General features: G+C 44.7%; 54 protein-coding genes (1 of these 54 running past the window's edge). 38 read left to right on the forward strand and 16 right to left on the reverse strand.

Features of this window, described 5'->3' with window-relative positions; translation table 11 throughout:
- Window positions 1-360 precede the first annotated feature (360 nt).
- Window positions 361-510, reverse strand: coding sequence for a hypothetical protein (locus CLV93_RS20320; protein ID WP_153637040.1), 150 nt, complete (start codon window positions 508-510; stop codon window positions 361-363).
- Between the two features lie 425 nt (window positions 511-935).
- Here CLV93_RS20320 and CLV93_RS18315 point away from each other — a divergent pair, with 425 nt between their 5' ends.
- The 7 genes from CLV93_RS18315 (at window position 936) to CLV93_RS18345 (ending at window position 7,703) form a co-directional block, all read left to right on the forward strand.
- The gene (locus CLV93_RS18315; protein WP_146142082.1) at window positions 936-2,162 is read left to right on the forward strand and encodes an SEC-C metal-binding domain-containing protein; all 1,227 of its coding nucleotides are present in this window, start codon (window positions 936-938) and stop codon (window positions 2,160-2,162) included.
- A gap of 29 nt (window positions 2,163-2,191) precedes the next feature.
- Window positions 2,192-2,677: a hypothetical protein gene (locus CLV93_RS18320; RefSeq protein WP_106543681.1), complete on the forward strand. Its 486-nt coding sequence runs from the start codon at window positions 2,192-2,194 to the stop codon at window positions 2,675-2,677.
- Window positions 2,674-3,348, forward strand: coding sequence for a hypothetical protein (locus tag CLV93_RS18325; RefSeq protein ID WP_106543682.1), 675 nt, complete (start codon window positions 2,674-2,676; stop codon window positions 3,346-3,348). The genes CLV93_RS18320 and CLV93_RS18325 overlap by 4 nt, the downstream gene beginning before the upstream one ends.
- 82 nt (window positions 3,349-3,430) lie before the next feature.
- Window positions 3,431-4,237 carry an SDR family oxidoreductase gene (locus tag CLV93_RS18330; protein ID WP_106543683.1) on the forward strand — a complete coding sequence of 269 codons (807 nt, stop codon included), beginning with the start codon at window positions 3,431-3,433 and terminating at the stop codon, window positions 4,235-4,237.
- Between the two features lie 18 nt (window positions 4,238-4,255).
- On the forward strand, window positions 4,256-5,635 hold the full coding sequence (locus CLV93_RS18335) for an aldehyde dehydrogenase (RefSeq protein ID WP_106543684.1): 1,380 nt from the start codon (window positions 4,256-4,258) through the stop codon (window positions 5,633-5,635).
- A gap of 113 nt (window positions 5,636-5,748) precedes the next feature.
- Window positions 5,749-6,330: a Crp/Fnr family transcriptional regulator gene (locus CLV93_RS18340; protein ID WP_106543685.1), complete on the forward strand. Its 582-nt coding sequence runs from the start codon at window positions 5,749-5,751 to the stop codon at window positions 6,328-6,330.
- Between the two features lie 62 nt (window positions 6,331-6,392).
- Complete coding sequence (locus CLV93_RS18345) at window positions 6,393-7,703, forward strand: condensation domain-containing protein (RefSeq protein ID WP_106543686.1); 1,311 nt, start codon at window positions 6,393-6,395, stop codon at window positions 7,701-7,703.
- A 64-nt stretch (window positions 7,704-7,767) separates the two neighbouring features.
- Here the strand turns inward: CLV93_RS18345 and CLV93_RS18350 are convergent, their stop codons facing one another.
- The 3 genes from CLV93_RS18350 to CLV93_RS18360 all read right to left on the reverse strand — a co-directional run bounded on the left by CLV93_RS18350 (window position 7,768) and on the right by CLV93_RS18360 (window position 12,237).
- Window positions 7,768-9,039: a cation:proton antiporter gene (locus tag CLV93_RS18350; RefSeq protein WP_106543687.1), complete on the reverse strand. Its 1,272-nt coding sequence runs from the start codon at window positions 9,037-9,039 to the stop codon at window positions 7,768-7,770.
- Window positions 9,040-9,328: 289 nt separating this feature from the next.
- Complete coding sequence (locus CLV93_RS18355) at window positions 9,329-11,290, reverse strand: tetratricopeptide repeat-containing sensor histidine kinase (RefSeq protein ID WP_106543688.1); 1,962 nt, start codon at window positions 11,288-11,290, stop codon at window positions 9,329-9,331.
- 173 nt (window positions 11,291-11,463) lie between these two features.
- A complete protein-coding gene (locus CLV93_RS18360) occupies window positions 11,464-12,237 on the reverse strand; it encodes a class I SAM-dependent methyltransferase (RefSeq protein ID WP_106543689.1) in 774 nt (257 codons plus the stop codon).
- A gap of 342 nt (window positions 12,238-12,579) precedes the next feature.
- On the opposite strand from CLV93_RS18360, the gene CLV93_RS18365 reads away from it, so the two are divergent.
- The gene (locus tag CLV93_RS18365; protein WP_106543690.1) at window positions 12,580-12,786 is read left to right on the forward strand and encodes a hypothetical protein; all 207 of its coding nucleotides are present in this window, start codon (window positions 12,580-12,582) and stop codon (window positions 12,784-12,786) included.
- 18 nt (window positions 12,787-12,804) lie between these two features.
- Here the strand turns inward: CLV93_RS18365 and CLV93_RS18370 are convergent, their stop codons facing one another.
- Window positions 12,805-13,959, reverse strand: a complete 1,155-nt coding sequence (locus CLV93_RS18370) for a DUF819 family protein (protein WP_106543691.1) — start codon at window positions 13,957-13,959, stop codon at window positions 12,805-12,807.
- Between the two features lie 184 nt (window positions 13,960-14,143).
- Here CLV93_RS18370 and CLV93_RS18375 point away from each other — a divergent pair, with 184 nt between their 5' ends.
- Window positions 14,144-14,788 (forward strand): oxidoreductase, encoded by a 645-nt coding sequence (locus tag CLV93_RS18375; RefSeq protein ID WP_106543692.1) that lies wholly within the window; start codon window positions 14,144-14,146, stop codon window positions 14,786-14,788.
- 27 nt (window positions 14,789-14,815) lie between these two features.
- Here the strand turns inward: CLV93_RS18375 and CLV93_RS18380 are convergent, their stop codons facing one another.
- Window positions 14,816-16,270 carry a TrkH family potassium uptake protein gene (locus tag CLV93_RS18380; RefSeq protein ID WP_106543693.1) on the reverse strand — a complete coding sequence of 485 codons (1,455 nt, stop codon included), beginning with the start codon at window positions 16,268-16,270 and terminating at the stop codon, window positions 14,816-14,818.
- Window positions 16,271-16,359: 89 nt separating this feature from the next.
- A complete protein-coding gene (locus CLV93_RS18385) occupies window positions 16,360-16,734 on the reverse strand; it encodes a hypothetical protein (RefSeq protein WP_170288144.1) in 375 nt (124 codons plus the stop codon).
- A gap of 265 nt (window positions 16,735-16,999) precedes the next feature.
- Here CLV93_RS18385 and CLV93_RS18390 point away from each other — a divergent pair, with 265 nt between their 5' ends.
- Both CLV93_RS18390 and CLV93_RS18395 read left to right on the forward strand, forming a co-directional pair.
- Window positions 17,000-17,806, forward strand: a complete 807-nt coding sequence (locus CLV93_RS18390) for an SDR family NAD(P)-dependent oxidoreductase (protein WP_106543695.1) — start codon at window positions 17,000-17,002, stop codon at window positions 17,804-17,806.
- An 8-nt stretch (window positions 17,807-17,814) separates the two neighbouring features.
- Window positions 17,815-18,795: an NAD-dependent epimerase/dehydratase family protein gene (locus tag CLV93_RS18395; RefSeq protein WP_106543696.1), complete on the forward strand. Its 981-nt coding sequence runs from the start codon at window positions 17,815-17,817 to the stop codon at window positions 18,793-18,795.
- Window positions 18,796-18,800: 5 nt separating this feature from the next.
- Here the strand turns inward: CLV93_RS18395 and CLV93_RS18400 are convergent, their stop codons facing one another.
- Window positions 18,801-19,697 (reverse strand): C1 family peptidase, encoded by an 897-nt coding sequence (locus tag CLV93_RS18400; RefSeq protein WP_211297907.1) that lies wholly within the window; start codon window positions 19,695-19,697, stop codon window positions 18,801-18,803.
- Between the two features lie 236 nt (window positions 19,698-19,933).
- Between CLV93_RS18400 and CLV93_RS18405 the strand changes: the two genes are divergently transcribed.
- Entirely contained in the window at window positions 19,934-20,440 is a 507-nt protein-coding gene (locus CLV93_RS18405) for a GNAT family N-acetyltransferase (protein ID WP_106543698.1), read from the forward strand.
- 13 nt (window positions 20,441-20,453) lie between these two features.
- Here CLV93_RS18405 and CLV93_RS18410 read toward each other — a convergent pair whose 3' ends face one another.
- Entirely contained in the window at window positions 20,454-20,831 is a 378-nt protein-coding gene (locus CLV93_RS18410; protein WP_211297908.1) for a winged helix-turn-helix transcriptional regulator, read from the reverse strand.
- Between the two features lie 123 nt (window positions 20,832-20,954).
- On the opposite strand from CLV93_RS18410, the gene CLV93_RS18415 reads away from it, so the two are divergent.
- From CLV93_RS18415 to CLV93_RS18425, 3 genes are all read left to right on the forward strand, one after another.
- A complete protein-coding gene (locus CLV93_RS18415; protein ID WP_106543699.1) occupies window positions 20,955-21,587 on the forward strand; it encodes an NAD(P)H-dependent oxidoreductase in 633 nt (210 codons plus the stop codon).
- A gap of 193 nt (window positions 21,588-21,780) precedes the next feature.
- A complete protein-coding gene (locus tag CLV93_RS18420; protein ID WP_146142084.1) occupies window positions 21,781-23,433 on the forward strand; it encodes a S41 family peptidase in 1,653 nt (550 codons plus the stop codon).
- A gap of 254 nt (window positions 23,434-23,687) precedes the next feature.
- Window positions 23,688-24,530 (forward strand): class I SAM-dependent methyltransferase, encoded by an 843-nt coding sequence (locus tag CLV93_RS18425; protein ID WP_106543701.1) that lies wholly within the window; start codon window positions 23,688-23,690, stop codon window positions 24,528-24,530.
- Between the two features lie 88 nt (window positions 24,531-24,618).
- Here CLV93_RS18425 and CLV93_RS18430 read toward each other — a convergent pair whose 3' ends face one another.
- Complete coding sequence (locus tag CLV93_RS18430; RefSeq protein WP_106543702.1) at window positions 24,619-27,390, reverse strand: phosphoenolpyruvate carboxylase; 2,772 nt, start codon at window positions 27,388-27,390, stop codon at window positions 24,619-24,621.
- 277 nt (window positions 27,391-27,667) lie between these two features.
- Here CLV93_RS18430 and CLV93_RS18435 point away from each other — a divergent pair, with 277 nt between their 5' ends.
- The gene (locus CLV93_RS18435) at window positions 27,668-28,543 is read left to right on the forward strand and encodes a LytR/AlgR family response regulator transcription factor (protein WP_106543703.1); all 876 of its coding nucleotides are present in this window, start codon (window positions 27,668-27,670) and stop codon (window positions 28,541-28,543) included.
- Window positions 28,544-28,724: 181 nt separating this feature from the next.
- A complete protein-coding gene (locus tag CLV93_RS18440; RefSeq protein ID WP_170108996.1) occupies window positions 28,725-31,091 on the forward strand; it encodes a TonB-dependent receptor domain-containing protein in 2,367 nt (788 codons plus the stop codon).
- On the opposite strand, the gene CLV93_RS20325 is transcribed toward CLV93_RS18440, so the two are convergent.
- On the reverse strand, window positions 31,088-31,249 hold the full coding sequence (locus CLV93_RS20325; protein WP_170108997.1) for a hypothetical protein: 162 nt from the start codon (window positions 31,247-31,249) through the stop codon (window positions 31,088-31,090). The two genes, CLV93_RS18440 and CLV93_RS20325, sit on opposite strands and share 4 nt — an antisense overlap.
- Window positions 31,250-31,295: 46 nt before the next feature.
- Between CLV93_RS20325 and CLV93_RS18445 the strand changes: the two genes are divergently transcribed.
- From CLV93_RS18445 to CLV93_RS18490, 11 genes are all read left to right on the forward strand, one after another.
- On the forward strand, window positions 31,296-33,560 hold the full coding sequence (locus CLV93_RS18445; RefSeq protein ID WP_106543705.1) for a GH92 family glycosyl hydrolase: 2,265 nt from the start codon (window positions 31,296-31,298) through the stop codon (window positions 33,558-33,560).
- A gap of 148 nt (window positions 33,561-33,708) precedes the next feature.
- Window positions 33,709-34,413: a type 1 glutamine amidotransferase gene (locus CLV93_RS18450; protein WP_106543706.1), complete on the forward strand. Its 705-nt coding sequence runs from the start codon at window positions 33,709-33,711 to the stop codon at window positions 34,411-34,413.
- Between the two features lie 190 nt (window positions 34,414-34,603).
- The gene (locus CLV93_RS18455; protein WP_106543707.1) at window positions 34,604-35,797 is read left to right on the forward strand and encodes an outer membrane beta-barrel protein; all 1,194 of its coding nucleotides are present in this window, start codon (window positions 34,604-34,606) and stop codon (window positions 35,795-35,797) included.
- The gene (locus CLV93_RS18460) at window positions 35,794-37,869 is read left to right on the forward strand and encodes an IPT/TIG domain-containing protein (RefSeq protein WP_106543708.1); all 2,076 of its coding nucleotides are present in this window, start codon (window positions 35,794-35,796) and stop codon (window positions 37,867-37,869) included. Before CLV93_RS18455 ends, CLV93_RS18460 begins: the two co-directional genes overlap by 4 nt.
- Window positions 37,870-38,078: 209 nt before the next feature.
- On the forward strand, window positions 38,079-38,363 hold the full coding sequence (locus CLV93_RS18465; protein ID WP_106543709.1) for a DUF2089 family protein: 285 nt from the start codon (window positions 38,079-38,081) through the stop codon (window positions 38,361-38,363).
- Complete coding sequence (locus CLV93_RS18470) at window positions 38,360-38,959, forward strand: YIP1 family protein (RefSeq protein ID WP_106543710.1); 600 nt, start codon at window positions 38,360-38,362, stop codon at window positions 38,957-38,959. The genes CLV93_RS18465 and CLV93_RS18470 overlap by 4 nt, the downstream gene beginning before the upstream one ends.
- 40 nt (window positions 38,960-38,999) lie before the next feature.
- Window positions 39,000-39,218 carry a hypothetical protein gene (locus tag CLV93_RS18475; RefSeq protein ID WP_106543711.1) on the forward strand — a complete coding sequence of 73 codons (219 nt, stop codon included), beginning with the start codon at window positions 39,000-39,002 and terminating at the stop codon, window positions 39,216-39,218.
- Window positions 39,219-39,227: 9 nt separating this feature from the next.
- On the forward strand, window positions 39,228-39,902 hold the full coding sequence (locus CLV93_RS18480; RefSeq protein WP_211297909.1) for an alpha/beta hydrolase: 675 nt from the start codon (window positions 39,228-39,230) through the stop codon (window positions 39,900-39,902).
- A gap of 8 nt (window positions 39,903-39,910) precedes the next feature.
- Window positions 39,911-40,180, forward strand: coding sequence for an alpha/beta fold hydrolase (locus CLV93_RS20390; protein WP_211297910.1), 270 nt, complete (start codon window positions 39,911-39,913; stop codon window positions 40,178-40,180).
- Window positions 40,181-40,301: 121 nt separating this feature from the next.
- Window positions 40,302-41,603 (forward strand): pyridoxal phosphate-dependent aminotransferase, encoded by a 1,302-nt coding sequence (locus CLV93_RS18485; protein ID WP_106543712.1) that lies wholly within the window; start codon window positions 40,302-40,304, stop codon window positions 41,601-41,603.
- Window positions 41,604-41,810: 207 nt separating this feature from the next.
- A complete protein-coding gene (locus tag CLV93_RS18490; RefSeq protein WP_106543713.1) occupies window positions 41,811-42,494 on the forward strand; it encodes a GOLPH3/VPS74 family protein in 684 nt (227 codons plus the stop codon).
- A 78-nt stretch (window positions 42,495-42,572) separates the two neighbouring features.
- On the opposite strand, the gene CLV93_RS18495 is transcribed toward CLV93_RS18490, so the two are convergent.
- Window positions 42,573-43,121, reverse strand: coding sequence for a hypothetical protein (locus tag CLV93_RS18495; protein ID WP_106543714.1), 549 nt, complete (start codon window positions 43,119-43,121; stop codon window positions 42,573-42,575).
- Window positions 43,122-43,333: 212 nt separating this feature from the next.
- Here CLV93_RS18495 and CLV93_RS18500 point away from each other — a divergent pair, with 212 nt between their 5' ends.
- From CLV93_RS18500 to CLV93_RS18510, 3 genes are all read left to right on the forward strand, one after another.
- Window positions 43,334-43,807, forward strand: a complete 474-nt coding sequence (locus tag CLV93_RS18500) for a nuclear transport factor 2 family protein (RefSeq protein WP_106543715.1) — start codon at window positions 43,334-43,336, stop codon at window positions 43,805-43,807.
- A 124-nt stretch (window positions 43,808-43,931) separates the two neighbouring features.
- On the forward strand, window positions 43,932-44,441 hold the full coding sequence (locus CLV93_RS18505; RefSeq protein WP_146142085.1) for a hypothetical protein: 510 nt from the start codon (window positions 43,932-43,934) through the stop codon (window positions 44,439-44,441).
- Between the two features lie 19 nt (window positions 44,442-44,460).
- A complete protein-coding gene (locus CLV93_RS18510; RefSeq protein ID WP_106543717.1) occupies window positions 44,461-45,060 on the forward strand; it encodes a hypothetical protein in 600 nt (199 codons plus the stop codon).
- A gap of 403 nt (window positions 45,061-45,463) precedes the next feature.
- On the opposite strand, the gene CLV93_RS18515 is transcribed toward CLV93_RS18510, so the two are convergent.
- Window positions 45,464-46,210 (reverse strand): DUF6261 family protein, encoded by a 747-nt coding sequence (locus CLV93_RS18515; protein ID WP_106543718.1) that lies wholly within the window; start codon window positions 46,208-46,210, stop codon window positions 45,464-45,466.
- Window positions 46,211-47,049: 839 nt separating this feature from the next.
- On the opposite strand from CLV93_RS18515, the gene CLV93_RS18525 reads away from it, so the two are divergent.
- The 7 genes from CLV93_RS18525 to CLV93_RS18555 all read left to right on the forward strand — a co-directional run bounded on the left by CLV93_RS18525 (window position 47,050) and on the right by CLV93_RS18555 (window position 52,715).
- Window positions 47,050-48,039: a DUF2806 domain-containing protein gene (locus CLV93_RS18525; RefSeq protein WP_106543720.1), complete on the forward strand. Its 990-nt coding sequence runs from the start codon at window positions 47,050-47,052 to the stop codon at window positions 48,037-48,039.
- A gap of 192 nt (window positions 48,040-48,231) precedes the next feature.
- A complete protein-coding gene (locus CLV93_RS18530) occupies window positions 48,232-48,747 on the forward strand; it encodes a hypothetical protein (RefSeq protein ID WP_106543721.1) in 516 nt (171 codons plus the stop codon).
- Window positions 48,748-48,888: 141 nt separating this feature from the next.
- Window positions 48,889-49,107, forward strand: a complete 219-nt coding sequence (locus tag CLV93_RS18535; protein WP_106543722.1) for a hypothetical protein — start codon at window positions 48,889-48,891, stop codon at window positions 49,105-49,107.
- A 164-nt stretch (window positions 49,108-49,271) separates the two neighbouring features.
- Window positions 49,272-49,817: a hypothetical protein gene (locus CLV93_RS18540; protein WP_146142086.1), complete on the forward strand. Its 546-nt coding sequence runs from the start codon at window positions 49,272-49,274 to the stop codon at window positions 49,815-49,817.
- An 82-nt stretch (window positions 49,818-49,899) separates the two neighbouring features.
- Window positions 49,900-50,511, forward strand: coding sequence for a hypothetical protein (locus CLV93_RS18545; RefSeq protein WP_211297911.1), 612 nt, complete (start codon window positions 49,900-49,902; stop codon window positions 50,509-50,511).
- Between the two features lie 88 nt (window positions 50,512-50,599).
- On the forward strand, window positions 50,600-51,082 hold the full coding sequence (locus CLV93_RS18550; RefSeq protein WP_106543725.1) for a hypothetical protein: 483 nt from the start codon (window positions 50,600-50,602) through the stop codon (window positions 51,080-51,082).
- A gap of 391 nt (window positions 51,083-51,473) precedes the next feature.
- Window positions 51,474-52,715: an MFS transporter gene (locus CLV93_RS18555; RefSeq protein ID WP_106543726.1), complete on the forward strand. Its 1,242-nt coding sequence runs from the start codon at window positions 51,474-51,476 to the stop codon at window positions 52,713-52,715.
- Between the two features lie 303 nt (window positions 52,716-53,018).
- Here CLV93_RS18555 and CLV93_RS18560 read toward each other — a convergent pair whose 3' ends face one another.
- The 3 genes from CLV93_RS18560 to secA all read right to left on the reverse strand — a co-directional run.
- On the reverse strand, window positions 53,019-54,548 hold the full coding sequence (locus CLV93_RS18560) for a SulP family inorganic anion transporter (protein WP_106543727.1): 1,530 nt from the start codon (window positions 54,546-54,548) through the stop codon (window positions 53,019-53,021).
- A 248-nt stretch (window positions 54,549-54,796) separates the two neighbouring features.
- A complete protein-coding gene (gene lgt / locus CLV93_RS18565; protein WP_106543728.1) occupies window positions 54,797-55,609 on the reverse strand; it encodes a prolipoprotein diacylglyceryl transferase in 813 nt (270 codons plus the stop codon).
- Window positions 55,610-55,680: 71 nt separating this feature from the next.
- Window positions 55,681-57,671 carry the 3' portion of a preprotein translocase subunit SecA gene (gene secA / locus CLV93_RS18570; protein ID WP_106543729.1) on the reverse strand. 1,336 nt of this gene lie beyond the right edge of the window, so the window shows 1,991 of its 3,327 coding nt (coding positions 1,337-3,327); its start codon lies off the right edge, out of view; its stop codon occupies window positions 55,681-55,683.

The raw sequence follows: 57,671 nt of genomic DNA on the forward strand, positions 1-57,671 counted from the left end.
ACAAATACAATCATAAACGGCCGCATCGTAGTGTGGACATGATGTTCCCCACTGATGCACATAAGCAAACCGGAACATTAAAGAAACACTGGAAAAAGCGTTCCTATCCGTTGAAGCGTGAATCAGGTGATACATAAAAACCTGTCAGGCCAACCCGGGTTAAGAGAAAAACCGGGATGAAGGAACAGGATTAACACGGAGAATTTTCGGGTATTTCAGGTTTTAGAAACAATCTCAAGTCTGTTTTAGGTTTTGCTATTAAAAGCGACGGGCCAGGCAGGAATATAAAAAGAAGTATATTTGGAATCCAGTTGTTACGAAATAACAAACAACCGGACTCACCAATTAAGTATAAATCTGTCAAGCTATTTTAGGGGAGGTCAGGCTTAATTTCGTCCGGTCAGTTGCTACGCGTGCGGCATGCGTTGCTACACGTGCGGTGTGAGCTGCTACAGGTCGGTCGTGCGTTGCTTCAGGTGCGTAACGGGTTGCTACGGGTCCGTTATGCATTTCTTCGTGTCAGGTGTGCGTTGCTACGCGAGGGTTACGCATTGCTACGGTTGTGTTAACGGAGAAGTGAACCGGAAAACAAACCAAACGCCGGGCTTGAAGAAAACGGCTCGCTCCATGGAGATGCAAAGCATTGCGTTTCTACCGTGTACCATTCGTAAAACGAGAGCGACCTATGCGCGTACGTAGAGACGTAGCATGCGAGAGCGCTCCTGAAGGCTTCGGAAGTTGTCCCGACCACTTACCCGGTTGCGCCAAGAACATGTGATTGTGGAATAATTTTTTTGTTAACTTGGGTGGGACTTAAGAATCAACAGAATGAAGACAGAAACCAATCACCCAATGTTAGAAGCACACAGCGTATCTCAATATTGGAATCTAAAAACAATGCACAACTAGTTAGCAGTAATATTAAAGAAGGAAATATGACCAGTATTTTTATTGATACGTTTACCTACAGATGGAAAGATAATGGTGATTCCTATTATTTTGGACGAACAGCAAATAACGATATCCCTCAATTTGGGCATAATGAAAAATTATATTTCCTAAATGAATTTATTACTTCCTTACTAATTCATGACAAAATATTAATAAAACTAGATTCCATAGAAGAACTTGAACTGTTAATTGGTATCGAAAACGTTTTGAAATTATTCACTGACGATGCCCTCCAAATAATTGACGATGGAGGGACCTTGGTTGGTTTTCTTGTTAATAGAAAAGGCAATAACATGCTAATGAATTTTAGCAATTGCTCCGGCTTACAAATTGAGGCAATCGAACAAAGACTTGACAAAAAGTACAAGGGCAAGATCCTTCATCGAAAATTGCAACCTCTACTTTTAAATGTTGAAAAAAAGAAGATAGACATAGATGGAGCTTGGACCGGCTCTTTAATAGAAGAAGAACTATATTATGATCTAAACAATAAGAATCTGACAAAGCTATTATCCTTGAGAGCAGAGGATATAGTAAACATTCCAGACAGTGATATTTTATCTTTCATGAGGTTATGTTATTTAAACAAAAGCCTTATTTATCAACATGATGTCAATGCAGATTTTCTATTAACAGAGGGATTTACATCAAAATTATTGGCCAATAAACTTTCTCCGATATTCGAAAAAAATACAGAGCCAGACAAACTATTTAATAAAATTATCTCGGATAAAGGAATACCTGACCTTGCAAGCCTAATACTAGATGAAGTAATTAAGTTCGAACATATCATAGAACTTCGAAATAGTATAGATGGAAAAAAATTTAGGAATTGGTTCAGGGAAAAAGGTTGGAATAAAGCATTAATTTATGAGGAATTAATGAAATTTAATCCAACTATCGCTTCAAAATCGTGGGTTCGCATTCTAAGGTGGATTTATCCCAATTTCATTGGACTTGCTACAAGTGGAATCGCAGGCGTTGGGGCAGCGGCATTTGATTCATTAATCGTTGAAAAATTGTTAAAAGGTTGGCATCCAAACTTCTTTCTTGATGACAAACTGAAAGAACACATAAATTCAGAAATTAATATCCATACAAAAAATATGGAGGAAAGTCGAATAAAAAAGAGACTGGGGCGTAAAGTTGGAAGAAATGAAATGTGTCCATGCGAGAGTGGAAAGAAATTTAAACATTGTTGTGGAAAATAAGTTGATATTAATCACAAGCACTTCATCATATGAAACATGAAATCACAGATTACATAAATTTAAACAATAGGCTTAAAGAATTAAATATTGACAAGTCAATTTCTCTTTCAATATTACCTGAAAATATTATCAGCGCTAATTCTGAAGATGATTTCGTTTTTACGGATACTGCATTAGAAATTAAAAAATATTTAAACCATCACGATATTGAAATAGAATTGCTCAAATCTACTGACTTAAAGCTAAAGCAACGTAGAGCAATTGATTTTTTTGCTCCAATTGTATTTATCGGATATTCAATATTGACTGAAAATTATCCTATAGTTAAGACAGTTATCGACTTATTATCAAAGCAAATATCAGATTATTACAAAGGAACATTCGGTAAAAAAAATGTCAAAATAGAGATAGTAGTAGAAACAACACCCAAATCAGAATATAAATCCATTAACTATGAAGGCGATATTGAGGGATTAAAAACCATTCCTGAAATAATTAAAAGTCTCAAAAAATGAAAAATCCCTATCCTGAGTTAAATGCTTTTTTCGAAAACTATAATGCCATAATTAATATAGCTCAATCTAAAGCAATATTCGTTCGTGCGATAGAAATACAAAAAGAACAAATTGAGATATTAGAGTCATTACTTAAAAAAATTACCGAAGAAAAACATACCGCTCAAAAAGAAGGAAATAATGAAAAATCGAATTTACTTCTATGTATTGGACTTAGCGTCGGGGCAGTAATCAATGAATTAACGTTAATAACAAAACTAAAAGAAGATAAGCCAGATGAAGCTTGGGATGCATTAATTATTGCACAAAATTCAATCTCTTCTGCCATTCGAAATCACCCGTTCAACGGCGATTATTTGGAAAAATATGCATATAAACTTTACTCTTACGAAAAATTACTTTTCCCCGAGATGTACTTCGCAAGCAGAGGTTGTACTGTTTCAAAATCTAAATGCTCAATTTGTGGAGAAAAGCTTGAGCATTGTGAGCACATGAAAGGATATGCTTATATGGGAGAATTATGTTATGAGATTATAGAAGAATTCGAATCTTTAGACGAAGTTTCTTTGGTTAAAAATCCGGCTGATAAAAGGTGTAGAATAATAGGTTTTCCTGAAGATGGAAAAACCTATGATATATTTACACACCGAGAAATTAAAGAGAAGAAATAAAAACACTATCGATAAAAAAATGTGAGGTGTAATCGAGTCACAATAGGTATCGGAATCAATTTAACAACTGAACCTTAAACCCATGAAAAACTTCGAAGGAAAAACAGCATTGATAACGGGTGGCGCTTCCGGTATCGGGAAACTGATGGCGGGCATCCTGTTGGTGCAAAAAGCCCGGGTCATTATCTGGGATCTCAATCAGGAAGGAATTGATGAAACCATTGGGGAGTTGTCTGCCCGCGGTTCCATTACCGGCTACCGGGTGGATGTGGCCAACGTGGAGCAGGTAAAAGAGACCGCTCAAAAAGTAAAGCAGGAACACGGCGTGGTGGATGTGCTCATCAACAATGCCGGTATTGTGGTCGGGAAATATTTTCATGAACACACCACCAACGACATCCTGAAAACCATGGAGGTCAACACTCATGCGCCGATGCTGGTTACCCGGGAATTCCTGGGGGATATGATGAAGCAAAACTCGGGGCACATCTGCAACATTGCCTCATCGGCCGGGATTGTTTCCAATCCCAAGATGGCCGTGTACGCCGCCAGCAAATGGGCCGTTACCGGCTGGTCGGACAGCCTGCGACTGGAAATGAAACAGCTTAAAAAGAATGTCGGCGTGACCACCATTATGCCCTACTACATCAACACCGGCATGTTCGACGGAGTGCAATCGCGCATCCCGATTCTGAAGCCCGAACCAACGGCCCACCGGATTATCAAAGCCATGAGAAAAGGGAAGAAGATGGTTACCTTCCCGCGGTACATTTACCCGCTCACCCGCATCAGTCAGGGGCTGTTTTCGACCAACGGTTTTGACTGGCTGGCCAGCAATGTATTTGGAATTTATACAACCATGGAACATTTTAAGGGACGCAAATCATAACGTTTGGAACACACCACGATGAACGAAACAGCTGAACAGATCATTGTTGAGAAACTGGAGAGCCAGCGGGCTTATTTCTCCACCCATCAAACCCGGGATATCCGTTTCCGGTTAAAGCAGTTGCGCAAGCTCAGGAAAGCCATCGGCCAATACCGGGAGAAAATAGAGAATGCACTGTGGGACGATTTGCACAAGTCGCCCGAGGAAGCCTTTCTGACCGAAATCAGCATTGTGACCGGCGAAATCGACAACCACATCAGGCACCTGAAGAAATGGGCCAAACCAAAACATGTTTCCACGCCCATTCAGCTATTACCGTCGTCGAGTAAAATCATTTACGAGCCGCTGGGAGTCGCCTTAATCGTGGCCCCGTGGAATTACCCGTTCCAGTTGTTGATCAATTCGCTGGTGGGCGCCATTTCAGCCGGCTGCTGCAGCATCTTGAAGCCTTCACCCGATGCGCCAACCATTGCCCGGGTCATGGAAGAGATGATTCACGAACACTTTGCCCCGGAATATGTGAGTGTTGTTCAGGGAGGAAGAGAAACCAACACCCGCCTGTTTGCCCAGCGTTTCGACATCATCTTTTTCACCGGCAGTCCGAAAGTCGGGAAAGTAGTGATGGAAGCAGCGGCCAAACATTTGACACCGGTGGTGCTGGAACTGGGTGGCAAAAGTCCCTGCATCGTCGATGCAGATGCCAACCTCGATATCGCTGCCAAACGTATCGCCTGGGGGAAATTGATCAACGCCGGGCAAACCTGTATCGCTCCGGATTACCTGCTGGCCCACCAATCGGTGAAAGACCAGCTGCTGGATAAAATCGCTGAAAACATCCGGTCGATGTACGGCCCCGACATCCAACAAAGCCGGTTCTATCCCCGCATCGTCAGTGAACGGGCCATGGAACGACTGACCGGATTGTTAAACCAGGGAACCATCCATTCCGGCGGCGAAGTGGATGCCAGCGAAAAGTACATCGCTCCCACCATCATCGACAATGTGTCACCTGATTTCATGGTCATGCAGGATGAAATCTTCGGCCCCATCCTTCCGGTGATGACCTTCGAACACATCGACGAAGCCATTGGATACGTGAACAAAAACGAAAAGCCCCTCGCCTTCTACTATTTCGGCAAGAATAAACAGGCAAAAGAAGTCTTAGCCAAAACTACTTCCGGCGGAGGCTGCATCAACGACACCCTACTGCACATTGCCAATCATCATATGCCCTTTGGCGGCGTTGGCAACAGCGGTACCGGCAACTACCACGGCCGGGAGAGCTTTCTGGCGTTCAGCAACCAGCGCTCCATCGTCACCTCGCCTACGTGGATTGACTTGCCCTTCAAATACGTGCCGTTCAAATACTTTTGGGTGTTGAAGAGGATATTGAAGTGAAGCCAGATTACGGCCGCTGACGCGACGGGAAAGACCATTCAGCAGATAGTCGTAAATTTGCTTCGTGCAACATTCATCAACGCTTAGCAGCTAACACAGCATCCGAATGAAAAATGAGAGAATTCAAACGCTTCATAGAAAAATACACGACCGTACCTGACAATGAATGGAACGTAATAAGTCAGGCTTTTACCCAACGAGAATTTTCCAAGAACGAAATCATTCTACAGGAGGGTGAAGTTTGCAAGCACTTCTATTTTCTGGAAAGCGGATTGCTGCGTTACTTCTACAATCACGATGGCAAAGAAGTCGTCAAAACATTTACCTTCCCGCCCTATTGTTTTACCTCCGAAGCCAGTTTTATCAACCGGCGCCCTTCACTCGAAAACATCCAGGCATTGGACGATTCAACGGCATGGCAAACCAACTACGAACAATACAGAAAGCTGGAAAAACTGTCGGCGTGGAAGAAATTCACCAATGGCCTTCTGAACGAATTTGACCTATTCTCGAAACTGATGATCATTCACCTAAAAAGTCAAACGCCCGAACAACGGTATTCCTGGTTGACGCAGAATTATCCGCCATCACTGCTTCAGAAAATTCCACAAAAGGATATGGCTTCGTTTCTGGGAGTCGCTCCGCAGTCCTTTTGCCGCATCAAAAATAAGTTGCACCAAAAAGCCAAAAGTTAACTTAAGTGAAGAGAGGTATGAATTAAAACCTGAAAATTTGCCTTTATATAAAACGGATAGAAATGGCAGGTTTTAAGACAATCCATGTGCCCATGTGGGACCAGATGCAGGTATTTTGCAAACATATTGCCGATCATCAAATACGATTGGTTCTGCATTTTAATGGAACGCTCGATGAGAAAACGCTAAGGAAAGCTGTACAAGTCACTGCCGAAAACAACCCGATTGTTTTTTCTCATTACGTCGAAGGTAAGAAAGCTGTGCTCTGGCAATTTTCCGAAATGAATGTCGATGAAATATATTCTTTCCAGGAATGCAGCGAGCCTGAGCAATTGTTGCAAGAAATTATTTTAAAGCCCATCCACACATTTGCCGGTCCTCAGCTGGCTCTATCGTTAATACGAGCAGAAACCGATATTCTCATACTCAACTGCAATCATGCCATTTCGGATGCAGCCGGGGTAAAGGATTTCATGTACCAGTTAGCTGAAAATTACAGCCGCCTATCGCGAAACGAACCCGTTGAGCAGTCAGCCTACACTCCAGCTCGTAGTTTAAAAACCCTGTCGAAGAAATTAGGGGTGAAAGAAAAGCTCTCCGTCCTGAAAGTGATGCTATCCGGCAAAAAAGATGCTCCAACCTTCCGGCGAACAATGGAATTAGATAAGCTGCAAAACCCTGGATTTACCACCTACACCATCGAACCATCTGAATTTAAGAAGTTTTGGGAGTTTGGTCAGCAACATTCAGCGACGGTGAACGACCTTCTTTTGACGGTGTACTATTACACGTTGAAAAAGATGCTACCGAATACCAACAAGACCAATCGAATCACCTATTCATCTGATTTAAGACGGTACCTGGATAAAGCAGATTATGATGTGTTATCGAATTTTTCGGCCATTCACAACATCGATGTCGATAACTCGATAAACGACTTTGCCGGTTTACTGAAAGAAATATCGACCACCACCAGGAACCGGAAACAGATGAAATACAGTCTGGCCGATTTTCCTGCGATGGCTGCCCTGTTTAAAACGATTCCCTATTCAAAGCTCAAAGGCATATTTCACAAAGAATTTGACAAGATAAAAGAAGGTAAATCGGATTCGTCTCCAAGTTTAAGCAATACGGGAATCATCGAAGAAACCAACGTAGCTTTTGATAGGCTCACTCCCACCCAGGCATACATGTTGGGAGGCATCAATCATCCGGGATTGTTGCAACTGGCAGCGTCGACTTACGGACATCACCTGACACTATCCATCGGTTCGTATTTCAGCGGAAAGAATGAGGTCTTTATTGCTGACTTCATGGAAGAACTCAAAACGACGCTTCGGCAGGAAGTGTTGCAGAGTCAGGGAATTAAATAAAAAAAGCACCAAAGAGGCTCTATTAAAACCCTTTTGGTGCTTTTCCCGTGACTAAGAATGCACGTTATTTTTTAGGCGTCAGCAATTTCTTCGAAAGTGGTTTTACCCAGAGTGTTTCGAGTAATACGGAAATCAATACGGTCATAATCGTGGCCGAGAGAATAATCTCACCCCAATAAATCAGGGTTTGGTCATGACTCATAAATCCGATATTGAGAGGAATAGCCGCCAAAGCTGCCGGAACCACTCCTCTTGGCCCTTCCAGTGAAATAAACAAGTATTCTTTCCAGTTCCATTTTTTCAACGGCACGATGGCTAACGCAGCAATGGGACGGGCAATAAAAACAACCCCTAAAGCAATGATAGCACCTTTTAACAAGGTTTCGTTGAGAACAGAAATATTAACAGTGGCACCGAACAAAATAAAGATGAACACACTGGCCAAATCAGAGATGATTTCGTTAAAGTGCATCTCCTCATCAACGAATTTATTGAACCCTTCGTGTTCGTTCCATTTCTTAAACAGGATGGCGTGGTTTCCGAAGACAATCCCGATGATGGTCGCCACCAGGTATCCCGATGACTGAGCAGCTTCACCGACCAGGAAACCTCCGAATGCGATGGAAATACCAAAAATCTGAGGAAACAGTCCCGGTTTCAGCCAACGGATGGTCCAGTAACCGAGCACTCCCATTCCCAGTCCCAGCGCCAGGGATGAAACAATCACATAGAGGAAGTAAATCACTCCGGCCGGATAAATGGAGGTGTACTGTGCGATATTTTCGATGAGATGCGCCTGGTCGGCATGCGGAGCCACCATGGCAATGGCCAGGGTACTCAACACAATCGCCAGCGGATCGTTGAAAATGGATTCGGTGACAATCACGGTTTTGATGTTCTCATCCACCTTGTTCTGCTTGAACAGGGGAATCAACGTAGCCGGGTCGGTGGCCGCCACAACGGTTCCGAAAAGCATTCCGGCTCCAAAAGGAAGGTTGAACAGATAAGAGAACAAGAAGCCACTGACGGCGGCTGTTAGAATCATCCCGACGGTAGCCATTATCCCGATGGTTGCAATGTGCTTTTTAATCATGGACCACTTCAGGTTGTGTCCCTCTGTATATAAGATGAGGACCAATCCCAGCACACGGGCATAATTAAAAATAGTGTGTCCCTGGTCATTCGGAATCAATCCAAAAACAGGTCCAAATAAGAAGCCCAGAACAATCAGTATCGGAATAGAGGAAATATGCACTTTTTCACTCAGCAAAAACGCAAAAAATCCGAGCGTCATGACGGAGATAATGGTTAAGTCAATAAGATCTGTATGCGACATTTTATGGTTCTTTAATCTGGTTATATTACAATTATAGAATCATCCGATTCCGGTATCCACTATAACAATTGTCAACTCAAAAAATCAGGGTACAAATATAAAAAAGCTCGTAGATTGTTTCTAAATAAGATGCCGATTTTAAGCAAAAATGTTTTTAAGCACAGCACATACTCCCCAACCTACAGGTTTGTTAACCGAAATACATTAAATTTTAGGTTTCTGAATTGAATAGCGAACCTTACTCTAAACAAAAAAAAGTGTTTCCCTAAAAAAATGGTTCCCAATATTATCAGGCAAGCGGCAGCGTAAACCAGAACTCGGAGCCCTTGCCTTCTGCACTGTTCACATGAATCTCGCCGCCGTGCATTTCCACGAACTCTTTGCACAGGAACAGTCCCAGGCCGGTTCCTTTTTCGTTACCAGTACCAGGAAGGCTATCGATGGTCCGGCTTTTGAAGAGCTCGGCCATTCGTTCCGGAGAAATGCCAACGCCGTTGTCTTTCACCGAAACTTTCACCTGCTTCTCCTTCATTTCGATTGACAGATCGATGGTTCCGTTGGGGTTGGTAAACTTCAATGCATTGTTCAGCAAATTAACCAGCACGATCTGGAGCAGATTCTTATCGGCATTCACCATCACCTCTGCACCGGCGTTAACGCGGAATTGAATCTCTTTCATCCGGGCCTGGTTATCGAACATCGATTTCACATCGGTCAGCAATCCGCTCAAATCGAACTCTTCCTTGTACAATCGAATGGTATGTTGCTGTGAGCGGGCCCAGGTCAGCAAATTGGAGATGAAACGATAGGTCTCTTCCGAGGTTTGCTGAATCAAACGGCCGTTACTTTTGGCCCCAGCCATATCACCTTCGTCCAGATCCTCCATCAACAGCTCGCTCGTTCCCAACAGCGCATTGAACGAACTGACCAGATCATGCGAAACAATGGAGAGGATTTTATCTTTCGATTGGTTCGACTGCAACAGCTCGGCGCTTAACCGGGAGACGGTCCGGTGCCGCAGAACGAGAACAAGCGAAAGTACCAACAGCAATACGATGATTATTATGGCATAAATCTGGTCCTTCTGTTTTGCCTTTAAGTCCTGATGAACACGATTTAACTGCTCTGTCATCTGAAACCGGTCCTTAATTTCGGACAAGGTTTGATACTGCAAAGCCGAAAACAACGAATCGTACGTGGCAACATAGTTCTGATAGTTCCCCGATGACTTACGAAACTCTTTTAACTGATGATAGAATTCGCCCTTGGCTCTGTATACCTTCAGAATATTCGGGGTAAGTTTCGATTTCCGCGCGTTGACCAGGGCCTCATCCAGGATTTGTTCCCCTTCTTTCTCTTTTCCTGTATTCGCCAACACCTTCGCCATTCCCAATTGGCTATCAATCTCACCCGTTGGATTTTTCCTTTCCCGGCATAACTTCAATGCCCCCTTAAAATAAACATAGGCCGAATCGTACTGAGCTTTGCGCAGAAAAACATCGCCCATTCCCTGCATGGAATAAGCCATGTAGTTCTTGTTCTTAATTTGCTCGTGCTTTTCCAGCGACCGGCGGAAATAATACATGGCCGAATCGGTCTGCCCTTTCAGCAACAATGTCCGCGCAATTTCCAGGTTGGCTGAAGCAATCCCGGTGGAATCGTTAAAGGTTTGGCGAAGGGCAATTGCCTTCCGGAAGTAATCGAGCGCCGTATTGTATTTCTCGTTAATACGGCTCAACTCCCCCATGTTGATGTAACTGTACGCAATACCGGGTGCATTATGCAAACGCTCGAATATGGCCATCGATTTTTTAGCATACTCGAACGCCAGCGGAATATTCCCAATCTTGTAGAAAGCGTCCCCCAGGTTATTGTACACATAAGCAATTTCCACCGAATCCTTTACCTGCAAACTAAGAGGCAATCCCAGGTCGTAATACGATATCCCTTTCTGAATCTCGTACTTGTAATGCTGATACAGGACACCGACGTAATTGTAGAGCGTGGCCAACTCTTTATCGTAGCCTTCCGCTTTGGCAATCTTTATCGCTTTCAGTCCATACTGAATAGCCTCATCAGTGTTCTTTTCCCGGTTTTTCCAACACCATGCCGAAAGCATTTTCACCTGCTCCAGCTTGGGCAGCGAATCAAGTTTTTTCAATTCACCGGACGAGATGGTTTGCCCGTAAAGTTGCGAACTGAATGCAAATGCCAGAATGTATATAGTGAAATACAACAGTTTCCTGTTCATACGATGCTCAAAATTTGCGCTAAAGTTAAAAATTAAACGTGTTGAATTAAACGGTTTTCCCTGTCCAATATTGCAGTGCAGCAATCTTTACACAGGAAATTTGTATACCAAGAGATTATTTAAAAAGAGGAATTATCCTGACGAAGCAGAAATAATCCCTCTCAATCAATAAATTAAAGCTTTCTTCCGATATAGAAAACGTAACCGTAATAATCCTTGTATTTGTGGTACAGCTGAACCTCATGCCGTTGGTTGGCAATGAACTCTTCTGCCGCTTTATTTCCGGCGTTTTTCTTCAGAAAAGCTTCATGTGCTGCCTCCTGCGGCGAGTAAAAATCTTCGGTCCAACAGCTTTCCGGAAGGATGAAGGTTGCTACCGGAACGTACCCGGCTTGTTGCATTTGGGCTACCTTGCGGGGAATTGTGTCAATCTCCGGGTAAGCATCCTGCCAAAATTCATCAATCTCAGCCGGACGTTCGTCGGTAAACCACGAGGCTTCGGAAACGGCAAGATAGCCACCTCGTTTCAGAAACTGCCGCCATTCGTTCAGTCCACGCTCAAAGCCTATGTTGTAGATCGCGCCTTCCGACCAAATCAGGTCCAGTTCTTCTTCCTGATAAGGAAGATCATCCATGGAACCAACGATGCCTTTTACCCGATTTTGTAAATTCAGCTTACGTGCATTAGCATTGAATAGGTCTACAAATTTGGTAAACAAATCGACACCGGTAATTTGTCCAGGAGCGTGCTGTGCCAACACCATCGTTTGGCCGCCTGTTCCACAACCAAGGTCCACAATGCGGGACTTGTCCGTCAGATTGTCGACAAAGCTCAATGCCTTCATTGTTATTTCCGGACTGCCGGGGCCTTGTCTCTCAACGGTGGCAAAATATTCGCAGATTAAGTTTACATCGAATTCGTGAATGGATTTATTTTCGTTACTCATGATGTTTAAATTTAAGATACCTGAAACCTCCGCACAATGGCACAGTGCTCATCCGCAGGGCATCAGAAAATGATTTATTATACAGACATGAAAATAACTCCGGCAGGAATGTGCCTGAGTTGCTTAAGGGATAACCCCGGCAGAACGCCTAAGGTTATTTACTTCACCAAATCCAAATTCAATTTAAACATCCAATGATTTTAGACGGGGTAAAGGTAAGGATTTTTCAGCTACTGATTATCAATAAAATGTAATTTATCCCCTCTTTTTTTTCAGAAAAATGTAACGATTCGCCAATTGTAAGTCTAATCAAACAGAAACCGTGATTTAAAAAGTAAACTGATGAAAAAAACGATACGCTTCCTTCTCTTCCTGACTTTTGGTGTTGGCAACCTGCTCCTGATTTTTAGCCGAATATTCAGCGACCATCTGAATGATTTTCTGTTGGGATTTCTGGAAGGAATTTCCGTTGTGCTCATTATCAATGGAACAATATACCTGACCCGTTGTGCCATTAAGCGGGAACATCCGTTGAAGACCAACAAATAAGGTAAACTGAAAAATAGCTTACCAGTTCTTTAGCAGCTCAGCAATCACAAAGCCGAGGTAGTTGCCAATGGCGTAGCCGATAATACCAACGGTCAGGCCGGGAACTACAATGCGGCGGTTATGAAGCGCTCCGGCGACGACCGGCACAAAGGGCGGACTGCAAATCAATGCCGTGCTGGTAATGATAACCGTATCGGTGTCAATTTTGAAAATGCGCGACAGGATGACCTGCAACACAAGCGAACCGAAAATTACCATCGAGACGTAATAGAAAAGGGTTGGCGCGCCGTTAATCAGGTCCGGAATATTTACCATGGAAGCCACCACCACGCTAAACACCAGCACCAGGTACATGCCCAGCTCAAACGATTTCTCGATGCGGTTAAACGCCGGCACAAACGAAGCAGCCAGTCCCAACGTCGTAATCAGCAACATCACCACCGGTACCTGGTAGCTCTCAGGAAACAGGAAAGACGCACCTCCTGCTACCGCGAAAATAGCAACAGCCAACGCAAATGCCTTCAGCAACGGAATGTACTTATCACGCTTCAGCATGCCCCAATACGGATCGCTTCCATCCATTTCGGTAAAATCATCCGCCTGATGCGTTACTTTCGGGGTAACCGGCAACACCCAGTTGAAAACCCGCTGCCCAACCGAAATCAGGAAAAAGAAATAGGCTCCCGAAATAATTAAGTCGCTGGTGTGCGTGATAAGATAATGCGTATCGTCTACTCCCAACATAAACTTCAGGGAAGCGAGGTTCGGCGTGCCCCCGGTATAAACGCCAATCAACATGCCGGCAATCTTCCACAAATCGTCCTCTTGTCCCCGTAACGTCAGGTAACCTATGACCACAACCACCGTCACGCTGAAAATACCGATTATCATCGCAATCATGGTACGCCGGGCCAAATGCATTGCATCGCGCAGATTAGAGGAGAAAAGCATCAGCGGAATGGCCAGCGGAATAACGATAGCTGTGATGGTATCCTGAATCGCATGGCTTCCTTCAGGCAAAATCGGCAGGTTACCCAGCAACAGTCCGACGAGGTAAGCCACGACCACCGCACCAAGCTTATTGACAAACTTGTATCGATGATTCAGGTGCAGAACCAGCAACGGAGAAAATAAATAAAAGATAACCAACAGAATTTGTTTCAGGAGCAACATAAGCTTAAGTTTATGTACAGCAAAGTGGCCGTAAAAATAGGATAATATCCGCACTTCGCCTATTTCAATAAGTCATCGGGGAGTTGGCAATGAACCTCCGGAGACGTTCCCTGTTAATGGGAAGCACCAAAAATATTTTCCGTTATCGAATTCTTTATCACAAAAAGTTAACGTTCAAACCATCATGAGAACAGCAGTTATTGCCGGAGCATCCGGCCTGGTAGGTAAAGAACTTGTTTATTATCTTTCCGGTTCGCCGGAATATAGCCGCATCCATTTATTGGTTCGTCGCCAAATGGAAAATCCGGGCGATAAAATCATCGAACACCTGATTGATTTTGACCAGCTGGTGGATTTTTCGCTGGAAGAGCGCATCGACGACGTGTATTGTGCATTGGGCACGACCATGAAAAAAGCCGGCAGCAAAGACGCTTTTCGGAGAGTGGACCTCGAATACGTCGTCACGCTGGCCAAACGCGCCAAAGAACTGGGTGCCCATCGCTTCCTGGTCGTCAGTTCGATGGGAGCCGACCCAAAATCGATGTTTTTCTACAACCGCATTAAAGGAAAAATGGAGAAGGCCATCCGGAAAGTCGGAATGGAAACCACGATTATCGTGCGTCCTTCGCTTTTGTTGGGCGACCGTAAGGAGAAACGATTTAGCGAAGAGTTCAGTGCCGTGTTGATGAAAATTCTTCGCCCTCTTATTCCTAAGAAGTACCGTGCCGTATCGGCCGGAAAAGTAGCCGGAAGCATGTATCACATGGCGCTAACTGCCAGTCCGGGATTGCACATTCTGGAATCGAACGAAATTCAGGATATGGAATAAGTTTCCAACGAAAAGAATCAGAAAGAATCAGGTTTTATAGAAAGACGGTGTGAAGATGGCCAGTACCGAAAGAATCTCCAGACGGCCCAGTATCATATTAAACGAAAGGTAGTATTTCCCAAAATCGGTTATTCCGGAAAAGTTGTTGGCGGGTCCTACCTTGCCCAATCCCGGACCAATTCCGCCAAGCGTAGTAATCACACTGCTGAATGCCGATTTATAATCGAGGCCGGTGCTCATCATGATGATAGAACCAACCAGGAAGGTCAGTAAATAAATAAAAGCGAAGGAATAGATACTCAGGATCACCCGCTCGCTGACCACCTGTTTATTGTACCGAACCTGAACGACGGAGTGTCGGCTGATCATTTTATGAAAGATACGTCGCGCATTCTTAAACATGATCAAATGACGTGCGACCTTAATTCCTCCACCGGTCGACCCCACGCTGGCCCCGATAAACATGATAAAGAAGATCACCAGAATGGCCATGGGCGGCCACTGACTGTAATCAGCCGACGAAAATCCGGTTGCTGTAATGATGGAAACCACCTGGAAGAGCGATTGGCGGAAAGCTTCCTCCAGATCGCCATGATAAAAATGGCGAACCTCGTTGGCCAGAAAGAGAGAAACCAGGATGAGAATTCCCCAGTACAAGCGGAACTCTTCGTTTTTAAACACGGCTTTCCACTTTTTATGAAAGAAGAAATAGTGCAGTGAGAAATTCATTCCCGAAAGGGCCATAAAAACAATCAGCACATACTGAATGTACGGCGAAAACTGCATGGCACTGGTGTTCTTTGTAGAAAAACCACCCGTGGCTACCGTTGCAAACGAATGGCACACCGAATCGAACCAATCCATGCCACCGGCCATTAGTAAAATGGTTTCGGCCACCGTCAGCACGAGGTAGATGAACCACAAACGTTTGGCTACATCGATGAAGCGCGGTTTGATTTTGTCAACTCCGAAGAAGGAACCTTCGGCTATCATCAAATGCTGTCCTCCCACCCTGAAATACGGCATGATAGCAATTACCAGCACGATAATTCCCATACCACCAATCCAGTGCGTTTCCGCACGCCAGAACAGAATGCCTTTCGACAATCCTTCAATGTCAACCAGAATGGAGGAACCAGTCGTGGTAAATCCTGAAACCGTTTCGAAAAATGCATCAACAAAGCGAGGAATCGACTGACTCAGCAGGTAAGGCAATGTTCCAAACAATGAAATGAAAATCCAAACCAGTACCACCACCAGAAAGCTGTCACGTAAGCCAGGCTCTTTCACCAGGTTACGATAGGTCGACAGCACCATCGTACCGCCTACTGCCAGCGTAATCACAAATGACCAGGCAATAGCATACACATCGGTACCTCCATACAAAAGCGAGATGGGAATATCGACAAGCATGAACATGCTTTCAAAAATCAAAGCAATGCCCAGTGTATTGGTTACCAGTTTAAAGTTTATATCCTTCATTCAAATGTTTGAGATGAGTTGCCTGCACCCTTAAATCAGCTTACTTCGATTAAAACAAAATTGATTAGAAAAAGCTTAATATTCTTGTTTTAACAAGCAGGAGGCGATGAATCGGATAAATGCAAAGGGATATGATGATCTTTCAGGGCGTGAGAAGAGGCGAAACAAAATGCGCTATCGGACGCCAACCTTCGCTCTGCCCCGACGGGAAGTGCAAAAGTAAGGGCCTGCTGCTCCACTTCCGGAGTCACTTCAGTTGGATTGTCTGCGGTATCACCCAACAGCGCCCAAACCATAGCAGATTTCGCTGGCTCTTTGTTTCCGTCATATTGTTCGGAAAATTGAACATATATTTTGCCTGTCACCTGCAAAACACAGATAAACATGACGAAAACAATACTATGTCGAATGAGCCTGCTTTTCATTTTAACGGCGCAAAAATAGAATATTTCCTTCCTATTCAAAGCCATCCATCTGCCTAATTTAACACTTAAATGGGTAAGATAAGATTAATTAAACATTGATTTAAGATTCAACTTCGTCAAGACAATGAGCATAATGTTCGTTGCCTCCGAAAGAAACAACGAAGATATCCGCTCAATTTGTTCCCCGCATCAATAATTGGTAACTTCAAGGTTTATGTGAAACATGGATAAATGGAAAGAGCATGCTGTTCCATTTACTGTTTTGTATCGACCATCTGATAATGAACGAATTTAACTTCCACATATGACAACAGAAACGGGTGAATCATTTGCCCTTTTGACCGGTGCCAGTCAAGGACTGGGGAAACACATGGCTTTAGAGCTGGCCAAAAGACAATTCAATACCATTCTGGTAGCATTACCCAACGAAGATATCCAAAGCATTGCCAAACAGTGCAGAGCTCTTGGGGTGAAGGCTTATTACTATGAAACAGACCTGACGAAGAAGGAAAATCTTTTAGCGCTCACCCACTGGCTTAATGAAAATTTCAACATCAGTATTCTCATCAACAATGCGGGTTTGGGTGGAACAGAAAGTTTCCATGAAACCAACGTTGATTATGTCGATCGCATCATTCAGTTAAACATCCGGGCTACCGCGATGATCACCCACCAGTTGTTGCCCAACATGATGCAGCAAAAGCAAGCCTACATCCTCAACGTTTCCAGTATGGCTTCATTCTGTCCGATGGCCTACAAGGCAGTTTATTCAGCATCCAAACGCTTCATTCAACACTTTTCCCGCAGTTTGCACCAGGAACTAAAACACAGTCATGTATTTGTCAGCGTGGTGCATCCCGGCCCCATGAAAACCAACAACGACGTCACGCAACGTATCAAACGACAAGGAATACTGGGGAAAATCGGACTGCTTTCGCCGGAAGAAGTAGCCCGGAGGAGTATTCACCAGCTGTTGAAAAAGAAATCGTTTATTCTGTTGGGCTGGAGCAATCGTCTGAGCTGGCTTTTCATGCGCTTTGTCCCCACGTGGATCAAGTTTCCCATGCTGAACCGGGCTTTCCGGCGCGAATCGAAATTTCAAATTGAATAAGAAAATGTATGCCAACCATATTAGTCACCGGTGCCAATGGTCTGTTGGCCACCCACATTATCATCGAATTACTTGAGAACGGGTATCACGTAAAAGGCTTGTTGCGTGACCGCCGAAAGTTTCAATACCCCGCACACCCGAATCTCGAGCTCATCGAGAACGATATCACCGACTTCTCTTCCGTAAAAAATGCTTTAGCAGGATGCGAGTCTGTCATTCATGTGGCAGCACTAACGGCTCAAAACTTCCTCCGTTATGATGCCTATGAAAAAGTGAATGTTCAGGCTTCCGAAGAGCTCGTCAAGCTGGCAATCGATGCCAAAATCAAACGGTTCGTTTACGTCAGTTCAGCCAATGCATTTGGCTACGGAAGTAAGGAAAATCCCGGGAACGAAACGACTCCAATGAAAGCCCCATTTACTTCCTCTTTCTATGCCCGAAGTAAACAGCAAGCACAAATGCGGGTTTTGGCCTACCGGGAACAAATGGAAGTCGTGGTCGTCAACCCTACATTTATGCTAGGCGCTTACGACGGAAAACCCAGCTCCGGACAAATTATTTTTATGGGCTACAACAAACCGGTCATTTTCTATCCGCCAGGAGGAAAGAACTTTGTACATGTAGCCGACGTGGCCAAAGGAACGGTGCTGGCCCTGGAAAATGGAATCGCAGGCGAAGCTTACCTCATGGCCAATGAAAACCTCTCCTATCGGGAATTCTTTCGTCAACTGGCAGAAGTCACCGGGCGCAACCCCTTGCTGATACCGATTCCCAAATTTATCTTAATCGCAGCTGGATATATGGGCGATCTGCTTCGTTTTGTCAACTACCCGGTTAGTTTTTCGTCCGTCAATATGCGGAGTCTTTGCGTTCACAACTACTACAGCAATGAAAAAGCGAGCAAACAACTAGGCATGACCTTTCGTCCGGTTAAGCAGGCAATTGAAGAAGCGGTCCAATGGTTCCGGAGTAAGGACATGCTCAGTTAATCCTTTCAAATCCCAAACTGCCCCGTTTCCACCCAGGCCATGTTCAGTAACGACCAGAAATCGGTGGCCAGTTTATTCGTCACATAATCATAGGGCATCCAGCCGTAGCCTTGCTCACCCCAGGTTGCTCCCCACGAGTTCCGGATGAGTAGCGCACCCGTCGTCGTTTTATTGCACTTCGTATTCTTCAGCATCTTCGTATCGTCGTAACCCACCGCTACAATGGCATGTCCCCATTCTGCCTGTTCTCCCGGACACGGATACGGAATTCCGCCAACGACATCACACGAATCAAACGAGGCAAATCCCCAGAAGCCAAACATCGAAGGGATTCCCGCCGCCAGGTATTTCTTCACGCCAAGCAAGACATCATCCCCCGGAACATTGGCCCCCTGCGGATCGTGGCAGAAATATTTCATCGCTTTGTAATCATCGGCAATGGCGTACACAAAACTACCCGGCTCTTTGTCGAACTCCGGTTTAGCATCCGTGTAAGGCCAGAATTTCTCGTCCGGGACACCGCAAAGAACCAGTGCCCCCATTGTGCTTCGCAACCAGGCTCCGGTATCGCCCGTAACTTGCATCAGGTTTCGCGTGGTTTTATAAATAAACAGGCGCGATGCATCGATATATTTGTTGTTCGCTTTTTTCTCAAAATATTCAATAATTCCGGCTGCCGCATGCGCCGTACAGGCACCCAGATTTTTCTGGTTTTCTACCGGAGAGCACCATTCCCGCAGGTCCATTTTAGCCGGAAGCGCTTTCAACTCTTTTCCTTTCGGCAGTTTCAGCTTTTTAGCTATCGTGGCAATTTCCGGTTTCTTTTCGGTATAGTCCCGCAGATCGGGCAATGGCGGCAGCCATCCGGTCCCAACCAACTGATTGCATTCAATTAACTTCACTTGTTTATAGGTTGCATACATTTTTCCTTCCTCCTCTTATCTGGTTAAAAATAGGGTGGATATAAACAGCCTGAAAAAACTCAGGCAGTCCTCTGGTAAAAGGTTGAGAGAATGTAAAAGAATGTGGGATGAACAGTAAATATACAATTTATCGTACCCGATACCAATAAGATACAAAGCAAACGATCGATATTCACTTATCCTTTATACTTTTATTCCAGACAAAAAGTTAACAGATGCTTCGATTTAAAACGGCCCGATTAAACATTCGCAATGTGGAAGAAAGTGACTTCGACGCCCTTCTTCGTATCTACAACCGAAAGAAAAACATGCAGTATGTTTCCGATGGAAACTATCGCTGGGCAAAAAAAGAACTTGTCGCAAAATACCGGAAATTCAACCAGCACATAAAAGATGGTTACGGGATATTCGCGGTAGAATTGAAAGATACCAACCAAATCATTGGTGAAGCTGGCCTTTTCAATTCCTTCGACGATTTATCGGTGCTGGAGCTCGGTTACATCATCGACTCCGCTTTTTGGCAACAAGGTTACGGGACGGAGATTTGTCAGGCCTTAATCGATTATGCTTTCAGTACCCTAAAAACAGAACAACTCATCGCCCGGATGTATGCAGCGAATCACGCTTCGGTTCTCGTTTCCGAGAAATGTGGAATGAAGAGGGTTAAAAACGGATTTGCTTCGGATGGACAGGAGTTTCTTGAGTACGCTATCAAGTGTTAGTTCAGTTTGAAACTCATTTCCCGCCAGTAATTTCACTCATCACATCCTGGCGGTGTTCCAGTCCCCACTCTACCATCACGTCCAGCACATTTTTAAAGCGGCGGCCTGAATCAGTCAATTCATATTCCACCGTTACCGGGATCGTGTTGTGGACTGTGCGTTTCACGATGCTGTTCATCTCCAGATCCTTTAACTCTTTCGAAAGCATGCGAGGCGTTATTTTCGCGATATCACGCTCCAACTCTTTGAATCGTTTTTTTCCATAAAGCAATGAGCCAATAATCGGCAGTTTCCATTTGCCACTGATGACGTTCATCGTGTCATTCACCGCCATCACGTAGTTACTGGAACACATCTTCACTTCGGCCAGTACCGTTGCATCACATGCCATAACCATTGAATTTATTGATACTATACTTCGGTATACCAGTATACTTTAGTATAGTAGTTACTTTTCAATAGCAAACATAGTGTATTTTTGCCATTGTTTTTAATTGGTCTAAAAAAAATTACCATGAATTTAAATGATAACCTGAAATGGCGTTATGCCACCAAGAAAATGAATGGCAAAGCCGTTCCTGAAGAAAAACTACAATATATCCTGGAAGCCGCCCAGTTGGCGCCGTCTTCCTCAGGGCTGCAACCCTACTCGGTTTTGGTGATTAGCAATAAAGAACTGAAAGAGAAGATGAAACCGATTGCCTGGGACCAAAGTCAACTCACCGATGCATCACATGTTTTGGTTTTTGCCGCATGGGAAAATTATACCGAAGAGAAAATCAAAGAGGTATTCAGCCGTACGATTAAAGAACGTGGTTTGCCCGAAACAGCGATGGATGCCTACCGGGAAAGACTGTGGGGCATGTACTCACAAATGCCGGAAGAGTGGCACTTCCACCACGCTGCCAAGCAGGCATATATCGCCTTTGGATTGGCCATTGCTGCTGCCGCTGAACAAAAAGTAGATGCCACCCCGATGGAAGGTTTCGACGCTGCTGCCATGGATGAGTTGCTCAACCTGAAGGAAAAAGGATTGCGCAGTGTAACAATTCTGCCGCTGGGCTACCGCGACGAAAACAACGACTGGCTGGTGAATATGAAAAAGGTACGTACGCCAAAAGACAAGTTTTTCATTGAGCTGAACTAAACAGATTATCTCGCAACATAAAATCAACCGCACAGGTTAATACTTGGCGATTATTCATGCTACGGATGGAAGGCTACTGCTTTTCATCCGTTTTTTTGTTTTTCAAAACAGACCAAAGAACCTCAACAAAAGACACAAATTCATTAAATTAGAGTTACATCAAACCAAACGATTAACGAAATACCGGAAAGCCATGAAAAACATCCTGCTGCTTTCAACCCTTTTCTTCCTCCTCGCCCCCGCCTACGGACAAGTACTGGTAACCTTCCGAATCGATATTGAGGATCTGATAGCTGCCGGTTTACTTTCTCCGGCTGACAGTAACAAGGTATTCGTCAGAGGTTCATTTAACAACTGGAGAGGAACAGCACATGAGTTAAAAAGGTTACCAGAACAGCGCATTTATCAGGGTACTTTTGATCTGAACAAGGAAGCAGGAGACACCATTTCCTACAAATTTGTGATTGAGAAAAAGCAAGGCCATTTCTTCTGGGAACGAAACCCGGATCCAACTAATCCCGGAAATGGAAACAGGCAGTTCACTCTTGAAAAAGAAAAAATGGTACTTCCGATAGCCCATTTTCGTTACGATGAATATTTCATCTATCCGGTCGTCTTCAGCAAGCAGAAGTTGCAGGAAGACTTCCGGCAATTCCGCCAAATACTTGAGACTACCCACCCGGCACTGTATGACTATACAACCAAAGAAGTACTTGATTCACTCTTTGACCTAAGCTACTCCCGGATTGATACAGCACTTGACTTCCGGACATTCCTGATGTTGATGACCGAAGTAATTTCGCAGGTGGGCTGTGGTCATTCCAGTCTTTGGATTCCAAACGCCTACTGGAATGTGGCGCCCGAAAGATTGTTTCCTCTGAAGTTGCAAGCAGCGGAAGGGAAAACCTACGTAACCGGCAGCTACGATAACAAAGAAGAAATTCCGATCGGCAGCGAACTACTCATTATCAACCAAATGCCAATATCTGCTCTTATCAACCAGTTGGCTGCTCTCACTTCAGCCGATGGTTTCAACCACTCATACCGGCTCACCAAAGCCACCCAGAATTTCGCCATTAAATATGCCCATGCCTATGGCTTTCAGGATACTTTTCAGATAGAATATTTAGTTCCGGGAAAGCGACAAAAGCAAGTGGCGTTCCTTCAGCCAGTTTCCAAAGAGGCCGTTGATAAAAGCAAAACGAAACATACGGAACTATCATTTAAAGAAATCGAAGGAACCAACGCGGGCGTTTTAACCATCAATACTTTTGGCTATTACAGCCGGGTAGGTATGTTCCGGAGTTTCGTTGATAGTGTTTTTCAGGTAATCGAGAAAAATGCAATCGGGAACCTGATACTTGACCTACGGGGAAACGGCGGCGGCGATCCCTTTTGTTCCTCGTACCTCTGGGCTTATCTGGAACCTGAGCCAGTACCTTATTTCGAGGACCACTACGGTAAATATGATACGCTGGCGAATCCAGTCCCTCAACCAGCCTTTCCCTATCAAGGCAAGTTATTTACCCTTATCGACGGAAACGGCTTTTCCACCACAGGCCATTTTTGCGGACTACTGAAATATCATCAGGTGGGCAAGTTTATCGGTACCGAGATAGGGGCCACTTACACCTGTACCGGCAATGCGACTTACCCTCCATTGAAGCATACCCGGATCATGGTCGGGACGGCGCGTGTGAGACGATATACCGCCGCGGTTAAAAATATGGACCCGAAGCGGGGAATTATCCCTGATTATCCTGTAGAATTAACTCAGCAGGACATTATCGACGGGCGGGATGCCGTATTGGAATATGCGCTTAAATTAGCCGGAGCTACCGACTAAACATCGTTGACCGAAAATCAAAAACCACCGATTTCTGGCGAAAATGGCCAGAAAGCTCTACCTTTGTAACGCTTTGAAAACAAAATAACGATATCACCCAACTCCCTTCCGGGAAAACAAAGAAGAGCCAGGTAACAGCGTTTAAGTTGCTATCTTCATCTTACATGCTCTTCTGACTCCATCATTTTACAATTTATGATTCAGGTTGTGTGTGGCTATTCGCACATAAACCATCACACATTAAATAAAAAGTTATGACAATCACAGATATACTGGCGAAAGCTCAGATGCCATCGTTATATGAGAAAGGTTCCGCCGTGATGTGGACGGATCCGTACATTTCAAAGCAAGTGTTACAAATTCACCTCAACGAGGAAATTGACCTGGGAAGCCGAAAAAAGTCGACAATTCTGCAAACTGTTGACTGGATGCTCAAACAATCCGAAAAGAAGTCACTGAACATCCTGGATTTGGGATGTGGTCCCGGCTTGTATGCAGAGCAATTGGCCAACAAAGGCCACAAGGTCACCGGTGTTGACTTTTCGGAGAATTCCATAGCGTATGCCCGCGAAGAAGCACATCGCAAACAGCTCAACATTACCTACCTGCAGGCTGATTATACAGCGCTGGAACTGGAGGCCAACCAATTTGATTTAGTCATCCTGATTTACACCGACTTTGGCGTGTTGTTGCCGGATGACCGGGAAAAACTCCTCAACCTGGTTCATCGGGTGTTGAAGCCCGATGGCAAATTCATCTTCGACGTACTCAACGACAACGAACCGGAAAAGAAGCCCACACCCAAAACGTGGGATGCATCTGCCGGAGGCTTCTGGAAACCGGAGCCCTACCTGGTACTTTCGGAATCGTTTCTTTATCCGGAAGAAAAGGTCATTCTATACCAACACATCGTCGTCGACGAGCAGGATAAAAGCGATGTTTACCGTTTCTGGACACATCTGTTCTCGCATAGTGATTTGAGCGGAATGCTGAGCAAACATGGCTTTCAATCCATCAGCTTTCACGAAAACGTGCTGCCCGGAAACGATCCCTGGAGCGGTGAAAACGTTACCTTTTGTCAGGCCATCAAGGTATGAGCAAAAGAATACATTTCATTCTAAGAACGAAGGCAGCCTGATTGGGCTGCCTTTCTATTTCTTGAATACGTTACTATTTCCGGAGTCATCATCCCGTTGTTCCCAACGCATTGGCGATGGCGTTCACACATTGCAGGAGCGCAAACAGGTACTGATCTTCATCCGGAAGGTTGTCCTTTTTGGCAGTCCGCCATTTACTGAGCAGCTCAATCTGGGCATCGTGGAGATGCGCCAATGCTTCCGCGCGAAGCATGGTGGAATAATAGTGATTCTTCCGACGTTCATGAATAGGAATTTTCAACAGATCAGAAAGCATATTTTGGGTCAACTCGAACTCGGCTACCATTTTAGCCATCATCCGTTCCCGAACATCGACATCCTCTACCAGGGCAGCATATTTTGCCATGATGCGCTCATCGGTAGACGCCAGACTCGAGTCGAGGTTGGTCATTACATACCGTACGAACGGATCGTATTTTACTAATTGACAAAGTTTCGCATACTCTTCCTTGTCATTGGTCTGCATCTCTTTCAGCGTAGAGCCCACACCATACCAGCTGGTAATGTTGAACCGCGACTGCGCCCAGCTGAATACCCACGGGATGGCCCGCAAATCTTCGATGGAACGCTTACCCGTACGACGGGCCGGTCGCGAGCCAATCTTACTCGATTCAATCACATCGATGGGGGTCGCCTGCGAAAAGAATTGGATGAAATCGGGATCCGAAATCAACTCATGGTAATAATACTGTCCGCGCTCTCCCAACTTGCGGAACAAACCGGCCACATCTCCATTCCCGGAAGGAAGAAACTTGTGCAACGCTGTCTGTGCCGTGACACTCGCCAGCATCAATTCTAGGTTGTAAGCCGCGTTGACCAGGTTGGCATATTTCCGCTCGATGGTTTCGCCCTGTTCGGTTACCCGGAATTGTCCGTTAATGGAACCGTACGGAAGCGTTTTGATGAACCAGTGCAGCGGTCCCGAGCCACGACTAATACTTCCTCCTTTACCGTGGAAAAACCGAACGACAACCCCGTGCTTCTTTCCTACTTCGGTGAGGTGGCGCTGAGCTTCGTTCAAAAACCACGAGCTCGCCAAAATACCACCGTCCTTGTTACTATCGCTGTACCCGACCATCACATCCTGATAGAGGGCATTGGCTTTGGTACGTTCGCGCTGCAATTCCAGACTGTTCTTCACCACTGGATGGCTCAGATAGTCATCCAGAATCTGTGGGCTCGCCTTCAGGTCACCGATGGTTTCGAAAAGCGGTACCACCGGCAGCTTGGCTGCCAACGCATTGTTGTATTCAATCGTGAGTCCTGCCTCGCGCATGAAGAGATAAACCGTGAGCAAATCTTCGGCGTTTCGGGTCATACTGATGATGAGCTTACCAATGGAGCGTGAACTATAACGACTAATGTGATTCTTCACGACCTGTAGCGTCTCGACAACATTGCGGGCTTCGTTGCCGGTTCCTGAATGTTCCAGCAAGAAAGGCCGGTTCATCTTCAATTCGGCATCCAAAAACTGACGCTTGTCTTTTTGTTCAGCAAGTGAATCAGCTCCGGCGTCCACCCCCAGAGACGCAGCAACTAACTGCTCCAGGGCTTTCTCGTGAAACTGACTATTCTGACGAATATCGAGCTGCGCCAGGTGAAAACCGAATACATTGAGCAGTCGCTTGCAGCGTCCCACATCGACATGTGCAATTTCGGGAATACCAAAACTTTCCAGTTCCTGTGAGAGAATATCTAAATCCGCTACCAGTTGTTCGGAGGAGCGATACCGGTTTTCAGCATCTTCCAGTGCCATGTTATATTCCTGCGTCACATCAATGGGCAACTTGTGCAGCAACAACATGACGTAGGCTTTGAATATCTCGTTCTGGTTTTCTTTCAGGACTTCGTCTCCCGAAGTTCCCAACTCTGAAACCAATTGTCCCAATCTTGAAGCAAAATCCTCTCCTGCCCCGTGCAAACTGATGTAAATACTCAGTTTCTGCGCCAGCGTTAGCAATTCTTTCTTGACAATCACAAAAGCGTGAATGCGCAGTTTATTCAACGTCATGCGGGTGATTTTGGGTGTTACCAGTGGATGGCCGTCGCGATCACCACCGACCCAGTTTCCGAATGACAATCCCGGGAACAAATCAGTATCATTCAGCTTAGCTACATCAAATCCAGATTCTCGCCAGGCCTGCCGCAACCGCTTGTCGAGGAAGACCACCACATCGGGGAAGACGTTAGTGAAGTAGTGCAGAATATTATCGAGCTCCGATTCCAACCGGGGCTTTTCGATGTAAATCTCGTCGATGTTCCACAACCGGTGCAGGATTTGCTTGATCTCGTCACGGATATCTTCCCGCTCGATATGCGTGTACATCTTGTTTTCACGACGAACCAACAACAGGTACAAACGGCGGTATTCCTGCAACACGACGGTTCGTTTTGCCTCGGTAGGATGTGCTGTTAATACAGGCTCGACCAGCACATTGGGCAATACTTCCAGAATTTGGTCTTCCGTGACTCCTTTTTCCTTCAGCAATTTAAAATTCGCTGACCATAATCCGTTCACCGAACTCATATCCCGATCTTCCCTGGCTCGTCGGCTTTGCACAGCTCCATTCACTTCCACCAGATTGACCAGCTGAAAGCTCATCGAAAGCATGTGAATGTAATCGTTACTCAGAAGTACTTCTTCGGGAGGTTGTTCATCGGAACTAATCCAGGGAATATAAGGAACAATGGCCTGCTTATCGCTCTCTTCAAGCACTTCGCGAAAGCAAGTCAACAAAAAATCCAGATCTTCATACGGCCTTCCCAGCGCGTTCCTCACTTCGGTGAATACAGTTTTCATAGTCATCGCAATTTTCTAAGGAACTAAACATCTGAAATTATGAACAGTTCAAAATGATTTGAAATTGGATATTTGAACAGACGCCCCCGCGTTGGCGAATTTCTGTAAGCCATTGCGTTTTATCACTTTTCCAGTGACTAAAAATAGCTACCGAAACAGTGGGTTCTGACTGAGAAACGAGGTTTGATTTTCAACAAAACATATAATTGGGTACTTTTGACATTCGGGCCACCGTTTTTACTGTCAGTCATCGTTGAAGAAGAGTAATTAATTTTGAATGGAAAATCGATTTTACCATTGGATCACCGGAAGATTTCCGCAGAACTACCTCATTAAATATCCGTTCAGAGGGGCCGTCATCGTTACTCTTTTTTCGTTTCTGTTTACCATGTTGTATGACCCGCTTAATTTCCATGGCAACCAGATTTTTTCCTATCCTCAACTGATGGGACTATATTGTTTTGTAGCGGGTATTACCGTTTATCTGTTAACTTATTTCCTGAAATTAGTTCCCTATTTTCACTCAGAGGAAGAGTGGACACTTGTAAAAGAAATCCTGTCTATATTGATTATTCTTTTCGGAATCGGGTTAGGAATCTATTTCAGTGCTTCTCTTATCGACCCACAAACTCCCCAATGGACATTTCATAATTTCATTGGGTCCCAGACAAATGCGTATTTAATCGGAAGCCTTCCCTTCCTGTTTTCATTGATTATCAATATCTCTCAGAAAGTTCATCATCGCAGTACTGAAAGCACATACTCTACAGAAATAGAAGCGAACCCAGTTGATATTGCTGAAGAGATGATCCAAATCAAATCGAAACTGAAAAAGGAAACGTTAGAATTTTATCCAAGCCAATTTCTTTACGCCGAATCCGACGGTAACTATGTGATGTTTTACCTGAATGAAGAGAGTGAAATCAGTAAGAAAATCATTCGCAACTCCATCAGGCAGGTGGAACAGCAACTCACCGGTCAGCCTCATTTTTTCCGAACACACCGCTCTTTCATCGTCAACCTGGAAAAAATTACCGGGAAGAATGGAAACACTTCAGGCTACCATCTAAACCTGGAAGGTCTTTCTACCGAGATACCGGTTTCGCGACAAAATGTGGCCAAATTCGATGAACTTTTTCCGCTCAAAGCCTAAATCCAGCTTTACCACTGGTCACAGATTTTTGTTTTTCGTCACACAAACCAGCTGATTTTACAGGTATCTCAGACCACTTATCACAAATTCTTGCTGTATACCCCAAGTTCTTGGAAGGAGAAAACGAGTTTCCTCAATTTGCATGAAAGACTTCACGCAAAACTTAAAATTTCAGGGAACAATGACACGTTTTTTCAATGCAGCAAGCATCTCAAAAATCCTTTTATTAGCAATTGTCGGGTTGATGAGCGTTCAAAACCTTTTCGCACATTCCATCACCGGTCAGGTGAAAGATGGTAAAAGCGAGCAATCCATACCTTACGCCACCATTTCGCTTTACAACGCGAACGATTCTTTATTAATAACCGGAACAGTCAGTGGAACCGACGGACATTTTGCTATCACGAAAGTAGCCTCGGGTGAATATGATCTTCGCGTCAGCTTTATGGGGTACCAAACCGTAACCCGTAAGATTGATCTAACCAGTCAGGAAAATTATCACACCGGTACCATTCTATTGCAGGCAGCATCGGTCAAATTAGGAGAAGCAGTGGCCATCGGCGAACGCATCAAAGCCAAAGCTGAACCGGACAAAACAACGTATTTCATCAATCAGAAAATAAAAGATGCATCGAATACCGGTCTCGATGTATTGAAGTACGTTCCCGGTGTCCAACTCGATTTCAGTCAACATCTCTCTCTCGAAGGAAATCAAAACATCCTGTTGCTGGTAGACGGGAAAGAACGAGACACCGGTTTCATCCGGCAACTCGACGCCAGTCAGATCGACAAGGTGGAAGTGAATACCATGCCGGGTTCGAAGTATGATGCAAGTGTTTCGGGTGTCATCAATATCATTCTGAAACACAAAAGAACCGGTGTCAACGGTTACGTGCATGCCGAAATTCCGACTTCCCCGAATGTTGTCTACATTTTTCCGGGATACGGACTCAATTACGGTGGAAAAAAGTTCAGCCTGCAAACGTCTTACAGCGGACAGGTCAGTAATTTCCCCATCGTTAATAACAGCTATCGTGAAATTAGTAAGCCGCAGCAAACAACTACCATTACTTCACAGCAGGACCTAATGCAGAACAACTGGTCGCACCGGTTTAATTTCGGCATTGACTATTTCCTGAACAAACAGAACCAGTTCAACCTGTACACGTTTTACAATCCGTATTCCAGCGAACATAACGGAACCGTGACGTTGCAATCGAAGGTCAATCAGGCGCAACAGAAATACTGGCACGCGAAGAAAACTGATAATGACCGAAACCACAAGTTCTTTAGTTCGCTTTACTACAAACATCTGTTCAGTCACCCCGGCCAGGAGCTGACCCTGGACGCCAGCTACTATTATCTCACCGCTCACAATGCCACTACATACGCTTATGATTCTTCATCCGAAGGTGGGGCCAGGGAACAAACCAATATCGTCAGGCCCCGACAGCACTCGACCAGCATTAAAGTCGACTTCAGCTCCCCTCTTGCAGACCATCTCAAACTGCAGTCCGGAGTAAAAGGCATATTAAAATCAATGGCAGATCGGCAATCCGAATCTTTCCGCTACCGCGAAAATATTCTGGCAGGTTACGGTTCACTCTCCTATGCCAAAGACTATGTCCAGATCAATGCCGGACTGCGCGTGGAGCAATCGACCAACGATTTCTCGGGTCATTTTACGCATCATAGCTGGTCGTGGCTCCCATCAGCTTCGTTGAACTACAAACTCACGAAAACAAAGAGCCTAAAACTCTCTTATCGTCGTTCCATCTATCGTCCTAACATCTATCAGCTGAACCCGTACGTATCGCAGAATGACCCGTTCAGTCTACAAAGCGGAAATCCTGCGTTGAAACCACAATTCAATCAGGACCTGTTTCTCGATTACTCGATGAGGCTTGGCAACAATTTCCTCTCCACCCGGCTCTTTTATAGTCATTATACCAATGCCATCAACCGGTTGACCCTGGTGAATGATTCGAACCTGTTTCAAACCAACATCTACAATGCAGGTGAAATCAAGCAACTGGGTGTACAACTAAGCGGAGCGTTGAAGTTGGGTAAAATACTCGCATTCAATCCTTACATCAAAGTATTCCGATACCACACCAGCCCCAATGCAATTGCCCGTCAATATCAAATTGCAGAGAAAAAGAAAATCACCTACCAAATGGGGTTATCCGCCATTGCGTCTTTCAACCACAACTGGACAGCCACTTTCCGGATGCAATATTATCATCCGCAAACTGACGTACAGAATATATATTTGAGCGACGCCCTTTACTTCGTTTCAGTGGAGAAGTCCATCAAAAAGAAACTAAAGCTGGGCATTATAAGCGGATTACCGTTCAAACACTCTTTCGAATATGACGGAGAAAAAACATACGGTGCAAATTTCTACCGACGTTCAGAAGGAAACATTATTCTGCCCAAAATTCCCGTTTGGTTTTCTATCCGCTATCAGTTTAGTTCCGGGAAAAAAGTCCACACCATTCAGCGGGAAACAGAAAAACTCGATCGGACTCCGAAAAAAGGATTCTAACCAAATGGAGCGTCAAGAATTGAAAATTCATCCGGGAGGCAACCAATATCAGAAGCAGATAACTCAGCCTTCCGGATCACTCTCCCATAAACAATCTTTTCATTCCATTCGTTACCTTTACGCCAATCCAAACCAAAACCTGTCAAGCTTAAATCCATGTTTTACAAAAACTAATAAACACCATAAACAAGAAAGCCACAGGTAATGAAAAAAATCTTGCTTCTCCCGATGCTGATTGCAGGCATCGTACTGACCTTAAAAGGACAGCCACCAACTGAACAACTTACGTCATTTGTCGATCCGTTTATTGGAACGGAAGGTGCGGGTGATGTATTCCCGGGCGCTTCGCTGCCGTTCGGAATGGTCAAGCTGGGCCCCGATTGCAGCGACAAAAGTTCCAATTCCGGTTATGTTCCCGGAGGCGTGATCCATGGTTTCAGCCATGTTCACGTAAGTGGAACCGGCGGAGGTCCGAAATACGGAAACATTCTGGTAATGCCGTTCACCGGACCTTTTCAACCAGGGGAAATTCAATCACAACCATCCAATGAACAGGCCAGTCCGGGTTATTTTGCCGTTGATCTGACTAATTATGACATCAAAGCCGAGATGACCGTCAGCAGGCGCGTCGGTTTTCACCGGTACACATTCGGTAATACGAACGAACGTGGCATTCTCGTCGATGCCGGCAGCATGCTGGGGGAACACCATTGTTGTGGTGAAGCCCAACAGCTTATTGGCTCAGAAATCAAAGTCGTTTCCGATACGCTGATTCAGGGGTACACCCGCGTGAGAGGCGGATGGAACAAAGGCGGCGAATACACCGTTTTCTTCTCTGCCGTTTTCGATACGCCGGCCAAATCATTCGGAACATGGAAAGGAGATACCGACTCTCCAGAAAAAGCATCAGAATACGATAGCGGAGAAAAAACAGGTGCCTGGTTCTTTTTTGGGAATGGAAGTAAAAAAGCCATACAGGTAAAAGTAGGCATCTCTTTCATCAGTTGCGGAAAAGCACTGGCCAATCTGCGACAGGAAGTCCCGGGATGGGATTTTGACAAAGTACATCAGGATGCTGTTCAAACCTGGAATAAGGTTTTGAATACAATTCATGTGGAAGGCGCTTCGGATGATATGAAAAAAGTTTTCTACACTGCAATGTACCACGCGATGCTGATGCCGGTTGACCGGACCGGAGAGAATCCGAAATGGCACTCCGATGAACCGTATTACGACGACTTCTACGCCATCTGGGATACCTTCAGAGCAACGAATCCCTTGCTGACACTCATTCAGCCCAACCGGGAGAGAGATATCGTTCGCTCACTGATCGACATTTACCGTTACGAAGGCTACATGCCCGATTCCCGAAGCGGTAACCAAACCGGACGTACCCAGGGCGGCAGCAACTGCGATATGGTCGTTGCCGACGCGTTCCTGAAAGGTCTGAAAGGCATTGATTATCAAACCGGATACGAAGCGATGATAGAAGATGCGGAAATTCCACCGGGTGGCAACCAGCAAACCGATGGTCGCGGTGGCATTAACGAATACATCAAGTTGGGGTATGTACCCGCCGAATACGAACCGAAAGGGAAATCTCCCACACTGCATACGCCCAAGCTCTATGACCGAGCCGGAACGCGAACAGTTGAATACTCAGCCAACGATTGGGCCATTGCTCAGGTGGCAAAAGGACTAGGCAAAAAAGCCGACTATGAGAAATACCGGAAACGGGCATCCAACTGGCCCAATTTATGGCGACGACAGGTAAACGATAGCGGCGTAAGCGGCTTCATTTGGCCCAAGCGCAGAGACGGTTCGTGGGTCGAGGATTTCTCTACAACAAAGGCCGGCAGCTGGGGCAACTTCTTCTATGAAGCCGATGCATGGGAATATTCTTTTTATGTCCCGCAAGACGCACAGGCACTGATTGACAGTTGCGGTGGCGCGGAAACGTTCGTCAAAAGGCTGGATACTTTCTTTACCGGCCCAAACTACCGGGTCGACAACGAGCCCAGTTTCTTTACACCTTGTCTGTACACCTATGCCGGCTATCAATACAAAAGCAGCGACCGCATTCGCGAGATCATTCAGAAGCATTATACATCGGCTCGCGACGGGATTCCCGGCAACGACGATTCCGGCTCTATGTCAGCCTGGTTAGTGTTCAATACCGTTGGTTTTTACCCCAATGCTGGTCAGGATGTCTATCTCATCACAGCCCCTCATTTTCATCGCGCTGTACTTGATTTAGGCGATGGCAAACAACTGGAAGTCATTGCGTCCAATCTTTCTGAGAAGAACCGATATATCCAATCGGCTACGCTGAACGGCAAGCCTTTAAACAGGGCCTGGTTCCGCCACAGCGAAATTGCCGACGGAGGAAAACTTCGGTTTGTTATGGGGCCCAAACCATCCGATTTCGGGAAAGAGAACCTACCTCCTTCTCTGTCTGATATGGAATAAAAAACAGAACATCAGATGGTCACCTCATTGATACGGGACCATCTGATGTTTCTCCACCTTTCCCAATATTACAGCTAGTTACGTTGGTCTTTTCTGCTATCTTTAAAATCATTATTTAACCCAATTGCGATTTTAATCTCAGCAAACCATGAAACCGATTCGCATTCACTACTTGCAACATGTTCCGTTCGAAGACCTTGGTTGCATCGAACAATGGATAACCCAAAACCACCATCCATCAACTGTCACCCGCTTCTTCGAGAACGATGAGCTTCCCTCTCTTTCCGATTTCGATATGCTGATTGTCATGGGTGGCCCGATGGGAATTTACGACGATAAGGAATATCCATGGTTAACTGAAGAAAGACAGTTCATCCGAAAGGCCATCGATGCGAATAAAACAGTTCTGGGCATTTGTCTGGGTTCTCAGCTCATTGCGCATGCTATGGGTGCTAAAGTCTATCCAAACCGGGAAAAAGAAATTGGTTGGTTCGATATCTCTTTGACCGAACAAGGCCACCAATCCAGGTTACTGGAAGGTTTCGATGAAACATTTCCCGTTTTTCACTGGCACGGCGATACCTTCGAACTGCCTGCCGGTGCCCATCACCTTTTTCAATCGGAAGGCTGCGTGAACCAAGCTTTCATTCGTGACCATGTGCTGGCACTTCAGTTTCACTTTGAAGTTACTCCGGAAAGCCTAAACGAAATGGTAAAACACGGAAAAGAAGAATTGACTGACGGAAAGTATATCCAAAGTGCAGAAGAAATTCTGGCTCACCAACAGCTCATTCCTCAGAATAATGATTTGATGTTTACCATTCTCGACAGATTGGTCTCCAATGTTTTTTAGTTGTACCTGTCAGGCTCAATTTATATTATAAAACAGGTGATTACATCACACAACAAACAAAAAATAAATTACTTTAGACACAACTAAACCAGACAACTATTATTAGTTAAAAATTTGATCCAGTTGCTTTTTACCCTATAAAATAACAACTAACAACCAGTTAATTACCTTATCTAAACCTTTTATAAATATGAAAAAGATATTTATCCTCAGTCTTTTTGTATTTGGATTGACAATGACTCGGGGAATGGCCCAAAGTGATTTCCGCAGTGGCTACATTATCAATCAACAAAACGATACTGTTTGGGGAAAAGTTGACTACCGACAGGATAGCAAGCGATATCAGCAATGCCGTTTTAAAAAAGAAGACCAAATAGCAGAGTACTCACCACAACAAATTAAAGGATACGGCTTTTCAAATGACGAAGCATACTCCTCCGTTGTAATCGACAGCTCATTTGTGGAGATCTTAGTTGAAGGAAAATTAAGTCTCTACCGACAGGGACCAAAATTCTATGTTCAGAAAAAAGGCGAAAAGCTACAAGTACTCGAACGTAAGGTTGAAACAATAATAAAGGATAACAAAACGTACCAAAGAGAATCTGATGCCTGGAAGGGGATTATGATCTATCTGACATCGGATTGTTTGAAAAATGCCACGAACTTACTGACCAACATGCATGTCACCGAACGTGACTTAACGCAACTGGTTGTCAAGTATAATAAATGCCAGGGAACTAACCTCACCGTTTACAAAGAGGACAAACCGTGGACAAAACTCGTTATCGGTGCCGCGGTTGGAGCAACTTACACCACCCTTAAAACCACGTATCATATGGATATGTATTCCTATATGAAAGATAGGTACACGTCCATTGATCCAACGGTGGGCGTCGTATTGGATTTTTCATCGCCACGGATAATGGAAAAGCTATCGCTGCAACCGGAAGTATATTTCACCAAATCCAGTTATACCGGTTTTGTGGTTTTAAACACCGTAGCTTCTACTGACTATCATAACACCCAAATCGATCTGACCACTATCTCCATCCCTATCTCACTAAAGTATTCACTTCCCAAAAGGGAATATTCCGGATATATTCAGGGTGGCTTCAATTTCGACTATCACATCAAAGCAGCAACCAACCTGCGCACTGAAAAAGCTTGGCTATATGATACTGTAACCACGACTGAGAGCAAAGCATTCGATGTCAACAAGAAGCAAGGTGGTTTTTGGGGTGGTATCGGATTCCTGAAAGCTTTTAGCCATTTCGATGGCAGTATAAATGTCCGGTATTTCCATATGCTGAAACTAAGCCAGACAGCTGGCATTGATATGAACAGCGACAAAATAACCTTCACCGTAATTATTTATTCGAAATGAAACAACTTGTGAAAAACCTGTGGCTGGCACTTATCCTTCTTCAGTTGGCCAGCTGCGAAAAAGATAATTCAGGTTCTCAACCGTTTCCGGAGGTCAATACATTAGACATTACCAATGTTTCCTCCGAAGGCGCCACTTTCAATGCAGAAATCAAAATGCGGGGACAATCTCCCATCGAACGATACGGTTTCGTCTGGTCGGCTATAGAACATTTGGACACAACCATCATGGACAAAGTCATTTTATCGGACAACATCGAATCCGGAAAATTTTCGGCAACCATATCATCGACGCTGAAAGAAGGAGAAACCTATGCAGTTTATGCGTTTGCCAAAACCGGAGAATATGCAGTTTTTGGAAAGTCTATTCAATTCAAAAGTCTGGGAAGTAAAGGCCCGGTAGTAACTTCCTTTTCACCGGAAACCGGTAGTTGGGGAGATACGATTACCATTAGAGGTAAAAACTTCAGCTATGTGGGCTACGAAAATACAGTAAAGCTTGGAACAATACAGGCACTCGTAACTTCAGCCAGCGATACATTGCTTACCATTCGGGTACCGGAAAAACTGATTGAAGACAAAGTCAACCTGAGTGTTTCCATATTCGGAAATACTTCAATAGCGCCTAATATGTTCAACTATCTCGTTCCGGAAATCACGAAGATTGAACCACTCAACGGCAGTTTTGGAGATACCATTACCATCAGCGGAAACAATTTCACCAACGACATCCGCTACAACAAAGTATTCTTTGGAAACGTTTCCGCTATCATCACTTCGTTTAGTAACAAAGAAATCAAAGTGATCGTTCCTGGCGCATTAAACCAAACGCTTTCTTCCATTAAACTGGAATCGACAGGCCACCAGCTGGTTTATGGTACGCAGTTCCGTTTGGATGCACCGGTTGTTGAAAGTTACAATCCTGCTTCCGCCACCAAACCTAACCAGGAGATTACCATAACAGGTAAAAATTTCAATCCGGTAACGCAATACAATACGGTTTTCATCGACGGCTATCAAGCCAATATAACAGATGCAACGGATACGACGCTGAAAGTCATTCTTCCTGACGAGGTTATTCCTTTTTACCAGATTTCGCGCTTTGCCAATTTGTCGGTATCGTTGTCGATAGCCGACCAAACCATCATGGCCACGGATAGTCTGCCTCTTTTTTGGCACAGTACCTGGACGCGAAAGAAGGACTTTCCCGGAGCAGGGAGATATAAAGGAATTGCATTTACCAGCAATGGGAAAGGCTATTATGGTACCGGCATTTCCAATGTCTTAAACGACTACACTTATTATAGTGACTTTTGGGAATACGACCCAACGACCGATTCATGGGCACGGAAAACAGATGTCCCGGGAAATCCGAGGGCTGGAGCCGTTTCCTTTATCATCAATAATCAAGGATATGTAGGAACCGGTTCCGATCATATGTACTCTTCGAGTCAAAATGAAGATACAAATCATTTCAAAGATTTCTACCGGTACGATGCCACGACTGACAGCTGGACTCGCATCGCTGATTTTGCCGGAATAGGACGTCATTCAGCTGCCGCCTTTTCGTACAATGACATGGGATATGTAGGAACGGGCTATTGGGGAAATGACAAACCCGATGGTGCATGGCAGGTAGCAGATGATATGTGGCGCTATGACCCGGTCAATAACAACTGGACCGAAATTGGAAAATTTCCCCGAGCTACCAACTCAGCAATAGGAATAAATGACGGGAATTCCGGTTACATATATGACACCGATAGCCTGTTTGTATACACAGAATCGGAGTGGGGCAAGTTAAATGCTCCGGTCCTGCAAAGCTGGGACAATATTGGATTCTCACTCAACGGAAATCTCTATTTTGGAATGGGATCTACTAATTCTGCATTGATATGGGAGTACAACCCCATTAGTGGAACCGCAACCAAACGTCCTATTGATCCGGAAGATGGCCGCCTTAGTGCCTCCGTTTTTGTTATCGATGGAAAGGCATACATCGTTGGAGGAACCAATGGAAGTCAGACAAAGAACGACGTTTGGGAATTCGATCCCACTCTACCCGCTGAATAACAACTAACTTCTTTCCACTTGAAAACAAGGTTTCGAATCAGGTTCGAAACCTTGTTTTTTTATTTTCATCGCATTTCAAACGTCATTCCCGCAAGGATTACCACACAGACTATCTTGCTTCTTTTTTTGAATAAAATTAATAATCAATTTAATTTTATTTACTTTACAATTAATTTTTTACATACATTTGTTGAAATACTTTATTACAAATGGAGAAAAAGCTACCCATCGTTTGTCCGAGCTGTGAATCGGAGTTAAAGGTGAACAGCATGCACTGCGAATCCTGTTCGACCACCATCAGCGGGATGTTTGAACTCCCCCTGTTGCTGAAACTAAGCCGAAAAGAACAGGATTTTATTCTCGACTTTGTGAAAGCCAGCGGAAGTCTGAAAATCATGGCGGGAAAATTGGGTCTGAGTTACCCCACGGTCCGCAATATGCTGGATGACCTGATTGGTAAGATTGAGAAACTTCAAAACACGCCACAATTATGAACAAATTCTTCAATCCATTCCGATACATCGCCGGTGGCAAGTCGTTACTGGCAGGATTGCTTATTCTCTTTCTAACAGCTGTTACCGGTTACTTTAGCCATACTCATTTCCCGGATCTTATTTCCATTAAACTCTCCCCTGCATTTCCCCTTTGGTATTTCGTTGTGCAGGTTTTCACCAACTGGCTGGTCATTTCGATTGTGTTGTATGGGCTGGCGCTTATTTTCTCATCGAGCTCAGTGCGGATAATTGATATCTTCGGAACCCAGGCTTTGGCACGCTTTCCATACTTTCTTGCTGCTGTTACCGGCTTTTTTAGTGCCATGAGCAAATTTGGCCGCTACATCTTATACACCCGGTTTCACCAGGGAGAGCCCGTAGATTTAACTTCCACCGATGTCATTTTGGTTGTATTCCTAATGATGCTATCTCTTTTTCTTTCCATTTGGACAATTATCCTTATGTACAACGCATTCCGGATTTCCGCGAATGTAAAAGGAGGAAAAGCCGTCGCGCTTTTTATTACTGCTTTCATCATTTCAATGGTAGCAACCTTATTTCTTTCGAGATACTATCTCAGCCTGGTCGCCGGATAAAACAATATGCAAACCGATAGCCCTTAAAACATACATTATCATGAAAAAGAAAAAACGAGAAGACGAATACCTCAATACGATGAGCAAAGACCCGAACAACTGGAAAGGTCCCTTCTATGTCAATCGAAAAGACCCGCGACTTGTTGTTCCCAAGTATAATCCCCAACGAGGATACACATTCAATTTTGCCAGTCCCTACGCCTATATTGTCATTATCGCCGTCATCCTGATTATGGTGGCAGCAAGCTATCTAAAATAGTTAAACACCATGAAAACACTATTACTTCTGGTTATTCTAACCTTAACATATACTGGTTCTTTTGCACAAAGCACAGCTAATGCCTCCGAATCGGAAATGATATTAAAAACATCTACCGGGAATATTGTCGGAACACTGACCGTACCCCAACAGGAGAAACCGATGCCGATCGTTATCATCATTCCGGGCTCCGGACCTACCGATCGGAACGGCAACTCTCCCATTGGCCTTCATACGGATGTATACAAAATGTTGGCCGAAGGACTGGCACAAAATAAGATTGCTTCGCTGCGTTACGACAAACGGGGAATTGGCGAAAGCAAAGCTGCCATGCCCAACGAAAGCGATATCCGCTTTGACACCTACGTGCAGGATGTCGTCGACTGGATAGCGGAGCTGAAATCCGACAAACGGTTCTCAAAGATTTATTTGCTGGGGCACAGCGAAGGTTCGTTGATTGGCATGTTGGCTGCCGAAAAAAACAAGGTCGCCGGATACATCTCCATTTCGGGACCTGGCCGCCCAATGGACGAAATTCTGCGCGAACAACTGTCCAATAAACTGCCGCCACAGTTGCTCAGTGAATCGGATAATATCCTTGACAGCCTGAAGGTCGGTAAGACTGTTGGTAAGTTTCGCATACCCTGTATTCCCTTTTTCGCCCCTCAGTTCAGCCATACATGATTTCCCACATGAAATACAATCCGGCTAAAGAAATTGCGAAACTGAAAATTCCGGTGCTGATTATCCAGGGAACCACCGACCTGCAGGTTCAGGTGAGCGATGCCAGGATATTAAAAGCCGCCAAACCGGATGCCCAACTTGATATCATCGACAACATGAACCATGTGCTGAAGGAATCGGACAACGACCAGCAACACAATCTGGCTACTTACCGGAGTCCGGATTTCCCGCTGAAGGCTGGTTTGATGAACGACCTGATGCAGTTCATTAAGCACTGACGAGTATAAAGTTTGTTTTTCCGGCTTTCCGAATTCATTGCTTCTTCGCGTGCAATTTCGCCCGAAGCATTGTAACTTAACTGTTTGGTTTCATTACCCAGAAAATTAAAAACCAACAGTCATGGCCGGTGTTCGTAAAAGCAATCATTTCGTCAACCTGAATCTGAATGTTCGGGGATTAAATCAATCTGCCACCCTGCTCATCAACGAGCGCAGCAACGAACTCATCAAACAGGGCTCCACCGTATACAAACTGGGACTAGGCCAATCGCCCTTCCCGGTTCCTGAAAGAGTTCAGGAAGCCTTGCGGCGGAATGCACATCAAAAGGATTACCTGCCCGTAAGAGGCCTGATGAAACTGCGGGAAGCCGTTGCAGAATTCAATTTCAAACACCAGGGCATCCAATGTTCGCCGGAAGATATCATCGTTGGGCCGGGCTCGAAAGAGTTGATTTTCATCCTGCAATTAGTTTACTACGGCGAACTAATTATCCCAACTCCCAGCTGGGTTTCCTATTCGCCGCAAGCGCGAATCGTCGGACGCCATGTGAGCTGGGTTCCTACCTCCGAAGTGAACGACTGGCGTCTAAGTCCGGAAAAGCTCGACCTGATTTGCCGGAACGATCCCGACCGTCCGCGCGTCGTTATCCTGAATTATCCGTCCAATCCGACCGGTTCGACCTATCCGGTTACACGTTTAAAGAAACTTGCCGAAGTAGCCCGAAAATACAATATCATCCTTGTATCGGACGAAATTTACGGCTTGCTCGATCACTCCGGCAAGCATGTTTCCATTGCCCAGTTCTATCCGGAAGGAACCATTGTCAGCAGCGGGCTGAGTAAATGGGCCGGAGCCGGCGGGTGGCGCCTGGGAACTTTTACCTTTCCCGAGAACCTCCGATGGTTGCAGGATGCCATGGCTATTGTCGCCAGCGAAACATTCACGTCCACCAGTGCCCCCATTCAATACGCCGCGATTACCGCTTTCCAGGACCACCCGGAAATTGATGAATACCTCCATCACTCGCGACGGATTCTGAAAACCCTAGGCAATTACATGGCCGACCGGCTCAAAGCCAAACACATTACCATGCCTTCACCGAAAGGAGCTTTCTACCTGTTTCCTAACTTTAATTACTACCGTGAAAAACTGTCGGCGAAAGGAATTCTCACCTCGTTCGAATTATGTGAAGCCCTGTTGCAGGAAACCGGCATCGCTATCCTGCCGGGAATCGATTTCGGGCGACAAACCGAGGAACTCACTTGTCGGATGGCTTATGTCGACTTCGACGGTGAGCTGGTGCTCAACAAAGCGATGATTGAATACCACGATAAAGAGCTGGATGAAGCTTTTCTCCGTGCCTATTGCAGCAAGATGATGAAAGCGGTTGACCTGTTGGAAAATTGGCTGGACAGGCTTTAGAGGTTTCTGTTGTCATTATTGTTTCTGTTGTTTCTATCGTTATAAATGTTTCTGTTGTTAAAGAGTTAGAGGTACAAGCCGTTCTCTAAGGTTCTGCCTAATTGTATTCTTCATTACTCATTTTTCATTGTTAATTGTTGAAGTGTTTCTGTTCTGTTGGATAATTCGTAAATTCAACATAAACTTGATTTCACCTAACGGAAAACCATGGAACTATCGATTGCTGAAAAATTTCTGCTCATCGCACATCATCCCCGGAAGGCGCGCTTCCTTACTTCGGAACCGCAGCTAAACTTTGGACTGGTTGGTACTTTCCTGTTGGAAATGTCAATAAACAATCAACTTCACATAGAGAATAACCGGGTGTTTCCGGATAAATCGGTTGTGCCGGAAAATCCCACGAGCCGCGAAATTTACTACCTCGTTAAAGGCTCCGGGAAAAACCGGACCATCAGGTTGTGGCTTAGAAAACTTTCGCGAAAAGCGAACCGGTATCGGTGGGAAGTTCTGGAAAATCTGAAAGAAAAACGACTGATGCGCATTGAACGCCGGAAATTCCTGGGGATTATTCCTTACCGGAAAAGTTACGTGACCGATAGCCGTACCCGCGACCAACTGCTCAAAGAACTCAAAAAACAAATTCTCTCCCGGCACCGTGACACGGCTACCAGCAACGAGGATATGGCGGTGCTTGGCCTCATCGAAGCGTGCAAACTACACCGCACCCTGACAACGGACCGCACTGAACTGAAAAAGCTCCGAAAAGCATTAAAAGAACTAATCAAAGAGAGTCCAATTGCCGGCACGGTCCAGCAAACCATCCGGCAAGTGCAGGCAGCTGTTATCGGGGCGATAGTCGCGTCGCCTGCCGCGGCCGGAGGCAGTTCGTAGTAAACAGTAAATAGCGCTGAAAACACTCCGACCGGCTGATACAGGATTTGTCGGAGGAATAGGCAGCACTTTTCATCTCTAGTTAGCGCGGCCTTTTTTCAGCTTAATCATTACCGCCTGGTTATAATCACCGGACGTATATTTCCTGATGCTATTTTTATCGGTTATTACACTTATTGATTCAATGCTGTTTTTATCAATCTTCTTCAAATTGTCCAGTGTCATTTGCAGCCCATCGACAAGGTACAATACCTTACCCTTCGGTTGTGGCTGAATTGCTTTCTGCTGAAGATATGCCTGGTGTTTCTTAGTCAATATGGTAACAACGCCATTCTTGCCCTTCTCTCCGTAGATATTTATAGCCTTTTCACTATTCTTGGGCAGAAAATCAATTTGCGCAATGTCGGTACTGCTTAACGGAAGTGGATAGGCCTTTAAGCTTTCCGGGCTTATCACTGAATCATCTACCATAAGCAATGGCTTGTCCGTAATCTTCCCTTCTTTCTTCAATTCGTTGATACGATTCACCAGGTATTTATTGTTTTTGTTGTTATCGGTGAGCAAATAACGATTAGAAGTGCACCCGGCCATCATCGCCACGATCAAAATCAATAGTATTTTCTTCATAGCATTTATGTGTTTTATGTGTCTTGTTAGTCGTCGATAGTGTTTGTCAAGCTGTCAAATTCTATTAGAGACATATAAACTTAATCATTTTCAGATAAAAGCTACCATCATCTAACGAAAGTCTGAATGGCGACTATTGATGACCTGCCATCCGGCAACATGCATTTGACCATTGGTTTTTATTACCTTTAACGTAACCAAACTCAACTACCATGAATAAACTAGCTGTCATTTTTATCGCGGCCTTTTTCTGCGTCAGCCTTCAAACCAAAGGCCAACCTTTATCACCGGACCTGATTACCTCCATCGAAAATGAAATCGATGCAACTTTTCAGAAGATGGTTGCTTTGGCAGAAAAACTTGACTATGATGCGTTGAACCAGGGAGTGGATGATTACCACAAAGCAGGTTTCCTGGTAAACGGAAATTACTATGCCGATTATGCTACCCTGATTTCAGCGGTGAAGGCAGGTGCACAAAGTGTCAGCAAACAAAAACTGGTGCTGAAGGATAAGAAGATAACCGTGCTTAACGAGCAAGTGGCGCTGCTAACTGCTTCCGGAACCTCGCAGGTTAACCTGTACGATGGCCGCGAATTCACGGGAGACTTCTATTGGTCGTTTGTGTATGAAAAAATAAACGGTGAATGGAAAGTCATCCAATCGCATCAATCGCGCGGAAGGTAAAACAGCACCCAAAGGTTGAGTAACCTATATGTTCCCGCCAAAGTATGCTCCCAAACACAAATTTCTCTGCAACCAATTAAGTATCTTAGTCATCTGACCACTATATAACCTATCCGAAAGAACCATGAAACCAACACTTGCAAAAACAAGCCTTTTGCTGCTTCTGATAAGCATCATAACCTTCGGATGTGAAAAAAGCAGTAATAACGGAAATGAAAAAAGCGACACTGGATATTCCGGGCCCGTAACCGGGTACATCGTCGGGTCATTTATTTGTGACGAAAAAGATGGTGAAACAGGAAAGGTAATAGGTAAGCAAACCGACAGAGCTTATTGCATTTTGCTTGAGAACAGCGAAAATGCCAATTCTGAATGGCCAATGGATTTTTACACCTTCGATTTACCCGACAACCTATATGCTATCCCCGACGAACTTCTTTCCCCGGGCTATGAGGGGAGCAACTGCGGCCCGCACTTTTTCCCAGATAGTTTAAGATATTCCTATAAAATCAACTTCAAATTCCAAAAGAACGATTCGGTTCATTTTGTTTGCGGTCCTTGTACGGCTATGGAGCTAAGTTTTCCATGGGATGATTTTGACCAGATATTGGTGAGGGATGTAAGCAAGGAATAAACGTTTAAAATCCAGTAAAATGAAAACAACCATTTTGAAAATTAGTCTCATCCTAGCGCTACTCACAACCATTGGAACCGGATGCGAAAAGAATACCGCTAATCTGTGGGAAATTTCTCCAGAAAATAGTGTTGCCGTAATTCAGCAAGAAGTGAACGGCATTGTGTTTAAATTTTGTCTTCTGAACGAAAACGGAGCACCTGCCACCATCTTTAACGAGGGAGAAAACTTCTCTTTCTTTTTTTCGGTGACGAATAATAGCCATAACGACTTATATTTTGATCCGGACTTTGCCTATTATGCCGATAATAGTTTTTGTAAGGTTTATACATCCAATGATGAAGACTTAGGTAAGCCTTTTAAGGTGTTAACCGTACTTACGATTGGAACTGCCGCCTATCCTTTCCCTACCGGTGAATCCAGGGTTTTTCAGCAATCATGGGTCGATGACCGGGATTCTGTCTGGTCCTGGGAAAAAGCAACCTATGAAAGTACCCACCAACCCTATCTCGAAAAAGGCAATTACTACACAGCATTTAAGTACCGTTTTCGATTTGAGGGTAAGCATTCCATCCAAACAGATACATTGAGCTTTAGAATCAACTTCAGAATTCAGTAACACGAAAACTATTTTCCTTAAAATCACCCTCAGTATGCTGACAGGTCTGTCGACGCTGTCAGGTTATCGAAATACAGGCTGAAAGCCTGACATTCCAAAACTTGGGGCAACGCCCCAAGAACCAGTGTCATAATCGCATCACCAGCCTGTAGGGCTGGCACACTTCATGACTGAAATCCAATGAGAAAAAATGATAGTTGAAGCCCTTCAGGCTTCGTTCTTGTTTCATGGGAACCACTTACCCGGGGCGTTGCCCCAGGCTCTGGAATCGCTGCAGTCGAATACCACTGTCGGGGTTTTCCAACCACCGACAGGGTCGAAAAAAACCTGCCAGGTACGTCTATACCCAACAGGTTCGCCTGCGGCCCATTTTCCAAATTCCCAATTGGATTGCCTTATTTGTTTATTCCGTTTCGGTTGCTTCTTCCGGAGCCTCCTCTTCCTGGCTCTTACGGCCGTTCAGGGCGGCATAGGTTTTCCGGAGCTCGTCCATTTGTCCAAACAAGGTCGTCAGCACATCCGTGGGGGCAAAGTTCACCGCCTGCTCAATGGCCGTACAAAACTGCTCGTAGCTTTTAGCCGCCGTCGTTTTCAAACTGGTAGCCGACGGCCCGTTCTGAGCCTCATCGCTGTTGCGGGTCTTATACAGGGTATCGAATTCCGTATTCGCCGTTTCCAGTCCGGTGAGCATATCGGCTATCCCAATGGTAGCCGCATCGGCTTTGAGGGCCTCGTTGGCATTGTATTTCCCCAGCATTTCGGCAAACACGCCCGTTTCGGTATTCATGGCCTTTTTATCCACGTCCCAGTAAGGCTCAAAAAAGCCCTTCAGGTTTCGAGCCGCCGTCTTCTTCGCTTCGTCGCGCCCCTTGATGTTGGTCGTGATGTTGCGTTTGATTTCGGCAAACCGGTCATCCCGGTCCTGATCGAGGTCGACCAGCTGTTGGGTTAGCATGTTTTTAGCCGGTTTGTTCATTTGCACGCCCATCGCCTCGTTATCGTTTATCAACTGCGTGAGCGTAGCTGCCGGAATGGCGCCGATACTTTCTTTTACCGGGTTCGCGTACTCGATGGTCGATTTGTTGAGTGAAAACAGGTCGTTAATTTTCAAACGGGCAACATACAATGTTGAAAACAGTTTTTCATCCATAATTTTATTGTTTTAGAAAGGTGATAAAGTTTGTTTGGTCTTCATTTCTTCCTGTTGAAATTTTCAGGAGGTCCGCGCGTCGCCATTTCATGCTGTTGAAATTTTCAATGGGCTCATTCCTCGCCGATTCATGTCGTTGAATTTTTCAACAGCTCCATTCCTCGCGATTTCATGCCGTTGAAATTTTCAATAAGCTCTCTCCTGACGATTTCATGCCGTTGAAATTTTCAACGGGTCCATTTCGCGCCATTTCATGCCGTTGAAATTTTCAACAGCCCCTTTTTTCGATGCGGAAGCGGATATTTGATTTCATGCGGTCGCCGTGAAACCACAGTGTAGCCGGGCAAAGTGCCAGCATGCAGCTTATCCGTTCCGGGGCTTGCCGGTCAATGAACGTAGTGACGGTTCGTCCATTCTGCACTTCATTCTCCACTAAATTCCTGCTGATTTTATCTGTCTGCTAAAAACCGTGTATTCAATATAAATTAGAAAATTAACCTATCCCAATTTTTTTGATGAATGTGCTAAATTTTTTGATGAACGTACGGATCTGGTATGTGAACGTACCGATCTGGTATGCGAACGGAAATTGGAGAACCTCATCTCCAGCTTTTTTGGAACACCCTAAAATCAGATTTCGAAAGAAATTAATTACATTGGAAACACTAAACGGACTGATAAATGAAAACAGCTTTAAATCCTTTAACTCAGATGGGCGATCATACCTTACATTACTCATTCTCTCCTTCAGCGATGGAGACAAACCTAGAGACAACATCAAAAGATTGGAATACCCATACCTTAGCATGCATTATTTTCTGTTCTAAAAAAAGCCCCCAATGGAAATAAAAGATTTAACTGGATTAAGCGAACCGCTAAAAAAACTGATAGAAGTTATTTCTCAAGGAGTAGGTGCATTAAGCAAACCTTATCTAATAAGAAAAACTGCTGATGCAAAAGCGTATGAAATCAAAGTAATTGCAGAATCTATTAAAGCGAATCAAAAGAGCTTAAAACAAATCGATTATAATGAGGAAAAATTAAGCTTAGCTTCGATAGATGGAGAATCAATAAAAGCTGAATTGTCCTTGGAAGAAAGAACTAAAAATCGAACAGATTTTAAACAGCAAAAAAAGCAAAAAAATATTGAGGTTATTACGCAAAAAGCAGCAGAGCAGCTTGAATCTGAAAGCACTGTTTCAGAAGAACCCGTTGACGAAGATTGGACAACACGATTCTTTGATTATGCCGAAGACATATCAAATGAAGAAATGCAAGAAATATGGGCACGAATACTTGCTGGCGAAATTAAACAACCAAGATCTTATTCACTTAGAACACTTGAATTAATTCGCAACCTATCTAAGGATGAAGCCAATACCTTTATGAAGGTCGCTAAATTTGCCATTAAATCTGGAGATTCACATTTCCTTTTTAAAGGAAAGGATGGAAAAATCTTAAATGAGGAATATAATATTAATTACGGCGATACTGCTTTACTGACAGAAATAGGATTAATTCAACCTGGAGCTTTTGTAAATTATCAAATACTCCAACAACCTCAAGATTCTCAAAGCGTATTTACTACTGATAAAATTATTTTAATCGCAAAAATTAAAGCAAATACCCCAACGATAACAATGCCAGTTGATGTTTTTAGCAAGTCAGGCAATGAATTACTAAAACTTGTAAGCCCAAATCCTCCGTTTGATTATTTAAAAGCTATTGCAGATTCAATAAAAAGCGATAATGTAGAAGTCAAATATGCATATATTATGGCTTGGGAAGGGAACTCTATAAGACATACTCAGCCATTATTGGATTTTTAATAAATGGTAGTAACTAATATTTATATGCACGGTGACATCAGGTATTAAATATAGAATAGAAGGGAGTATTGCGCCTAAATATCATCATAAATGGCAGAATATTACCATCTGCCATTCTCCATAATAATTTATCGTTGCTAAATTAAAATACAGCAAAAGAACAGTCTTAACTAAAATGATTAAAAACCTCAAATGGAAGACAATTTATCAAACTTAATGATTGGTATAATCGGCGGAGTTGTTTCATCTGCGATAATTTGGTTTTTTGTTTTAATCTACAACAAGATTATACAGCCAGCGATTAAGGAAATATTATACAAAGGAATTGATCTAGAAGGCGAATGGCATGACAATTTGTACATAGAAAGATCTGCAAAGAAAGATGGTAAAACTGAATTAGAAAAAGTCAAAATAAAAGAACTAACAATCACAATAAAACAAAACGCTTATGAGATAAAAGGTGATTTAATAATTAAAAATATTATTCACCAGAATGAAATTTTCTCCTTTTACAAATATACAGGATTTATAAGGGACAACTATGTCGTTATAAATTATTTACCAAAATCAAAAAAGCATTTAGGTCTTGGCTCGATTATCCTAGTTATAAAAAAGGGAGGAAAGTGCTTGAATGGAAATTTGGTAGGAACATCTTTGGACGAAATGAATCTAACGCAATATAGTGGATTACATCTTGAAAGAAAATAACTACCCCTCCAAGTTGTAATATGGATAGTGGTTATATCCACTCTTGGGCCTGGATTTCATTATGACATTCCGCCCATAAACCTATACCAAACCGTTACCATATATTTAGAATATACTATTAAAATATAAAATGAATAAACCATGACCGACCAACAAATAAGCACAACCATTAAAATACTTTATGTTGCAGCATCAATCATCATTATCGGGGGAGCCATTCTTCGGATTCAACATTATCCGCATGGAATGTTGATATCGCTCATCGGATTACTGCTTGGAACAATAACACAAATTTTTGACAGAAGCAGAGCAAAAAGAAGAACCAAAGAGCTGGAAGAACAACTCAAACAAAGAAAATGAAAAACGTATGGTAGCGAATTGTCATATGGCAGGCGGAATTTTGCTGTAAAATTTGCACCAACCGTTGAACGCAATAAAGAATACTAATAATGAGACATCTTACCATCTTAGTCCTTTTGTTGCTAATCGTCCAAAAAAGCTTTGCGAGCTATAATCGAACAACGTTGCCTGAACTGATTATTGACTCTGAATTGATATTGCAGGGAAAAATTATTCATCAGGATTCTACCACTTTCACGCTCTTAGTATCAGACCCAATAAAGGGAAACTATCAGAAAAAGAGCATCAGGATTCAGAAATTTGAGGATTGGGAATGTGCGAACCGGCTTTCAAAATACAAGGTAGGACAAGAAGAAATCGTATTTCTCAGATGGTATTCAGAAACGAAGAAGTGGTATATAAAGGGAGCTGGTGATGAAGGGGAATTATTCATTAAAAACGACTCGATTATATATCCGAGTGCTTGCTACGCCCCTGATAGCGGTTGCGTAGAAATTAATTACTTCGAGTATAAAACTCGCGGTCGAATTTATTCGTTGCAGAATTTCAAGAAGGCAATCAACTTCTATATCAATCAATTTCCACTACTGTTAAAAGGATTTAAAGCCAATTACTCTGACTCTATTCCCAACAGGCTACAAGACAACAAAGCATATACCCGGATAATTAAGGAGTCCCTTTTGGTGCTTATGCACCATTCCTACAAATAAATGACAAACGCCAATACTCAGCCGGGGTTTAAAAGCAACCACCCCTTTCCGGAACACATCTTGCGTATGACTAAACTAACGAATGATGAAACGAACTCTAATCAAAGGCTTATTTATTTGCAGCATTCATTCTGCGAATGCGCAATTTGCCAATAACAATGCAATTTATTCGACAAGCGGTTTGAGTTTCGGAAATTACATGGGAGGCGATGTGAGTTTGAATTATGTGTATCGGGAAAAATATTCTTGCCGGGTTGGATACAGCGACTATTTGCGAAAACCCAAATCGCAACCGGCGGATTATTCATCGGGTTTGGCAAAAGCAATCATTTTCGGCCTGGAAAACCCTCACGATCAAATAGAAAATTACCAAATCGCTGTGGGTAGGATATGCAAACTAAATGAAACGGGTACGATACGAGCCAATTTATCTATCGGAGTTGGTTATACCATCATAAAAGAACCTGAAAATTGGCAAAAGGTAGAAGGAACATCTTTGGTGGCGGAGAATTATACCTGGGATTATCATCGGCAAAACACGGTAAGCCTAATCATCAATCCCCAAATAGAATTTCCATTCACCAACATTTATGGATTGACCATTTCACCCATGCTACAACTCAATAAAGACAGAACCTACGTTGGAATTGGCATTGGGCAAATGATTGGAATATTAAGAAAACGAACAGAATAAGCGCTTAACACAATACCATTATATATTTCCTCTAGAAGCAACGCGAACATGCTGAAACACATCTAACGTACAACTAAACTAACGAGCTATGAAAACACAAGTATTCTTCTTCCTGACGGTTTTGCTCGTTGGCATGATGAGTTGCCAGAAAGACGACAAGTCAGAAGCCAATGCCGGGATTCATTTTACCAAGAATGAAAAGGTTTCGGATGTCATTGTAAGCTACGATGAAATTGTAGGCTACGATTCGACGCGGTACATTTTCCAGGTCACGCCAACGGCCTTTAACCGGTTGAACAAGGAAATCTCTCCCAGCTATCCCGACCCGCATTTCGCGTTTGGTGTTGCTGTCGACCAACAACTCATTTACACCGCGAAATACGTTCCCGGTTATTATTCATCGAGTCAACACGACGTTGTCACCTTTCAGTTGGTGGCGCCGGATTTGATTTATCTCAGACTGGGATATCCCTCCTCTCCCGGGCTTTTTACCGGGGAAGATTTGCGGAATGATTCGGGATTGATAGACCGTTTAAAGAAAGACGATAAATTGATGGAAATTGGGAATTGATGTGCGGTCCCTGCCGGAGTCTACCAGGGAATCTGAAGTCCTCCCCCTTTAATTCCCCCTCCAAAGGGGGACAGTTCGCCAACTTCCAACCGAATTTCACATTCCCAAATATATAACATACGACCATTCGCGAGCTGTCCTCCTCTGGAGGAGGTGGCCGACAGGCCGGAGGAGGATTAAGTCGAAAGGTTCCGGATTTCAGATTAGTCCGGGAAAACAAACACCCCCGTCATTTGTTTGCATACAAAACTTCCACTCTTACCACCCTAAGAAACCGTTTATCAACTTTTATCGTAATCAAATCATCAGGCTCGTGGTCAGTCTGTTTTTACTTTTAATGAAAGTCCGTTGACTTTTGATTGTGAATAGTTCAATACATGAAGAATAGCATATGAGCCTGTTAAAAACCTTCAGGGTAGCCCAAACCCAACCGGTGCACCCCATCACTTTTATGTTCCTGTACATGCCATTTGGAATTTTCAATGGCTTCATCAGTGTGACCATGGGATTTCTGTTAACTAAGGCTGGCGTTTCGTTGGCCGGTGTTGCCTCGATTGTTTCCCTCCCTTATTTGCCCAACATTCTCAAATTTCTGTGGGCTCCGCTGGTCGATACCACTCTCACGGTGAAAACCTGGTACCGTATCGCGAACGTAGTGACCGTAATTGGTATTTTGGCAACGAGTATCACCCCGCATAATTCACACTTTCTGCCGTTGCTGATGGTCATCGTTTTTCTAACCGCCGTAGCCAATACCAATATTGCTATGACGACAGAGAGTTTAATTGCGCAGGAGGTGCCCGATGAACATAAAGGGCGCGCCGGAGGTTGGTTGCAAGCCGGAAACCTGGGCGGCTTCGGTGTCGGAGGCGGTGCCGGAATCTGGCTGGCGGAAAGAATGCCGGCTCACTGGATTTCGGGAGCCGTTATCGCGCTCGTCAGTCTGCTATGCGGGCTGGGGTTACTATTTCTGAAAGATCCAGCTCCGTTTCAACGGGAAGAAACGTATGTGAAGACGATTGGAACACTTGGCAAAGAGATTTGGGTGCTGGTGAAGTCGAGGGGCGGGTTTTTAGCGCTAGTCCTCTGTTTCCTCCCCGTTGGTTCGGGTGCAGCTTCGAATTTATGGTCGTCAATTTCCAGTGATTGGCATGCCTCGCCGGATGCGGTAGCCCTCGCTGTAGGATTTGTAGGCGGTGTCGCTTCGGCCGTCGGTAGTTTGTTGGGCGGATGGATTTCCGATAAAATGGACCGGAAGAAAGCCTATATTTTATTCGGCTTGCTGGAAGGAGGCGCGGCACTCCTGATGGCGCTGAGTCCCCGCACACAACTGATGTTTATGATTTGGACGACCATCTATGGAATCACGGTAGGTTTAGCCTTTGCCGGATTCAGCGCGTTTGTTCTGGAAGCTATCGGAAAGGTCGGGGCAGCCACCAAGTACAACTTCTTTGCAGCTCTTTCGAACATTCCCATCTATTCGATGATATTTGTGGATGAATGGGCGCACAACAGATGGAGCTCAACCGGTATTTTGACGGCGGAAACCGTGATGCCGGTCTTGGGAGCCATCATATTCATATCGGTGTTATTTTTTGCCAGAATGAAGCCGGAAACCGTCAACAGAGATTGAATGCGATTTATTCAACTCGCTTCGGGGTTGATGCGTTAACGCGAATTCCCAATCCCCCAATTGGATTGGGGGTGATGAATATTTATCCGGCGTTGCCGGAAATAAATAAGGAGACAGCATTAGGCTAAAGCCATGGGCAATTCAGGCAACTCTTTGCGTTCATCCCAGCGGGATGACATGTTGTTAGAAAACGAATCATCAATCGAACGTACGACCCCAGCCGGGGTCGAATGGATTTCCCGTCATCCTATTCTAACAATATATGACTCCTCCGGAGTCCGGCCATTAAGTATGCAAAGGCAATTACAGCTTATTCACCGCCACCTTGTAATGCGGATCTTCCAGCACGTTGACGTCGATAATCTGCTCAGCGTTTTTCAGCAGGATTTTGCAATCGGGGCTCAGGTGTTTCAGGTGAATCTTCTTCCCTACTTTCAAGTAGCGTTCCGTCATCTTATTCAGCGCCTCAATAGCCGACATGTCGACTACCCGGCTTTCAGCAAAATCGATAATCACCTCATCCGGGTCGTTCAATACATCAAACTTTTCGTTGAAAGCAGTGACTGAACCGAAGAACAGCGGGCCATAAATCTCGTAATGCTTTACTCCGTTGTCATCGGTGTATTTCCGTGCCCGAATGCGTTTGGCATTGTCCCAGGCAAACACCAGTGCTGCAATGATGACACCAATCAGAACCGCTACTGCCAGGTTATGGAAGACAACTGTCACCAACGTCACCATTACCATCACTAAGATATCCGATTTCGGCATCTTATTGAAGGTTTTCAAACTGGCCCACTCGAAGGTACCGATGGCGACCATGATCATCAATCCGGTAAGCGCTGCCATGGGTAGTTTTTCAATAATTCCGGCACCAAACATGATAAACACCAGCAACATCACCGCAGCCACAATCCCCGACAAACGGGCGCGGGCTCCGGAGGAGATGTTAATCAGGCTCTGGCCAATCATGGCACATCCACCCATACCGGAAAAGAGACCGGTCAGGAAATTGGCCGTTCCCTGCGCAACGGCTTCCTTGTTACCGGAACCACGCGTCTCGGTAATCTCGTCGATGATATTCAGCGTCAGCAAACTTTCAATTAAGCCTACACCAGCGACGATCGCCGCATAAGGGAAAATGATGGAAAGCGTTTCGAGCGTAAGCGGCACCTCCGGCAGATGAAACGGTGGAAATCCTCCCTGAATGGAAGCAATATCACCTACCGTCCGGGTATCAATCCCCAACGCCGTCACGATTCCAAAAATAACCAGGATAGCAGTCAACGGGGCCGGAATGGCTTTGGTGAGTTTGGGCAGTCCCCAAATCACCAGCATCGTAACGAAAACCAGTCCCAACATGGTATACAGCGGTGTTCCGGTGAGCCAGTGTCCGGCATTGTCTTTAAACTGGTGCAGCTGCGACATGAAGATGATGATCGCCAGCCCGTTGACGAAGCCGAAAATCACCGGGTGTGGAACGAGACGCATCAGTTTTCCCAACTTCAACACACCGGCCAATATCTGTATAATCCCGGCCAGGATAACCGTTGCCAGTACGTACTCCGGTCCATGTGTTTTGGCCAGTGCCACAATCACCACAGCAACAGCTCCGGTGGCACCGGAAATCATCCCGGGCCGTCCTCCCAGAATCGACGTAACGATGCCCATAATAAACGCGGAATAGAGCCCGGTCAGCGGCGACAGACCAGCAATAATGGCAAATGCAAGTGCTTCGGGAATCAAAGCCAGCGCCACCGTTAGTCCGGACAGGACTTCGTTTTTATAATTTACTTTTTGCGTTAATCCAAACAGATTAAGATACTTCTCCATGTCAAATTTTTAATCATACATTTCCTTGCCGGAGCCATTCAGCCCGGAGCCGATTTCTACGTAAGTGCATGGATTTAATTCGTTAGATGGTGATCAGGTCAGGTTTCTTTCTTATTTAGAACGCGCAAAAATAAGAATATCCCACTCATTCGCAACAAGCGGGATATTATGTAACGGTAAAGGTTTCCTTCGCTTTTCGTTACCGGAAACAAAAAAGCCGGCACTCAACGAGTTACCGGCTCCATATTTTAATTTTCGTATATCTTCGGCGGTCGCTTTAGTGCGCGAACCACCAATATGATTCCTGCTAAGACAAACGGGATACTGAGCAGCTGTCCCATATTCAGCAACATATGTGCTTCGAACGGCTCCTGATCCTGCTTAATGAATTCGATGAAGAAACGGGCGGTGAACACACAAATGAAGAATACGCCTAACAGAAAGCCGGGACGATTCCGCTTATCATCCGTTTTAAAATACATTCGCCACAGCAAGATAAAAGTCCCGAGGTAACAGAGTGCTTCGTAAATCTGCGTCGGGTGTTTGGCAACGGTTTCGCCGTTCCGCTCAAAGATGAATCCCCAGGGCAATGAAGTCTGTACTCCGTAAATCTCTGAGTTCATCAGGTTACCGGTACGAATAAGTACTGCCACCAGCGCTACCGGCACCACGAGGCGATCCAGCGTCCAAAGCATCGAGCGTTTGGTAACAAACCGTGAATACAGCCAGATGGCAATCAGGATACCGATGGCCCCGCCATGACTGGCCAGACCGCCGTGCCAAACCTTCAAAATTTCCCACGGGTGCTGTGAATAATAGTCCCATCCATAAAAGAAAACATGTCCTAAACGTGCGCCGACGACCGTGGCGATAATCACGTACATAAACAGACTGTCGAGCCACTTTTCGTTGGCATTTTCAAACTTGAACATCTTCTCCATGATGTAATATCCCAACAAAAACCCGGTAGCAAACAGAAGTCCGTACCAACGAACTGACAACGGGCCGAGATGGAAAATCTCCGGATTTACATTCCAATGGATGAACAGGAACTCATTCATAGTATGTGCACATTAAAAGTAAAAGCAGCAAGTTGCCCCTGCTGCCATATGAAGAACTAATTTATTTTCGTTTACACAACACCACGCCCGTGACATTGTTTATATTTCTTTCCACTTCCGCACGGACACGGGTCATTTCGTCCGATTTTTGGCCCGTGACGAACCGGTTCCATTTTCTTCTGCGGTTGTTGCTCACCACCTTGTCCGCCACCGGAACTCATGCCGCCGGCTTCGCTCTTCTCTTCCTGATACTGTGACCGATCGGTGTGTTGCACCGCCTGCGCTTCCTGCACCTGGTTCGGGTCGCTAATCGGAATATGTCCTTTCATCAGGGTAGAAACAACATTTCGGTTCAGCTTGTCCATCATCGACTTGAAGAGGTTGAACGATTCAAGCTTGTAAATCAACAGCGGGTCTTTCTGCTCGTAACTGGCATTCTGCACTGATGTACGCAAGTCGTCCAGTTCGCGCAGGTGCTCTTTCCACTCATCGTCAATCGAAGCAAGGTTTACCTGCTTGGTATACGATTTCACCAGGTCCTGTGCCTCTGTTTTATACGATTTCTCGAGGTTGGTAACAATCTGGTAAACCTTCTGTCCGTCGCTGATAGGAACAACAATGTTATTGTATATGTGTGATTTGTGTTCGTACACATCTTTAATGACCGGCCATGCCTGTTTGGAAATGATCTGTACCTTACGGGAATAATTGTCGATCATTGCTTTGTAAATCCGATCGGTAATTTCTTCCGGATTCTGGCTGATGAATTCCTCCTTCGTCACCGAAGTGTCGATGGAGAGCAGACGCATGGTCTCGAGGCGGAATTCTTCGTAGCCTTCCTGTCCCATCGGATGGAAATCGGCTACCAGTGCTTCCACCGAGTCATACATCATATTCAGCACATCCACTTCCAGGCGTTCGCCGAAGAGTGCGTGTTTACGTTTCTTGTAAATCACCTCACGCTGCGAGTTCATCACATCATCATATTCCAGCAAACGCTTACGAATACCGAAGTTGTTCTCCTCGACTTTCTTCTGTGCCCGCTCAATGGATTTGGAAATCATGGAGTGCTGAATCACTTCGCCTTCTTCCAGTCCCAAACGGTCCATGATACCGGCAATCCGGTCGGAAGAGAAGAGACGCATCAGGTCATCTTCCAGCGACACGAAGAACTGTGATGAACCGGGGTCACCCTGACGACCGGAACGTCCGCGCAACTGACGATCGACACGACGTGATTCGTGACGCTCAGTACCGATGATAGCCAAACCACCGGCGTCTTTTGTTTCCGGCGTCAATTTGATGTCGGTACCACGACCGGCCATGTTGGTTGCAATGGTTACCGTTCCAGGTTTACCGGCTTCCGCCACAATGTCAGCCTCACGCTGGTGCAACTTTGCGTTCAGCACCTGGTGATCGATACCCCGCATTTTCAGCATCCGGCTCAGCAATTCCGATATTTCCACGGAAGTGGTACCTACCAGCACCGGCCGTCCCTGCTTATGCAGGTTGGTAATCTCTTCAATAATGGCGTTGTATTTCTCTTTCTTGGTTTTGTAAACCAAGTCTTCCTGGTCCTTACGGACAATGGGTTTGTTGGTCGGGATGACCACTACTTCCAGTTTGTAGATGTCCCACAATTCACCTGCTTCCGTCTCTGCAGTACCCGTCATACCGGCCAGTTTGTGGTACATCCGGAAGTAATTCTGAAGCGTAATCGTCGCGAACGTCTGCGTAGCCGCTTCCACGGTCACCCGCTCTTTCGCCTCGATGGCCTGGTGCAATCCGTCGGAGTAACGGCGTCCTTCCATGATACGACCGGTTTGCTCATCCACGATTTTCACCTTGTTGTCCATCACCACGTACTCCACATCCTTTTCGAACATGGTGTAGGCACGCAACAACTGGTTAATGGTGTGCACACGCTCGGACTTCACCGCGTAACTCTGAATCAGCTCATCTTTCTTTTCCAGTTTGGCCTGGTCTTCCAACGACTGGTCGTTTTCGATCTCAGCAATCTCTGCACCGATATCGGGCAAAATAAAGAAGTTGGGGTCTTCGT

The sequence above is a fragment of the Prolixibacter denitrificans genome, from assembly GCF_003014495.1.
GTDB lineage: Bacteria > Bacteroidota > Bacteroidia > Bacteroidales > Prolixibacteraceae > Prolixibacter > Prolixibacter denitrificans.

What these genes read in the sequence shown, in the direction of transcription:
- CLV93_RS18505 (WP_146142085.1), top strand. Translation starts at nt 43,932, where the DNA reads ATGAAACCAACACTTGCAAAAACAAGCCTTTTGCTGCTTCTGATAAGC.
- CLV93_RS18560 (WP_106543727.1), bottom strand. Translation starts at nt 54,548, where the DNA reads ATGGAGAAGTATCTTAATCTGTTTGGATTAACGCAAAAAGTAAATTAT.
- CLV93_RS18425 (WP_106543701.1), top strand. Translation starts at nt 23,688, where the DNA reads ATGACAATCACAGATATACTGGCGAAAGCTCAGATGCCATCGTTATAT.
- CLV93_RS18500 (WP_106543715.1), top strand. Translation starts at nt 43,334, where the DNA reads ATGAATAAACTAGCTGTCATTTTTATCGCGGCCTTTTTCTGCGTCAGC.
- CLV93_RS18320 (WP_106543681.1), top strand. Translation starts at nt 2,192, where the DNA reads ATGAAACATGAAATCACAGATTACATAAATTTAAACAATAGGCTTAAA.
- CLV93_RS18480 (WP_211297909.1), top strand. Translation starts at nt 39,228, where the DNA reads ATGAAAACACTATTACTTCTGGTTATTCTAACCTTAACATATACTGGT.
- CLV93_RS18345 (WP_106543686.1), top strand. Translation starts at nt 6,393, where the DNA reads ATGGCAGGTTTTAAGACAATCCATGTGCCCATGTGGGACCAGATGCAG.
- CLV93_RS18415 (WP_106543699.1), top strand. Translation starts at nt 20,955, where the DNA reads ATGAATTTAAATGATAACCTGAAATGGCGTTATGCCACCAAGAAAATG.
- CLV93_RS18510 (WP_106543717.1), top strand. Translation starts at nt 44,461, where the DNA reads ATGAAAACAACCATTTTGAAAATTAGTCTCATCCTAGCGCTACTCACA.
- CLV93_RS18350 (WP_106543687.1), bottom strand. Translation starts at nt 9,039, where the DNA reads ATGTCGCATACAGATCTTATTGACTTAACCATTATCTCCGTCATGACG.
- CLV93_RS20325 (WP_170108997.1), bottom strand. Translation starts at nt 31,249, where the DNA reads ATGGATTTAAGCTTGACAGGTTTTGGTTTGGATTGGCGTAAAGGTAAC.
- CLV93_RS18535 (WP_106543722.1), top strand. Translation starts at nt 48,889, where the DNA reads ATGACCGACCAACAAATAAGCACAACCATTAAAATACTTTATGTTGCA.
- CLV93_RS18490 (WP_106543713.1), top strand. Translation starts at nt 41,811, where the DNA reads ATGGAACTATCGATTGCTGAAAAATTTCTGCTCATCGCACATCATCCC.
- CLV93_RS18395 (WP_106543696.1), top strand. Translation starts at nt 17,815, where the DNA reads ATGCCAACCATATTAGTCACCGGTGCCAATGGTCTGTTGGCCACCCAC.
- CLV93_RS20390 (WP_211297910.1), top strand. Translation starts at nt 39,911, where the DNA reads ATGAAATACAATCCGGCTAAAGAAATTGCGAAACTGAAAATTCCGGTG.
- CLV93_RS18465 (WP_106543709.1), top strand. Translation starts at nt 38,079, where the DNA reads ATGGAGAAAAAGCTACCCATCGTTTGTCCGAGCTGTGAATCGGAGTTA.
- CLV93_RS18405 (WP_106543698.1), top strand. Translation starts at nt 19,934, where the DNA reads ATGCTTCGATTTAAAACGGCCCGATTAAACATTCGCAATGTGGAAGAA.
- CLV93_RS18325 (WP_106543682.1), top strand. Translation starts at nt 2,674, where the DNA reads ATGAAAAATCCCTATCCTGAGTTAAATGCTTTTTTCGAAAACTATAAT.
- CLV93_RS18340 (WP_106543685.1), top strand. Translation starts at nt 5,749, where the DNA reads ATGAGAGAATTCAAACGCTTCATAGAAAAATACACGACCGTACCTGAC.
- CLV93_RS18365 (WP_106543690.1), top strand. Translation starts at nt 12,580, where the DNA reads ATGAAAAAAACGATACGCTTCCTTCTCTTCCTGACTTTTGGTGTTGGC.
- CLV93_RS18460 (WP_106543708.1), top strand. Translation starts at nt 35,794, where the DNA reads ATGAAACAACTTGTGAAAAACCTGTGGCTGGCACTTATCCTTCTTCAG.
- CLV93_RS18445 (WP_106543705.1), top strand. Translation starts at nt 31,296, where the DNA reads ATGAAAAAAATCTTGCTTCTCCCGATGCTGATTGCAGGCATCGTACTG.
- CLV93_RS18430 (WP_106543702.1), bottom strand. Translation starts at nt 27,390, where the DNA reads ATGAAAACTGTATTCACCGAAGTGAGGAACGCGCTGGGAAGGCCGTAT.
- CLV93_RS18390 (WP_106543695.1), top strand. Translation starts at nt 17,000, where the DNA reads ATGACAACAGAAACGGGTGAATCATTTGCCCTTTTGACCGGTGCCAGT.
- CLV93_RS18420 (WP_146142084.1), top strand. Translation starts at nt 21,781, where the DNA reads ATGAAAAACATCCTGCTGCTTTCAACCCTTTTCTTCCTCCTCGCCCCC.
- CLV93_RS18495 (WP_106543714.1), bottom strand. Translation starts at nt 43,121, where the DNA reads ATGAAGAAAATACTATTGATTTTGATCGTGGCGATGATGGCCGGGTGC.
- lgt (WP_106543728.1), bottom strand. Translation starts at nt 55,609, where the DNA reads ATGAATGAGTTCCTGTTCATCCATTGGAATGTAAATCCGGAGATTTTC.
- CLV93_RS18485 (WP_106543712.1), top strand. Translation starts at nt 40,302, where the DNA reads ATGGCCGGTGTTCGTAAAAGCAATCATTTCGTCAACCTGAATCTGAAT.
- CLV93_RS18450 (WP_106543706.1), top strand. Translation starts at nt 33,709, where the DNA reads ATGAAACCGATTCGCATTCACTACTTGCAACATGTTCCGTTCGAAGAC.
- CLV93_RS18550 (WP_106543725.1), top strand. Translation starts at nt 50,600, where the DNA reads ATGAAAACACAAGTATTCTTCTTCCTGACGGTTTTGCTCGTTGGCATG.
- CLV93_RS18545 (WP_211297911.1), top strand. Translation starts at nt 49,900, where the DNA reads ATGATGAAACGAACTCTAATCAAAGGCTTATTTATTTGCAGCATTCAT.
- CLV93_RS18475 (WP_106543711.1), top strand. Translation starts at nt 39,000, where the DNA reads ATGAAAAAGAAAAAACGAGAAGACGAATACCTCAATACGATGAGCAAA.
- CLV93_RS18470 (WP_106543710.1), top strand. Translation starts at nt 38,360, where the DNA reads ATGAACAAATTCTTCAATCCATTCCGATACATCGCCGGTGGCAAGTCG.
- CLV93_RS18370 (WP_106543691.1), bottom strand. Translation starts at nt 13,959, where the DNA reads ATGTTGCTCCTGAAACAAATTCTGTTGGTTATCTTTTATTTATTTTCT.
- CLV93_RS18380 (WP_106543693.1), bottom strand. Translation starts at nt 16,270, where the DNA reads ATGAAGGATATAAACTTTAAACTGGTAACCAATACACTGGGCATTGCT.
- CLV93_RS18375 (WP_106543692.1), top strand. Translation starts at nt 14,144, where the DNA reads ATGAGAACAGCAGTTATTGCCGGAGCATCCGGCCTGGTAGGTAAAGAA.
- CLV93_RS18525 (WP_106543720.1), top strand. Translation starts at nt 47,050, where the DNA reads ATGGAAATAAAAGATTTAACTGGATTAAGCGAACCGCTAAAAAAACTG.
- CLV93_RS18440 (WP_170108996.1), top strand. Translation starts at nt 28,725, where the DNA reads ATGACACGTTTTTTCAATGCAGCAAGCATCTCAAAAATCCTTTTATTA.
- CLV93_RS18530 (WP_106543721.1), top strand. Translation starts at nt 48,232, where the DNA reads ATGGAAGACAATTTATCAAACTTAATGATTGGTATAATCGGCGGAGTT.
- CLV93_RS18315 (WP_146142082.1), top strand. Translation starts at nt 936, where the DNA reads ATGACCAGTATTTTTATTGATACGTTTACCTACAGATGGAAAGATAAT.
- CLV93_RS18435 (WP_106543703.1), top strand. Translation starts at nt 27,668, where the DNA reads ATGGAAAATCGATTTTACCATTGGATCACCGGAAGATTTCCGCAGAAC.
- CLV93_RS18455 (WP_106543707.1), top strand. Translation starts at nt 34,604, where the DNA reads ATGAAAAAGATATTTATCCTCAGTCTTTTTGTATTTGGATTGACAATG.
- CLV93_RS18335 (WP_106543684.1), top strand. Translation starts at nt 4,256, where the DNA reads ATGAACGAAACAGCTGAACAGATCATTGTTGAGAAACTGGAGAGCCAG.
- CLV93_RS18330 (WP_106543683.1), top strand. Translation starts at nt 3,431, where the DNA reads ATGAAAAACTTCGAAGGAAAAACAGCATTGATAACGGGTGGCGCTTCC.
- CLV93_RS18360 (WP_106543689.1), bottom strand. Translation starts at nt 12,237, where the DNA reads ATGAGTAACGAAAATAAATCCATTCACGAATTCGATGTAAACTTAATC.
- CLV93_RS18355 (WP_106543688.1), bottom strand. Translation starts at nt 11,290, where the DNA reads ATGAACAGGAAACTGTTGTATTTCACTATATACATTCTGGCATTTGCA.
- CLV93_RS18555 (WP_106543726.1), top strand. Translation starts at nt 51,474, where the DNA reads ATGAGCCTGTTAAAAACCTTCAGGGTAGCCCAAACCCAACCGGTGCAC.
- CLV93_RS18410 (WP_211297908.1), bottom strand. Translation starts at nt 20,831, where the DNA reads ATGGCATGTGATGCAACGGTACTGGCCGAAGTGAAGATGTGTTCCAGT.
- CLV93_RS18515 (WP_106543718.1), bottom strand. Translation starts at nt 46,210, where the DNA reads ATGGATGAAAAACTGTTTTCAACATTGTATGTTGCCCGTTTGAAAATT.
- CLV93_RS20320 (WP_153637040.1), bottom strand. Translation starts at nt 510, where the DNA reads ATGCATAACGGACCCGTAGCAACCCGTTACGCACCTGAAGCAACGCAC.